The sequence below is a fragment of the Ruegeria sp. AP7 genome (assembly GCF_056539905.1).
The window spans coordinates 111,857-168,502 of record NZ_JBQFVT010000004.1 but is presented as its reverse complement, the minus strand read 5'-3'; the positions used below and the strand labels follow the sequence as shown (position 1 = coordinate 168,502).

Here is a 56,646-nt window from a genome sequence, read left to right as displayed (position 1 = left end):
CGGGCTCTACGGAGTGTTGGATGTCTGGCCCTTCTTCATAACGTTTTCCCCGACCGAGGCTGCAGGAATGGGGGCCGCTGGCGCTTTCCTGATTGCATTGTCCAGAAGAGCCTTGAGTTTTTCATCGACCATGGAGGTATTGATCGAAACTGTGCAGACAGCCGCCACGCTATTTGCGGTCTTGATCGGGGCGTGGATATTCTCGAACTTTGTCAATCTTGCGGGGCTGCCCGAGGCACTTAGCAACTTCGTTCTTTCCCAGGGGCTATCGCCGACACTGGTCATTGTGTTGATCCTGCTGGTCTACGTTCTTCTTGGTTGCGTTTTTGAAAGCTTGTCGATGCTGCTGCTTACGGTGCCCATCTTCTTTCCGGTAGTGACCAGTCTCGGGTTTGATCCGGTTTGGTTTGGTATTGTCGTCGTCGTAGTCACCGAGATCAGCCTGATCACCCCGCCCGTGGGTTTGAATGTCTTTGTACTAAAAGGTGTCGTTAAGGATGTCCCTACATCAATAATTTTTCGAGGCGTCACCCCTTTCTGGCTAGTGGATATCCTTCGACTGCTGATAATCGTCATGTTTCCTTGGCTTGTACTCTTCTTACCTAATTCAATGTAGGCTAGCTCTGGGTGGTTGGTTTTCAAACCTGAAATTGCCTTTTCAAGTTGTCTGTTTTGGGCTCACTGCAGACCTCGGTGCTGAAGCAGCACAAGTGCCTGCCCAGTTCTCCACGACTTATCCAAACGGCCCATAGCCGTCATCCATCGATACGATGAATTGCTGCGTCCGTATTCCGTCTTGCAGTTGTTTGTATTCGATCGACCCCTCACGGTCTCGCGTCCACAGGCATCCGAATTGCGTCAGACTATCCGATGCGCTGGCTTCTGAAAAACTCAAAAATATATAGCATTTTATCAGAATGCTTTTACCATGTGGTCAAATTTGGGGGAGGATGAATGCTCGACATTATCATCAGACAAGCCCACCTGCCAGATGGCCGAGGGCCGCTGGATATTGCGATCAAGGGTGACCGCGTCGCAGAAATTGCCACCAAGATCGAGGCTAACGCGGGCGAAGAAATCGATGCGGCTGGGCGCTTGGTTTCACCCCCCTTTACCGACCCACACTTCCATATGGATGCGACCCTGAGCCTTGGATCGCCTCGCATGAACGTCTCGGGGACACTATTGGAAGGCATTGCGCTTTGGGGTGAGCTGAAGCCCCTGCTGACACCTGAAGCAGTGATTGACCGTGCCATGCGATATTGCGACCTTGCCGTATCGCAAGGGTTATTGGCTATCCGTTCGCATGTGGATGTTTCATCCGCACCTTTGGTTGGCGTTGAAGCACTGTTGGAGGTCCGCAAGCAGGTCGCCCCCTATATTGATCTGCAACTGGTAGCATTCCCGCAAGATGGTCTTTACCGAGCACAAAATGCGGAAGAAAACTTGATCCAAGCCCTTGATATGGGTGTCGACGTGGTAGGTGGCATCCCGCATTTTGAGCGTACGATGTCGGAAGGTGCCCGGTCGGTCAGGAGACTGGCCGAGATAGCGGTGGACCGTGGCCTGATGCTGGATTTGCATTGCGATGAAAGCGACGATCCAATGTCGCGACACGTGGAAACCTTGGCCTATGAGACCACGCGCCTTGGGCTTGGCGGGCGAGTTACAGCAAGCCATGTCACGGCAATGCATTCCTATGATAATTATTATGCCTCGAAGCTTATTCCTCTGATTGCGGAAAGCGGCATGAACGTGGTGCCCAACCCGCTCATCAACATAACGTTGCAAGGTCGCTCGGACACCTATCCGCGCCGTCGGGGGCTGACCCGAGTGCCAGAGCTGCGCGCGGCAGGTGTAAACGTCGCCTTCGGGCAAGATTGCACAATGGATCCATGGTATTCGCTTGGTTCTGCCGACATGTTGGAAGTGGCCCATATGGGCGTACATGCAGTGCCCATGACATCCCGAGCGGCGATGGAGTGGGCTTTTACATCCGTCACCCTAAACGGGGCCAAGGCTATGGGCCTGCCTGACCCCACAATCCGCAAGGGCGGCCCTGCCAATATGGTAGTGCTGCAAGCGTGCGATCCGATTGAAGCTGTTCGCATGAAAGCCACCCGCCTTGCCGTCATCAAAAACGGAAAGGTGCTGGCCCGCACAGAACCCCGAATGGCCGCGCTTTCGTTGCCCGGTCGCCCCACGACCCTGGACCCCGCCGATTATGCGCCAAGGCCCAATACTCAGGAAGCTTAATAACAAGAACAATTGCCACCAACAGAAGAGGATCTACCAATGAAACTCACCACAACCCGCCGTCAACTGATGGTCGGCGCTGCGGCCACGCTGGCCCTGCCGGCTTATGTCCGCCGCGTGAATGCACAATCAGCGACCCGAGTCGCCGGCGTGCATATGTCTCCGGTTGAAAACGCATGGAACAGCCGTATCCATGTGGCGATGCAGGAGGCTGCCGATGCTGGTCTGATCGAGTATGAGTTCTCGGAGGGTGTGGCTCCGACTGACTATCCCCGTGCGATGCGTGAGTATGCCGAAGGTGGTGCGCAAATCATTTGGGGCGAGTCCTACGCCGTGGAACGCGAAGCACGCGAAGTGGCGGGTGATTACCCCGACACTGCGTTTCTGATGGGGTCTTCCGGCGGGCCGGAAGGTGACAACTTTGGTGTCTTTGGGACCCGCAATCACGAGGCAGCCTATCTTGCCGGGATGCTCGCGGGCCAAATGTCAGAAAGCAACGTTTATGGCTCGGTCGGTGGCTATCCGATCCCTGAGGTGAACCTGCTGATTAACGCTTTCCGCATGGGTGTGAGTGAAGTGAACCCGGACGCCACATTCGTCAATGGCTTTATAGGTGCGTGGTTTGATCCGGCCCGCGCGCAGGAAGCTGCGATTGCCCAGATCGATGCGGGTGCGGATATCCTGTTTGGCGAACGCATTGGCACTGCGGATGCGGCCCAAGCGCGGGGTGTGAAGGCCATCGGTTCGCTTATCGATTATACGCCGCGCTACCCGGGCACGGTCTTTGCCAATGCGATCTGGAACTACGGTCCTACCATTGAGGCAATCGTGGCTGATGTTCAGGCCGGCAATCCAACCGGCCGCAATTACACGGAATATTCCTTTATGGCCCATGGCGGTAATGAGCTGATTTATGTCGCCGACGAAGTACCTGCCGACGCCATACCTGGGATGGAGGCCAAACAAGCCGCGATCCAATCCGGCGAATGGGACGTGCCGATTGACGAAAGCGAACCCTCCTGATCCCGAGGGTTTTGACGTGACCGATGCCACGGCTCTTGCCGCTGCCATTTCGGAGGGGCAGATCGCTGCCTACGACGTGATGGAAGCCAGTCTTGACGCCTGCTACGAACGGGCGGATTTGGGGGCCGTGGTTTATCTGGACGAAGATATGGCGCGCGCCGGGGCAAAGGCGGCAGACGCATTGCCGCCAGACCAACGCGGACCACTTCACGGGGTTCCGTTCTTGGTAAAAGATCTTGGTGGTTTTGCCAAAGATCTTCCTGCGACGGCGGGGTCCTCGGCAATCCGTGCACAGGGGCGCAAACCCGAGAATGACAGCCATCTGTTGCAAGGTCTCCGCCAGACCGGGCTGATCCCGTTCGGCCTGACCGCAACACCTCCGTTTGGCCTATCCCTGACATGCGAGCCTGATGGCATGGCTGCGTCTCGCAACCCATGGAATTCCTCGCTGACGCCCGGTGGTTCATCCGGTGGTGCCGCGGCGGCAGTTGCTGCGGGAATCGTTGCCATTGCGCATGCCACGGATGCAGCCGGGTCTATCAGGGTACCCGCTGCTTGCTGTGGATTGACCGGACTCAAGCCTTCTCGTGGTGCGGTGCCCGGTGGCCCTGATTTCGCCAATCACCTGATGGGGATCGCGTCTGAATTGGTCCTGGCGCGGTCAGTACGCGATGTGAAGACCGCCTTTGACGCGGTAGCCCAGCCGATGACCCCAGCCCGTCTGCCGGAACGCCCCCGTGTCGCAGTGGCATTGCCAGAGCGTTGCGGAGCAGTCCAGTGCCAGGCCGCGAAAGCTGCTGCAGACGCGCTGCGCGTTTCAGGTTGTGAGGTGTATGAAGTTCGCGCCCCCGACCGGCTGGGGGCCGAAGCTCATTCAATTGCCCGAACCATACTGGCTGTTTCGTTGGCCGAGTGGCTGACAGCGCTCAGGATCCCTGATGATAAGATTCCACCGCTTGCCGCGGCCATGGCTGCCGAGGGTCGGGCAACACCTGCCACAGCGCTTTTTGCGGCCTCACGACAGCTCGCACGTCTGACAAATCGCGCTAACAAACTTTTCAGGTCTGCTGATGCCATCCTGATGCCGGTCCTTTCGTCTGCGCCGCCCGTAGTTGGTGCTTTGGACCTGTCTGGCACTGCTCCCGATAAACACATGGCGCAGCTGGAGGCTTTTGCCCCGAACGCGGCAATTGCCAATGTCGCGGGCCTGCCTGCTTTGGCGTTGCCTTTTGGCATGGCTAACGGCTTGCCGCTTGGTGTTCAGCTGGTCGGTCCACCCGGTGCTGATTTCGCGTTGCTGAAACTTGGTGCATTGATCGAGGCCCGCGCGCCCGCAATTCCTTTTCCGCACCCAATCGCAGGGTTGCCCGCATGACTAAAGTTCTGGAACTACACGACATTACCAAGCGTTTTGGTGCGCTTACTGCAAATGACGATGTGACCCTCACACTGGAGGAAGGGGAAATCCTTGCGCTGTTGGGTGAAAATGGTGCGGGTAAGACGACGCTGATGAATATCCTGTTCGGCCATTACGCAGCCGACGAAGGCTCGGTCAGGGTATTTGGAAAAGAGCTGCCCCCGGGCCTGCCGCGCGCAGCGATCGAGGTGGGTGTGGGGATGGTACACCAGCACTTCACGCTTGCGGGCAACCTTACGGTTCTGGAAAACGTTATGCTTGGTTCCGAACCCCTGACGCGCGCACGTTCTGCCCGGAGTGAGGCGCGTAAGAAATTGTTGCAAATCGCAGAGCGGTTCGGCCTGCCTGTGAACCCCGAAGCCAAGGTCAGGTCACTGTCCGTGGGTGAGCGCCAGCGCGTCGAAATTCTCAAAGCGCTCTATCGCGACGCGCGCATACTGATCTTGGATGAACCTACTGCCGTTCTGGCCCGGCCCGAGGCGATGCGCCTGTTCGAGACGCTGCGCGATATGACGAAAGAAGGCCTCTCGCTTATCTTCATTAGCCACAAGCTGCATGAGGTCATGGCAGCCTCTGACCGTGTTGTGGTGCTTCGTGGCGGTAAGATGGTCGCAGAACGCAATACACCTGAAACCACACCTGAAGAATTGGCGGAACTGATGGTTGGCCGCAAGGTGGAACGGCCTGTACGTCATGACCACGAGATCGGCGCACCGGTTCTTGTTGCTAACAATGTGCGCGTGGAAGAGGGCGGTGAGGTACGGCTGGATGAAGTGTCATTCACCGTCCATGCTGGTGAGATCCTTGGTATCGTCGGTGTTTCAGGCAATGGGCAGGCCTCGCTTGGTGGATTGCTGTCTGGGTTGGTTCACCCAATTGCCGGAAGATTGACACTGCTGGACGAAGATATCGGCCATCTGGGGCCGCGCGGCATGATCCGCGCTGGCGCAGGTCGGGTGCCGGAAGACCGGCACGCAGAAGGTGTCGTGGGTGAGTTGAGCCTGTGGGAAAACGCGGTGCTTGAACGGCTGCGCACACCGGAATTTTCGCGTAGGGGCTTCGTTCGGCAACGCGCGGCCCGCGAATACACTTCGGGCTTGATCGAACGTTTCGATATCCGAGGCGCCGCTCCTGATACGCGAACGCGGCTATTATCCGGGGGTAATATGCAAAAGCTGATCCTTGGTAGGGTCCTGACCAACGGGCCGCGCTTTGTGCTCGCAAACCAGCCGACGCGAGGTCTTGATGAAGGGGCAATTGCTTCGGTTCATGCCGAGCTTTTGGCAGCACGGGCCGAAGGTGCCGCGATCCTGCTCATCTCGGAAGAACTGGAAGAAGCTGTGGCCCTGTCAGACCGAATACAGGCCATCGTAAAAGGTCGCTTGTCAGAACCGATATCGGCTGATGAAGCCGATCCACAACGCCTTGGCCTGATGATGGCAGGTGTCTGGAAGGGAAATGATGATGCGGCTTGAACGACGCTCGTATGTGCCGCTGCACCTTGCGATCATTGCGCCACTGGCCGCGATCTTAACTGCATTGCTTTTGGCCGCAGGTCTCATCGCTGCTGCTGATGTAAATCCGCTAACGGCTTATGGCGAAATGGTGAATGGCGCATTCGGCTCGCGCCTTTCCATCGCCGAGATGCTGACCCGCGCTACTCCGCTTGTCTTTACGGGGCTCGCCGCTGCTGTCGCCTTCCGAGCGCGGCTTTGGAACATCGGGGGCGAGGGACAGTTCTTTGTTGGGGCGCTGATCACCGCTTGGATCGGTCATTCACTCGGGGTTCCAGGGTGGATCGGTGTTCCGATCTTGATGTTGGCAGGCATGGCGGCGGGAGCGGCCCTGTTGGCTGGACCTGCCTTTTTACGCTTGCGTTTCGGCGTAGATGAGGTGGTGACAACCCTGCTGCTCAACTTCATCGTCATCCTTTTCGTTGGCCTCATGATTGAGGGTCCTATGCGCGATCCGCTGGCCTTTGGGTGGCCCTCTTCGGTGCCCGTAGACGGGGATTACCGCCTTCCGGATCTGATCCCCCGTACACGTCTTCATATCGGGCTGCTTGTTGCTATTGCTGCAGCAGGTGCTGTTTGGCTGATCCTTGCGCGTACTGTTTTTGGTGCTGAAACACGTGCAGCAGGCTTAAACGCCAGTGCCGCTGCCTTTGCCGGAATTTCTTTGCCCCAAACGATCATGGGTGTAGCCCTGCTTTCGGGCGCTTTGGCAGGGCTTGCCGGGTCTGTCGAAGTCATGGGGGTCACTGCGGGTGTCACCACCACTATGAGCCCCGGATTTGGTTATGCAGGCATTGTTGTCGCGATGCTCGCCGCTTTGCATCCCGCTGGAGTGGTCGCTGCCGCTGTTTTCGTCGCTACCGTCTTTGTCGGGGCCGACGCCATGAGCCGTGCGACGGGTGTTCCCAGTTTCATTGCCGATGTGATTGTGGCGCTGTGCCTGCTCACCATGATCGTGGCCCTTCTTTTCACAACCTACCGGGTGCGCCGATGAGTGATGCAATTGATCTGCTGCTGAATACCAGTCTTTGGGCTTCTGTGTTGCGTATTGCGACACCGCTCATATTTGGTGTTCTTGGCGCGTTGCTTTGCGAACGTTCGGGCGTGCTCAATCTGGGAATCGAGGGGATCATGACCATGGGGGCGATGAGCGGTTGGCTTGTCGTCTACATGGGCGCACCATTGCTTGTAGGCCTCATCTTTGCAGCGCTTTGCGGCGCAGTGATGGGATTGCTTCATGCCATACTGACAGTTCCACTTGGGCTTTCACAACACGTCTCAGGGCTGGGCATAACGTTGTTTGCATCCGCTTTAGCCTATTACCTGTACAGGTTGCTTGTTGAGGTAGGAGATCTTCCCCCTACGATCGAAGCTTTTAAGCCGCTCGATATTCCGGTCCTGTCAGATATTCCCGTTTTGGGACCGATCCTGTTTTCCCAAGCTTTGCCGACCTATCTGGCGCTCACTGCGGTGGCTGTGATGGCCTATGTTCTTGCCCGCACGCCGTTGGGGTTGGCCATTCGTATGACCGGTGAGAACCCTCATGCGGTTGAGGCGCAGGGGCTGAACCCGATCCGTATCCGTATCGGCGCAGTTGTTGTCGGGTCGGCTTTGATGGCGGTGGGCGGGGCCTTCCTGACCACAACTGCGTTCAACAGCTTTTTCCCGGGCATGGTGCAGGGGCGCGGTTGGATCTGCATTGCATTGGTAGTCTTCGCTGGCTGGCGGCCCGGTAAGGCTCTGATTGGCGCGGTGTTGTTCGCTTTCTTCGATGCATACCAACTGCGATTGCAGACAACGGTTGAGGGTGTGCCATATCAGTTGTTCCTTATGGCGCCGTATGTACTTTCGATCGTTGCGCTCGTCCTTGTCGCCCGCAGAGCCGAAGTACCCGCAGCATTGATGGCACCCTATCGACGCGGTGAACGTTAGTGGCATTCGTTCGCTCATATTGGCCAGCACCAACGAAATTCCAGGGAAAAGTATTTGTTCAGGCATATCAAGTTCGAATAACTCAGGGTCTACTGGCCAAATCCAATCTCGCTTAGTCATTGCAATCCATCGAGTTCCTTCCAACCTTCAGATCCAATTCCCGACAAACAGCTTCCATGGCTGGCCTGAGTGCCGCCAGCGAAGGTTTCACGTAATGCTGCCCTACGATCGAAAGGGGTGTATGGTTGAGCAATCGTCCCACGATCTCCTCAAGTACACCCGCCTCCATTGCCACCGTTGCAAATGTGCGGCGATGGGTATGTGGTGACCACCCCATTCTTGCGGGGCCGCTGAGATGACCTGTTGGAGATTTGGGCGAAGGGAAAACCCATCTGCGGCTCAGTCCACGCATCGGAGCCAGTATCTCATGATGCAATTGTAAGATTGGTAGATCAAAGCTACGACCGTTCTTGGTCATTGGCAGGTGAATATGGTCCTCGTGTAAATTGCGCCACTCCAAAGTCAGTGCTTCGGTTTTTCTCAATCCTGTAAACAAAAACAGCTCTTAGAACACCCAGCGGATTGGATTATGTAAAATTTCCATGGTCTGTCTCCAGGCAATGAAATCGTCGATAACCGAACTGTCGGGAGTTTCCTCAAACCATTCAATGGCCAGCGTTGGGCATTCTGGCAACTCATGTACACGACGAGCATGGTTCCAAACAGTTCGGAAGTATTTGAGTGTATGGTTAGCTGTTGATGGCGTTGCCGCCATCGATTGGTGCTTCTCAACAACCATTCGCTTCGTGATTTCATCTAACGACAGACGAAGCCAATCTTTCAGGTGTCGTTCCACTTGTTGTCGAAGACCTTGTTTGTGAGCTTCCGAACGAGGATTGGGGCGCGCCAGATAAGCCTCCATCGCTTCGGCAAGGGTTGGCGCCCCAATCTGGATTTTCTTTCCGGCCCCTCTGCCCCTATCCAGCGCAAAACCTAAGGCTGTTTGACGTGCTGCATCTGCCGAAATCACCGGATGCCGCCCAATCAGAACCCGCCGGGTTTGCCCTCCAACACCCTTCTGAAAATACCAAGTCTTTGACTTCTTCCGAACGAAAAGAACGAGCCCTTTGATCTCGCTGTCCCAGTGCTTGGCGGTGCCAGTTTTTGTCTGCGGAACCTTGCGCGCAAAGGTCTCAGTAAGCTTTGGCATTTTGTCAGTTTTTTGTCGGAAGTGAATTGAAACACAAGGAATCTTGAGGAACGATTATCAATAAAATAAATACATATAATTAACCACTCGGCAAAAACAGGAATGTCTTGGAAACACATTACATCAGCTTAGAAGGCTAATGTCTTACTACTATACAACGCCCTCTCAGCACGGACGCTGAGTATTCCATGCACTCACGATCGCCAAGAAGCGAAATCATTCCGATACACGCTTTTTCAGACGCTATTCTTAGTGCCCCCAAAGCCTCGCTCAAAATGTGCTATCCTTCAGACATCCGCCGACAGGCGCTGCTCGCTCTTCCTCGGCGGATATCACACGGGGGATTGATTGATGACCGAATTTGACCTCGGCACGTATAGTCGTGCCATAACAACTTCATCTGATAAAGCTCAGGAACTATTCGACCAGGGTCTGGTCTGGTTGTTCGGATATAATCATGAGGCCGCAGCCGCCTGCTTCGAACAAGCACTGACCTATGACCCGAAATGTGGCATGGCTCACTGGGGTATCGCCTATGCCATTGGCCCCAACTACAACAAGCCGTGGGAGTTTTTTGAGCCCGATGAAAAAGCCGCAACGCTCGAGAAAGCCCAACAGTCAATCGAGGCGGCTATGGCGTTGCGCAAAACATCTACACAGGTCGAGGCCGCTTTGATCGAAGCGATATCACATCGTTTTCCTTCGGACCCCAAGATCGAGGATTACACACCTTGGAATGACGCGTTCGCGGATTCAATGCGTGAGGTCTATTCAAACAATCCAGACGATCTTGAGGTCTCATCTGTATTTGCCGAGGCTTTGATGAACCGCACCCCATGGCAGCTTTGGGATTTGAAGAAAGGGATACCTGCCGAAGGGGCTTCGACCAAAGAGGCTCAGACCGTATTGGAAACAGCGTTTGATAACCTGCCTGGCGCTTGGGACCACCCAGGGCTGCTGCATATGTATATCCACCTGATGGAGATGTCACCTACACCCGAAAAGGCCCTGCGACACGGGGATCGGCTGGTCGATTTGGTCCCAGATAGCGGACACCTGGTGCATATGGCCACGCATATCGATGTTCTTTGTGGTGACTATCAGAATGTCGTCTGGCGCAATCATCGAGCCGCCGCCGTTGACCAGAAATACGAAGCGATGGCAGGGGGCGAGAACTTTTATACCGTCTATCGTGTCCACAATGTGCATTTCGAAGCCTACGGCGCCATGTTCCTCGGGCAGCCTGAAAAGGCACTCGCTGCATCGGAAGAGCTGATGCGGATGCTGCCTGACAATGTGATCCGGTTCTTCCCAGACCTGTTTGAATCTTTCTATGGCAAGAAGGTCCATGTCATGGTCCGATTTGGCATGTGGCAGGAAATTCTGGATGAACCACTGCCCGAAGATGCCGAACTATACAGCTACACAACGGCCGCGATTCAACAGGCACGCGCGGTCGCACTTGCAAACCTGGGACAGTTGGACGCCGCCAACCAAGCCCGTGAAGTGGCTGTTGAGGCGCGCAAGGCGGTGCCGGAAAGCCGTCTGGTCTTCAACAATACAGCCGAGGATGTTTTGATGATTGGCGAAGCCATGATGGATGGTGAGATCGCTTTCAAATCCGGAGACCAGGAAGGCGGACTAACCCATCTACGTCGGTCGGTCGAACTGGATGACGCCTTGGTCTATGACGAACCCTGGGGGTGGATGCAGCCGACGCGCCACGCGTTGGGCGCGTTGTTGATGGAGGCTGGTCAATTTGACGAGGCTGAAGCGGTCTACCGCGCCGATCTGGGCCTTGACGATACGCTGGCGCGCGCCTGCCAACATCCGCGCAATATCTGGAGTCTTCATGGCTTGCACGAATGTCTGGTGCAGCGCGGCGAAGAGACTGAAGCGCGGCATATCAAACTCCTGCTGGATCAGGCGGCGGCGCGCGCGACGGTTCCGGTTCACGCATCCTGCTATTGCCGCAGCAAGGTGAGAGCTGCCTAGTCGTCCTCACCTATGTAGCGGTTGTAATTTGTTCAGACCCGTGGGCAAATCAGTACTGGTTTGCCCCCCAACGACGTGTAAAAATTATTTGATAAAACTATTATATTTCTGTCATGTGAGCGCCCTACACCCGCTGAACGAAATTGCATTCCGACAGCCAGGAGCTATCCATGAAAGACTTCGATCCTACAAACATGTCCGCCGATGATTGGGATGAGCTGCACTTCCCTCGCCCCGAGGAAAACGATTTTGATCGCGTCGTGGAAAGTGCCATCTCTCGTCGCGGATTTCTGGCTGGTGTTGTAGCATTCGGATCGGGTGCTGCAGCCATGGGTGCAGGTCTATTGACCTCAACCGCAGCACAGGCTGTTGGAGCTTCGCGCTTTGCCTTCACCCCGATCCCTGCGCAGACCGATGGCACCGTCCACGTGCCCGAAGGCTATAAGTGGAAGATGCTGATGCGCTGGGGTGATCCGCTGTTTTCGGAAGCGGACGGTTATGATCTGACCGATGGCGGTTCTGTTGAGAACTCTGACAAGATCTTTGGTGAGAACACCGATGGGATGGAAACCTTTTCATTCCAGGGTCACGAGTTGATCGCGATCAACCACGAATATCCGAACCGAAAGATAAACCTGCCTGCCGCACAGGAGGGAGTGCCTGCCAGCGCAGATGACGTTCTGAAACTCCAGAACATTCAGGGCGTGACCGTGATGGAGATCAAGGAAGGCCCTGAGGGCTGGGTGGCCGTAAAGGACAGTCCTTTCAACCGCCGGATCCACCACAATACGCCGATGAGGATCGCCGGCCCTGCTGCGGGGCACGAGTTGCTGAAAACCGAATCTGATCCCACCGGCACCGCGGCGCTGGGTACGATGAATAACTGTGGTTCGGGCAAGACGCCTTGGGGCACCTACTTGACCTGCGAAGAGAATTTCAACGGTTACTTCGGCTCCTCTGATGAAAATGCCAGCTACGACCAGAAGGTCGCAGATGGCATGAAGCGCTATGGCATCAAGGCCGAAAGCTGGAATGGCTACGAGTCGTTTGATCCACGCTTTGACACCTCGAAAAACCCTAACGAACCACATCGCGCAGGCTGGATCGTTGAAATCGACCCGACCAAGCCCGACAGCACCCCGGTCAAGCACACCGGTCTGGGCCGCTTCAAGCACGAAAATGCCGAGGTGGCGCTGGCGGCCGACGGTCGTGTCGTGGTCTATATGGGCGACGATGAGCGCGGCGAGTACCTTTACAAATTCGTCTCGAACGCTGCCTACGCTCCCGGTGTCGACACCGAAAATCTGCTGAACGACGGAACACTTTTTGTCGCCAAATTTAACGACGACATGAGCGGTGAGTGGCTGCCTTTGACGCCCGATTCTACAGGTATGGATGCGGCCGAGATCCTGATCTTTACCCGTATGGCCGCTTCGGCAGTGGGCGGCACCACCATGGACCGCCCGGAATGGGTGGCCTCAAGCCCTGTTGCAGTTGAGGCTTATTGCTGTCTGACCAACAACAAGAACCGCGGCGTGAAGCCAAATGCTGGTGGCGACAATACCTCGGCCAACGGTCCAAACCCGCGCGATGCCAACAAATACGGTCAAATCGTGCGCTGGCGCCCAGCGAATGAGGATCACGCGGCAACTGGCTTTGATTGGGACCTGTATGTCATGGCCGGAAACCCGACCGTACATTCGGACGACCGCGCTGGTTCAGCGAACGTGAATGAGGGCAACCTGTTCAACTCACCAGACGGTATGGCGATCGACTCGACAGGACTGGTCTGGATTCAGACGGATGGCAAAGACAACAACGAAGAAGATTTCGCTGGCAATGGCAATAACCAGATGTTGGTTGGTGATCCTGTCGCCGGCGAGATCGTGCGCTTTATGACCGGTCCCAATGGCTGCGAGGTCACCGGCCTGGCTTGGTCTACCGATCTGCGTACCATGTTCGTGGGCATCCAGCACCCCGGCAGCAATTGGCCCGATGGCGGCACGCCACGCTCATCGGTGATCGCGATCAAACGTACCGATAACGGGCTTGTTGGCTAAACCGATCCAATGAGTGAGAGCGCCCTCGAACTCGGGTTCGGGGGCGTTTTCTGCTTTGGTTCAGATATCCTCGCCAGGCGGGTCAAGCAGGCCACCCGGGGCAAGCAGCGCACGTTCGGATAGCCAGGGGTTCAATTCCAGTGCATGGTTCAGCGCCGCGCGCGCCTCATCCATGCGCTTCAGCCCCAACAGCGACAATGCCCGCCCGCTGAGCGCGGCAACATGGTTCGGCGAGAGCTCTATGGCCCGGTTCAGATCAATCAGAGCCGCCCCATAGTCTTGCTGCAAGTAATTGACAAAGGCGCGCTGATTGTACCCTTCGGCATATTCAGGACAGTAAGCAACGAGTGCATCGAACTCTGCCAACGCTCCAGCCAAATTCCAGGCCTCGCGCATTGACATTCCACGATCCAACAAGGTTTGCGACCTCGCATCCGGAGCATCGGTCCAAAGCTGCCACATCTGGCCGGAGATGCCTCGCGCTTCTTGCTCGGTCGAAGCATCTTGAGCCTGCGCGATCAGAGAGTCGATCCCAGAGATATGGTCGGGTGCGACCGGGCAGTCAGCGGTGGCCTGCACAGCAGAAACGGCAAGGAAAACGGCAAATGCGAGTTTCATCCCCACTAACCTGATCCCCAGAACCCATAGGTCAACCGTTTTCTAGCGGGGCGAGTAACCCCGTTTCTTTCACCGCTTCCATCGCCACGAAGGTAGAGGTATTCGCAACATGCGGCAGGGATGAGATTTTTTCGGCCAGAACAGTGCGGTATTCCGACATCGAACGGGTACGTATTTTAAGCAGGTAATCGAAGTTTGACGCGATCATGTGGGCCTGTTCAATCTCGGCAACCTTACGCACAGCCGCGTTAAACTCAGCCAGCGCCTTTTCGCGTGTATCCGTCAGACGCACTTCGACAAAGGCGACATGATCAAGGCCCAAACGGATCGGATCAAGCATGGCCCGGTATCCCGTGATGATCCCGTCCGCCTCAAGCCGCTTGAGTCGTGCTTGTGTCGGGGACTTCGACAAGCCGATCTTGCGCGCAAGATCTGTTACCGAAATGCGACCATCCTCGGCTAGCACCGTGAGGATGGCATGATCGAACTGATCAAGACCTGACAAGTCGTTTCGCATCATCTTACCCCATAAAATCGGTCCATTCGACTATAAGAAGAAAAAATTCAGTCCATTCTCCCGCTCAAGGACAGTTATATTAGGCAAAAGCCCCGGAGTACACATGTCACATAGCCTGCGCACCAAAATCGATACCCAAACCTACGTCGAGCAATCGACCGTGCTGGACGCTTTGATCGCTCAAGCCGACCTGTCACAAACTGACCGCGCCGACATCTGTAAGGCGGCAGCGCAGCTCGTGCGCGACATTCGCTCCAGCACGTCGCCCGGTATGATGGAGGTGTTTCTAGCCGAATACGGCCTGTCCACCGATGAAGGCGTCGCGCTAATGTGTCTTGCCGAGGCACTGCTGCGTGTCCCCGACGCGGACACTATCGACGCATTGATCGAAGACAAGATCGCGCCATCGGACTGGGGCAAGCACTTGGGACAATCATCCTCGTCGCTGGTGAACGCCTCGACATGGGCGCTGATGCTGACCGGGCGCGTTCTGGATGAGGACAAAACTTCGCCAGTGGGCGCTTTGCGCGGGGCAATCAAACGTTTGGGCGAGCCGGTAATCAGAACTGCCGTGGGTCGCGCGATGAAAGAAATGGGGCGCCAATTTGTTCTGGGCGAGACCATTCAGTCCGCCATGAAGCGCGCTGCGGGGATGGAGGACAAAGGATACACCTATTCCTACGACATGCTGGGCGAAGCCGCACGGACCGAAGCCGACGCCGCCCGCTATCATCTGTCCTATTCCCGTGCCATCGCCGCCATTGCCGAAGCCTGCACCCACAAAGACATCCGCGAAAACCCCGGTATCTCGGTCAAGCTGTCCGCGCTGCACCCCCGCTATGAACTGGCGCAAGAACAGCGGGTCATGGAGGAGTTGGTTCCCCGCCTTCGGGCTCTGGCACTGCTTGCAAAGGCCGCGGGCATGGGGCTGAATGTCGACGCAGAGGAGGCCGATCGCCTCTCTCTGTCGCTGCAGGTCATCGAAGAAGTCATGGCCGAGCCTGCACTGGCAGGCTGGGACGGGTTCGGCATTGTCGTACAAGCCTACGGCCCCCGCGCCGGTCTCGTGTTGGATACGCTCTACGAGATGGCCGAACGTCATGACCGCAAGCTGATGGTGCGGTTGGTGAAGGGCGCGTATTGGGACACCGAAATCAAGCGCGCTCAGGTCGAAGGCGTCGATGGGTTTCCGGTCTTCACCCAGAAGGCAGCGACCGATGTGTCCTACATCGCCAATGCTCGCAAGTTGCTGGATATGACCGACCGCATCTATCCGCAATTTGCCACCCATAACGCCCATACGGTCAGTGCAATCCTGCATATGGCTGACGACCAACCGTTCGAATTCCAGCGCCTGCACGGAATGGGAGAGACCCTGCATCAGATCGTGCGCGACAAGCAGAGCGCCCGCTGCCGTATCTACGCACCTGTCGGCGCGCACCGTGACCTGTTAGCCTATCTGGTGCGGCGTCTGCTGGAGAACGGGGCGAATTCGTCCTTCGTCAACCAGATTGTTGATGAAGATGTCGAACCGGAAATTGTTGCGGCAGACCCGTTCCAAGCCGTTCAGAAACCTGCAAAACCACTGCCGACCGGACCAGAATTGTTTGCACCCGAGCGTCCGAACTCGAAAGGGTTCGATTTGCATCATACGCCAACACTGGACCGGGTCGACATTGCGCGCGATGCTTACCGCGCCCATCACTGGTACGCCCGGCCATTGCTTTCGGACGACGCTCAGCCCCAGTCAGAATTGCCTGTTATCAACCCGGCCCGGCCGCAGGACCGCCCGGGCTCAGTCGCTGTTGCCAGTCTGACCGATGTCGAGCTGGCGCTTGCCAGTGCCTGCCCATGGCAGGCCACGGCAGCCACCCGCGCTGAAGTCCTGAACAAAGCCGCCGACCTCTACGAGGCGCACTACGGCGAGCTATTCGCCCTGCTCGCTCGCGAAGCCGGGAAATCTGTACCCGATGCGGTTGCCGAGCTACGCGAGGCAGTCGACTTCCTACGTTATTACGCCGCCAATATTCCGGCGGCCAAGCCAGCCGGGATTTTCACCTGTATCAGCCCTTGGAATTTCCCTCTGGCGATCTTCACGGGGCAAATTTCGGCCGCGCTGGCAACTGGCAACGCCGTGCTCGCCGCCCCTGCCCCACAAACGCCCCTCATAGCACATCGCGCTGTTCAGTTGATGCACGAAGCTGGCGTCCCGCGCGATGTTCTGCAATTGTTGCCCGGAGGACCAAAAGTGGGCGTAGCGTTGACGTCGGACGAACGCGTCTCGGGTGTGGCCTTTACCGGCTCGACCGCAACCGCATTGAAAATTCGGTCTGCAATGGCCCAGCATATGCGTCCCGGCACACCTCTGATCGCCGAGACCGGCGGCCTGAACGCCATGATCGTGGACAGCACCGCCTTGCCGGAGCAAGCCGTGCAATCGATCATCGAAAGCGCTTTCCAGTCAGCGGGACAACGGTGTTCCGCCCTACGCTGTCTCTATCTGCAGGAGGACATTGCCGAGGATGTTCTGACAATGCTGCAAGGGGCAATGGACGCTCTGCAAGTTGGCGATCCTTGGCTGATCTCAACCGATTGTGGCCCAGTCATTGACGAGCAGGCTCGTCAGGGTATCGCAGATCACGTCGCCAATGCGCGCGCAGAGGGGCGGGTTCTGAAAGAACTCTCTACTCCACCGGAAGGTACGTTCATCGCACCAACTCTGATCGAAATCCCCGGCATCTCAGCATTAGAACGTGAAATATTCGGACCGGTGCTGCATGTCGCCCGTTTCAAGGCGCAAGAGATCGACAAGGTTATCGCAGAAATCAACGCCACAGGATATGGCCTGACTTTCGGCTTACACACACGGATCGACGATCGCGTGCAGCATGTGACCGAAGCGATCCACGCCGGCAATATCTATGTCAACCGCAACCAGATCGGCGCAATCGTAGGCTCACAACCGTTCGGTGGTGAGGGCCTTTCGGGCACAGGGCCCAAAGCAGGCGGACCGAATTATATGGCGCGGTTCTGCGCCACGGATCGGCAGAATTCTTCGGGACACTGGGACAGTGCGGCAGAGATGAACGCACCCGAAGGACAACCTACCCCACCTCGCACGCAATCGCTGCCCGGCCCAACCGGAGAATCAAACCGATTGACCGAATATGCGCGTGAGCCACTCTTGTGTATGGGCCCTGGACCCGATGCAGCCGAGGCACAGGCGCAGGCGGTTATAGGCTTGGGCGGAACGGCAGTCCGGATGGCCGGAGCGCTGGATTTACACCGGCTTGAAAACCTGACCGGTTTCTCGGGCGTTCTGTGGTGGGGCGACGACGACACCGCCCGCCAGATCGAGCAGCATCTGGCCCGGCGCAATGGTCCGATTATCCCACTGATACCCGGTCATCCTGACCGTGCGCGTGTTCTTGGCGAACGCCATGTCTGCGTCGACACGACCGCTGCCGGAGGTAATGCCGCCCTACTCGGAGGTGCGGCATAACCGGGCCTTGACGCTGGGCGGTGAAAAGCCCAGCGTCGCGCCATGTTTCCGATCCGCGATCATAACCCTTCGGGGCGTACTCCGTATGTCGTCTATGCCCTTCTGGCGGCAAATATCCTGATCTTCCTCGGCTATGTAGGGATCATGGACGATGCGCGGGCCATGAATCGGCTCTACTTCGACTACGCCGTCATTCCTGCACGGATCACCGACGGCTATGGGCTCGAGACGCTTGTGACTTCAATGTTCCTGCACGGGGGCTGGATGCATTTGGCCGGGAACATGCTGTTTTTATGGATCTTCGGCGATAATCTCGAAGATGAAATGGGGCATGTTCTGTTTCTTGTATTCTATCTGCTGGCGGGAATCGGTGCGGGGCTTATCCACGTTGTCTCGGCACCTGGCTCTTTGGTGCCGACAATCGGCGCTTCCGGCGCAATTGCTGGGGTCATGGGCGGTTATCTTCTGCTTTTCCCAAAGGCACGCGTCGATATCCTTTTGATCCTGATTGTCTATATTCGGATATTCACCATCCCGGCATTTGTCATGCTTGGGGTCTGGCTGGGCCTTCAGTTCTTTGGAAGCCTGTCCAGCAATCCTGATGAGGGTGGCGTTGCCTATTGGGCCCATACCGGAGGGTTCTTTGTTGGCCTGATCCTGTGTGTCCCTCTTTGGCTCAAGCGCGGAGGCCCTGGATTCTGGGACCGCACCCATGGCCATCCTCCACACCCGGGACACAAGTATAAGCTGTCGCAATCACGTATTCCCAAAGTGCCGCGCAAGTAATCGCGGATCACTGGCTGGGCGATCTACCTCCACTCAGATGGGTAATCTCCTGTGCCGCGTTTCGTACCAGCATACCCAGCTCAGGCGCGCGATCGAGGCTGAACCGCACAGTTGGGCCGGACACTGAGATGCCTGCGCAGGGTTCGGCGCGATCATTGAAGATCGCCGCGCCAATGCAGGACATGCCCTCGTAACGCTCTTCATGATCGTAAGACCAGCCGCGCCTACGGGTCTCCGCCAGATCGTCATGCAGCCCTGCTTGGGGGAGATTGGTGTTCTCGGTAAAGGCAATCAAGTCAGTCCGAGCCAACACCTTGTTTAAACCATCCTCGCTCAGAGCAGCGAGAATCGCCTTTCCCGTACCCGAAGCATACATTGGAGTTCGCGCACCTGGCGGAAAGAAGGCCCGGATCGGATTTTGTGTTTCAACCTGCCCGACAAAGACAACTTTTGGCCCATCCGGCACCGCCAGATTAGCGGTCTCACCACTGTCCAGCATCAGACGACGAAGGATCGGCCTACCAATCTCGAGAACGTTATTGCGTCGAAGGAAAGATGCACCAGTCCGGTAGGCTTCGATACCGACCATCCACTCTTGCCGCTCTTCGTCGAAACTGACGAACCCGTGCTTCTGCAATGTCACCAGAATACGGTGCGTGGTGGCAGTTGGTACATCGACCTCGCGCGCCAGGTCACTTAGCGCGACACGTTCCAGCCCGGCGACGGTTGTAAGTACGCCCAGCGCTCGGTCCAGCGACTGCATGGTTCCGGCTGAGCTTTCCTTGAACATCGATTTCGGCCGACCACGAGGCCTTTTCTGAGACTCCATTTTCTAGCTCACCTTCCGATATTAGTGTCCGTACTGATTCAAGTTTTTCAGATCGCAATTCCATGGGAATAAAATTGAGAAACTAAATTCCCATCCATTTCAGCGCCTTATCTATTTAATGAATAAAATGAAAATGTTTTTCAAGAAAATTGCAACCTAGACCCGTTCCAGCGACACTTATTTCCAAAGCAGAGGATTGAGTCATGTCGAACCAAAACCCGGTCTTTATCCCAGGCCCAACCAACATACCTGATCGCTTGCGCCTTGCCATGCAGGTGCAGACACAAGATCACCGCGCCCCGGATTTCGTTGAGACTTTCGCCCCGGTGCTGGAGGATACAAAGAAAGTCTTCGGCACGACCGAGGGTCAGATCATCACCTTCCCCGCCAGCGGCACCGGGGGTTGGGAGGCAGCGATCACTAATACGCTCAGCCCAGGAGACAAGGTTTTGGTCGCGCGTTACGGCGTTTTCAGTCACCGCTGGATTGACCTGTGCGAACGGCATGGGCTGGACGTTCAGATCGTCGAATGCACGTGGGGCACTGGTGCACCTGCAGACCGCTTTGAAGCGATCCTGTCAGCTGACAAAGCGCACGACATCAAGGCCGTTTTGGTAACCCACAATGAAACCGCAACCGGAGTGCGTTCTGACATCAGCGCCGTACGGCACGCTATGAACGCGGCAAATCATCCAGCGATGATGTTTGTGGATTGTGTCAGCTCGCTGGCCTCGATGCCATTTGAATTCGATCAATGGGGCGTCGATATCGCTGTCTCGGGATCGCAAAAAGGGTTCATGCTGGCGACTGGCGTGGCAATCCTGTGTGTTAGCCCCAAGGCGCTGGCGGCAATGGAAACTGCGAAACTGCCCCGGACTTTCTTCGATTTTCGTGACATGATGGCGGCCAATGCCTCGGGTGGATTTCCTTACACGCCTCCGTTGCAACTGATCTACGGTATGCGCGAAAGCCTGAAGATGTTGTTCGAGGAAGGACTGGACAATGTTTATGCCCGCCACACGCGCCTGGCCGAAGGGGTTCGACGCGCGGCCAACGCATGGGGGCTGAAACTCGTCGCGCAGACTCCGGACCTATATTCTGATACTGTCAGCGCGATCTATGTGCCCGAAGGGTTCGACAGTAACGAACTGACCGACCATGCCTTTAACTCCTACGGCGTTTCGTTCGGCATCGGGTTGGGAGAGTTGAATGGCAAAGCCTTCCGCATCGGCCATCTGGGCAGTCTGACGGATGTGATGGTTCTGTCAGGTTTGGCCACGATAGAAATGGCGATGGCCGATCTGAACTATCCAATTGAGCTGGGCAGCGGCGTCGCGGCGGCACAAGAATTTTATCGCGCTGGAACATCCGGCCACGCCAAAGCTGCAGCCTGAGGAGGACCATAATGTTGGATCAAATCCCAGTTGCTGACCTGACTATCGAAGATATGCGGGCAGCGCATGAAAGGATCAGGCCACATATTCGGCGCACACCGGTTATGACTTCTGATTACCTAAATGACCTGACTGGCGCACAGTTGTTCTTCAAGTGTGAGAACTTTCAAGAGGCCGGCGCTTTCAAAGTGCGCGGAGCCAGCAACGCTGTCTTTGGTTTAAGCGATGCGATGGCAACCAAGGGCGTTTGCACCCATTCCAGCGGAAACCACGCACTGTCTCTGTCATATGCTGCGGGTCGCCGAGGTATTCCTTGTAATGTGGTCATGCCGCGAACAGCCCCGCAAGCCAAGAAAGACGCAGTACGTCGCTATGGTGGTACGATCACCGAATGCGAGCCTTCAACCTCTTCCCGCGAAGCAACGTTCGCCGAGATTCAGGCCAGAACCGGGGGCGAATTCGTACACCCTTATAATGACCCGCGCGTCATCACTGGTCAGGCGACCTGTTCGGCCGAGTTGCTGGAGCAAACGGATGGTGTGGATGCGGTAATCGCACCGATCGGGGGCGGAGGCATGGTCTCGGGCACTTGCCTGACTGTGTCAAACCTAGCACCGGAAACCGCAATCTACGCGGCTGAACCCGAGCAGGCGGACGATGCATACCGTTCATTCAAAGCAGGTCACATTATCGCGGATGATGCCCCGAAAACGGTAGCGGATGGTCTGTTGGTGCCGCTCAAGGAAAACACCTGGCACTTCGTTTCAAACTACGTGACCGACATCTTCACCGCGTCCGAACAAGAAATCATCGACGCGATGAAGCTCACCTGGAAATACCTGCGGGTAGTGATGGAGCCATCTTCAGCTGTCCCGCTTGCGACCATTATCAAGGACCCCGACACATTCCGAGGCAAGCGGGTCGGAGTGATCATCACAGGTGGCAACGTGGATTTGGACAAACTGCCCTGGCTCAACGGGTAAGGAGAAACAGGATGAATAAACCGATGAACATTGATCAGCTTGAAGTTGGCTACGACATCCCTGCCGCAATCGGTATGGATGAAAGTGAAATTCAGACGCCCTGCCTGATCCTCGATCTGGACGCGCTTGAGCGGAACATCAAAAAGATGGGCGATTACGCCAAGGCCCATGGGATGCGCCATCGGGTGCATGGCAAGATGCACAAATCGGTAGATGTGGCGAAGCTGCAGGAAAAGCTGGGCGGTGCCGTTGGCGTTTGCTGCCAGAAAGTGTCCGAAGCCGAAGTGTTCGCACGTGGTGGTATCAAAGACATTTTGGTGTCCAACCAAGTGCGCGATCCGGCCAAGATCGATCGTTTGGCACGCTTGCCTCAGTTGGGTGCGCGTACGATTGTGTGCGTCGATGACATCGAGAATATCTCCGACCTGTCCGAAGCGGCGCAACGCCACGGGACCGATCTGGAAGTATTCGTTGAAATCGACTGCGGTGCCGGTCGGTGTGGGGTAACAACGACCGAGGATGTCGTTACCATCGCCAAGGCAGCCGAAGCTGCGCCAAACCTGAAATTCACTGGCATTCAGGCCTATCAGGGCGCAATGCAGCACCTTGATACCTATGAGGCCAGAAAAGAGAAATTGGATGCCGCCATCGCTATGGTCGAAGACGCATATGACGGCCTAAAGAGCGCTGGTATCGACTGCGAGCTGGTCTCGGGCGGTGGGACAGGATCGTATTACTTTGAGGCCAACTCAGGCGTGTATAATGAACTGCAATGTGGGTCCTACGCCTTCATGGATGCCGATTATGGCCGAATTCTCGATAAGGATGGCAACCGGATTGACCAAGGCGAATGGGAAAACGCGCTGTTCATTCTGACCAGCGTGATGAGCCATGCCAAAGCGGACAAGGCAATCTGTGATGCAGGTCTTAAGGCGCAATCAGTCGATAGCGGCCTGCCGTTCATATTTGGACGCGACGATGTGGAATACCTCAAATGTTCTGACGAGCACGGGGTCATCGGTGATCCAAACGGCGCGTTGAAGGTAAACGACAGATTACGGCTTGTACCGGGGCATTGCGACCCAACCTGCAATGTCCATGACTGGTACGTTGGCGTGCGGAACGGAAAAGTCGAAGCGCTTTGGCCAGTCTCGGCGCGCGGCAAGGCCTATTGATCATAACAGTAAAGGCAGGCGGCTCAGGTCGCCTGTCTAACCGTAGATCATCAGAACTATCGAAAGGCAAAATAGATGATCATCGTTCCTGAAAAGGAAATCGGCGCTCTGCTGGGCCGCAACGAAAGCTACGAGGCGATCGAACAGGTATTTGCCGCAATGGCGGCAGGAGATGCCTATAATTTTCCAGTCGTGCGCAAAGCCATTGGCCATGCAGACGCGCTTTATGGCTTCAAGGGCGGATTTGATCGGGCGGGCATGACGCTTGGCCTCAAGGCCGGTGGATATTGGCCCAACAATCTGGAAACGCATGGGCTGATCAATCATCAATCCACCGTATTCCTGTTTGATCCTGATACGGGCCGGGTGAGGGCGATTGTCGGAGGCAATTTGCTGACGGCCCTGCGCACGGCGGCTGCCTCATCCGTATCCATCAACCATCTGGCACGTAAAGACGCCAAGGTGATCGGCATGGTCGGTGCGGGCCATCAGGCCAAGTTCCAATTGCGTGCTGCGTTGGAGCAAAGAGCGTTTGAGAAGGTCATCGGCTGGAATCTGCACCCCGATATGCTGCCCAACATCGAAGAAGTCGCGTCTGAGGCTGGCCTGCCCTTTGAAGCTGTTGAACTGCCCGGCATGGTCGAGGCGGATGTGATCATCACGATTACATCGTCATTTGCGCCTACCCTGATGTCGGATCATGTATCAGACGGCACACATGTCGCTTGCATGGGCACCGATACGGTCGGCAAACAAGAAGTCGGGGTCGACCTGATCAATCGCGCCTCTGTCTTTACGGATGAGGTCGCACAGTCCGTTACACTGGGCGAATGTCAGCACGCAGTCGCCAGTGGATCGAAAACCGAGACCGATATCCGGCAGATAGGTGAAGTCATCAATGGCACACATCCCGGACGGCAATCCGATCAAGAGGTCACACTATTCGATGGAACGGGCGTCGGGTTGCAGGACTTGGCCGTCGCAAGTGCCGTGGTCGAGCTTGCTGTTGAGCAAGGGATCGCGATCGAAGTGGATTTCTAGACAAAAACGCGCGCTCCAATCGGGCGCGCGTTCATCTATGACGCTGGAAGAAGCCGTTCAGCCCCGGATCACTTTGGCAAAGTTGTCAAAGATCGGCTCATTCGCACAAATTACTTCGCCATCTTCAAGCACGCTGCCTTCGGGGTTCAGCGCCTGAACGAACCCGCCTGCTTCTTTCACGATGATGATGCCCGCTGCCACGTCCCACGCGTTGAGCCGGCGTTCCCAGAAGCCCTCATAACGACCTGCGGCAACATAAGCCATGTCCAGAGCAGCCGCACCCCAGCGGCGCACACCAGCACAGGCTGGCATCAAACGGGCGAGATCCTGAAGGGTCGCAGGCAGGTCCGAACGGCCGCCGAATGGCAAACCTGTTGAGAAGATCGACTCGATCATACGGTGCCGTCCCGAGACACGAATGCGCATGTCGTTCATCCACGCACCCTCGCCTTTTTCGGCAAAGAACATCTCGTCCTTGGCTGGGTCATAGATCACGCCGGAGACGATCTTGCCCTTGTGTTCGAGAGCGATCGAGACTGCCCAATGCGGCAGGCCGTGCAGGAAGTTGGTGGTCCCGTCCAGCGGGTCAACAATCCAGCGGCGGGTCGGGTCTTCGCCATCAATCGCACCACCTTCTTCGGCCAGCCAGCCATAGGTCGGGCGGGCACCCAGCAGTTCCTCTTTCAAAATTGCTTCGGCCGCAATGTCGGCCTTGGACACAAAGTCGCCTGCGCCCTTCATCGACACCTGCAGGTTCTCGACTTCACGAAAATCCTTGACCAGAGAACGCCCCGCTTTCCGCGCGGCTTTGATCATGATGTTGAGATTTGCACTGCCAACCATTTTAAATAGGCTCCTGTCCGGTCAAGCCGCGCGTATACTGGGGCAACGCGCCCTTGCCAAGAGGAATGATGCGCATGGCTGATCTGCGTCTGGCGCTATTGCGTCTGCAGCTTGCGCGCCTCAGTCCGAGCCAGTTTTACCAACTCTTGCACAAAGGGTTTTTCAAGGTCCTCACTGCGGACTGCAGCATAGAGCCTGCGGGTGATCCCGTCTTTGGTCAGTGGGCGGGTTACATAGTCCGAATTGTACTTTACCTCACGCACGACCCAATCCGGCAGAACAGAAATACCTCGGTTCGACGCAACCAACAAAAGGATCACAGCTGTCAGTTCAACCTGACGGATTGAGGCTGGTTCAACACGAGCCGGGATTAGTAACTGGCTGAATACGTCTAGACGTGTCCGTTCGACCGGATAGGTGATCAGTGTCTGGCCGCGAAAGTCCTCGGCATCTATGAATGGTTTATCAGCCAGCGGGTGCGAGGACGCCGCAACAAACACGGCTTGATAGTCAAAGAGTTCTATAAACTCGACACCCGGCAAATCTTCAGGGTCGGAAGAGACCACAAGATCAACCTCTTCCTTCTGCAACGCAGGCAGCGCGTCGAATGCGAGACCTGGGCGAATGTCTACGTCGACATCAGACCAGGATTTTCGGAAGGCTTCGAGCACAGGGAACAGCCATTCGAAGCAAGCGTGACATTCGATCGCAATATGCATACGCCCGGTGCGACCGTCGCGCAGCGATGAAAACTCATCCTGCATTGCCTCGACCTGCGGCAGAATTTGCTCTGCCAGCCGCAACAGTCGCAGACCGGCCGCAGACAGTTTCATTGGCTTAGACCGGCGCAGGAACAATTCAACCCCGGCTTGATCTTCCAAGCCCTTGATCTGATGGCTCAATGCTGACTGGGTAATGTTTAATTGATCAGCAGCACGCGCCAGACCACCACATTCGTGGATGGCTTTGATCGTCCGCAGATGTCGGAACTCAATATGCATATGCTGCGTGACTCATGTTGTTGTTGAATAATATGAGTTTGTCTCACAACGCCTCAGGTGGCACAAGAGCGTAAATGACAGTTACGAGGCCATTATGACCAAGCCTGAGATCTCATTCGAATTTTTTCCGCCCCAGACGCTGGAGGCCTCGTTTCGCCTGTGGGATACGGTGCAGACGCTGGCTCCGCTGAACCCTCGCTTTGTGTCCGTCACCTATGGCGCTGGGGGCACGACGCGCGAACTGACACGCGATGCGGTTGCAACCCTGCACAAATCTTCAGGCCTGCCCGTTGCCGCGCATCTGACCTGTGTAGATGCCTCGCGTCAAGAAACCCTTGAGATTGCCGATACGTTCGCACGCGCAGGCGTTCAGGATATCGTCGCGCTTCGCGGCGATCCTCCCAAGGGACATGACCGGTTCCAGCCACATCCGGAAGGATTTGCCAATTCGGTCGAATTGATATCCGCGCTGGCAGAAACAGAAATGTTCAGTATTCGCGTCGGTGCCTATCCTGACATCCACCCCGAGGCACAGAACGCCCGCACCGATGTGGATTGGCTAAAGGCAAAACTGGACGCGGGTGCGGACGAAGCGCTAACCCAGTTCTTTTTCGAAGCCGAGACTTTTTTCCGGTTCCGGGATGCTTGCGAAAAAGCAGGCATTGATAAACCAATCGTGCCGGGAATTCTTCCAATCGAAAACTGGAAAGGGGCACGCAACTTCGCAAAACGCTGTGGAACCCGAGTACCCGAGTGGATCGAAAATGCATTTGAGAAGGCGATCCGCGACGATCGCGAAGACCTTCTTGCCACTGCGCTTTGCACCGAACTCTGCTCGGACCTGATCGAAGGTGGTGTGGACAAGTTGCATTTCTACACGCTCAATCGCCCTGAACTGACCCGCGATGTGTGTTTCGCATTGGGTATTACACCTCAGACCGAATTGCAGAACGTCGCTTGAACTTGTGGCCTGTCCGGTGGCAAATCTGTCGCTGGGCACACCCACCACTACCGATGTGCGGCACGCCGATTAGAGCGCGGGCGACAATCCAGAATTGATTCCAGAAACTGTTGCTGGGATTAACGCTAATATCTAAGAAAATTTGACAAAAATGTGATCGATGGCACTCTGAGCGCAGTGTAGTTTTAATGAGTGTTATCAGTATGGAGCCAGTGAGCAAAGTTAAGGCTCGGGCAGAAGCGTTTCAGGTTCTTGGCCTGCCTACCCACGCCAACGCAAACGACATCAGAGACGCCTGGCGCAATATCGCCTTTCATGATCACCCTGATCATACAGATGGTGACCATTCGGTTTTTTCCAAAGCCAAATCGGCTTACGATTTTCTGCGTAGCGAGGGTCTGACCCGAAAAGGGGTGACGAGTTCGTCGACACCACGTCGTCCACGCCTAAAGAAACGTGTGATCGAACTGGACGCCGACGAGATCAAAGCTTGCCGTGATTTGCTGAATCCCGAATACGTACTCTCAGATATGTCTGCGATTGACCGCGCCGCAACAAGCGACGGCTATGACCAGTCATCTGACCATGTGCCAGATGCAATCGGCTGTTTCGGACGTGACCTGACTTACTTCGTCGCGTCTTCTGTCTGTGAGGGTGAAAACCGAGTCGCCTTGCCAACATCGGTTCTGGCAAGTTGCAGAAAAACTGAAACCGAGATTTTGACATTTAAATCCAAAGTTGCGGGTTCGGGTGAAATTGTCGTTCCCGACCCTATACGCGAACGGAAGTTTCCCGGTGCCCGAAACGTTAGGATTCGGTTTGAAGCAGACCAGCAAATGCGGGATTTGTTTGAGTTGGCAGGGTGAAAGAACCTACCAGCAAAATAAGCCCGGCCGCTAAGGCCGGGCTTATTTTTTTCACCAATATCAGTTGGACACTGGACCTTCCGAAGTAAATTTCGGGATCACGCTGGTAGACGCCGCGTCGGGTTCGATACCCGGCCAGTTGCCTTCTGCCAAATTGATGTTTCCGGGAACGTCCTCTTCCCAAAAGCCGACGACTACATCGGTGATGTTCAGATACAGTTTGTCATCGACGATCCGCCACAGGTTCGGGTTGGCCGGAACCTTGCCGCCACGCGACACGCCATAGGCGCAGTGTCCATCATATTGCGGCGCATAGTAGGCCGGATTTTCGAGAAACTTGTCGCGGTTTTCTTCAGTCGAAAATGCCCAGGTCGCACCGTTATAATCGGCAGTGATGTCAGACCGGCCGCGAACTGCCTCGGGCTGCGATTGACCCACGGCAACTTGATCCAAGTCGCGATAGGCAACGACGTCATACCCTGACACCGCAAATCCGGTACCATCGACATATTGATCTCCTGCGAATGCAGGCATGGCGAAAGCCATCGTCGCTGCAAGGGTCAGTGCAAAGCGTTTCATGTGAATTGTCCTCATGTCCTATCGGTTTCTGGGCACCCGTGCTACGGGGCTGCTCAGACAATAGGTGTTTTTGGCCTCGCGCGAAGACCCACTCGCGCCGCTGTGAAAACGAATTGGGAATTGTGAGGTGTATCCGGGGGATTGTTACAAAATTCCCGCGATGTTTGGGGTTGGACTCTGAGTTCTGCAATATTAGCTGTTGATTTAGCGGTCCATTGGCCAGCAACGCAGGAAAGGCATGATATGAGCGAACAATCCACCTATACCCCTCCTAAGGTCTGGACGTGGGACAGTGAAAGCGGCGGACAATTTGCCAATATCAACCGGCCAATTGCTGGGGCCACACATGATAAGGACCTTCCGGTCGGAAAGCACCCTCTGCAGCTTTATTCGCTCGCTACACCCAACGGCGTCAAAGTCACTGTAATGCTGGAAGAGCTGCTGGCTCTGGGCCACAGTGAGGCAGAGTACAATGCCTGGCTGGTCAATATTGGCGAAGGCGACCAGTTTAGTTCGGGCTTTGTCGGAGCCAACCCCAACTCGAAAATTCCCGCGCTTTGGGATCATTCGGATGAAACACCTGTGCGCGTGTTCGAAAGTGCCTCAATTCTTATGCATCTGGCAGAGAAGTTCGGTGAGTTTCTACCCGCGAGTGGTGCGAAACGGACTGAGGTTATGAACTGGTTATTCTGGCAGATGGGCAGCGCACCCTATCTGGGTGGTGGCTTTGGCCACTTCTACGCCTACGCCCCTGAGAAGTGGCAATACCCGATTGACCGTTTCGCCATGGAAGCCAAACGCCAGTTGGACGTATTGGATCGGGAACTTGCTGAAAAGACCTATATCGCTGGCGAAGAATATACGATCGCCGATATGGCTATCTGGCCTTGGTACGGACAACTGGTTCTGGGCCGTCTATACGATGCGGCGGAATTCCTTGATGTCGAAAGCTACAAGAACGTAATGCGGTGGGCCAAAGCAATCGATGCGCGCCCAGCGGTTCAGCGTGGTCGGATGGTCAATCGCCCATTTGGCGAACCACACACTCAATTGCACGAACGTCACGACGCAAGCGACTTTGAGACGCGTACACAGGATAAACTGGAAACGGCAGACTAACGCGCTTTGTTATTTCAGGATCGGGGGCCGCTCGGGGTTACTGCCCGGGGCGGCCCTTTCAACTTTCGGAGCCTGTGGCTGGGGTAAATCGAACCTAAGCCCGACCTTTGCCAGCGCGGCGGCTGCCGGATCCTCTGCTTCAAAGAACCCGACATCCAATGCACCCGCCTCAATCCCCGAAAATGTCAGCGCCTCAGAAACGGCGCGCGCCAGAGCAGGCTGCGCGATTTCAACTGCCGAGACAAATCCCAAAAGATGGCCCCGACCGCCATCATCCGTCTTCGTTCCCACTAGAAAAGCCGCAGTGGCGAGGCCCGCTGCAGTCGCCAGCTTGGAATCAAGTGCAGTCAGCAATTTATCTGGCAGACCGGCGGGTGGGTGAAATTCAGCAAGCCTCTGCTGCACTTCTTGCGGACCGTGCTGCAGCGTGCTTTCCAACCAGCCCAATGCCTCGGTCGGGATCAACATCGATGACGGAGCGGTCTCGAGGTTCAGGCCCAACCCAATTCCCTGCCCCGACAGCATTCCGGATAAAACACGCCCGGACAGAGCAACATAGGGAACCGGATGCCCCGCGAATTCTGCCAAACGTTCCTCAAGATCAAAGGCTAGCACGAAACGGCCATCAGCCACATCGAAGAGCTCAGGCGAAATATTCTCGCCCCTGGCCTCCTCCGACAGCATCAGGAACAGCTCGCTGTCGGCTAACCTTTCAAAGAAACGCAGCCGTGCTGAATCGTCTTCTGGCGCTGCAAGCATAGCGGCATGTGCAGCATCTAAAGCTGTAGTTTCAGTCATTCAGAACCTCTTGCACCCGTTGCCGAAGAACCGGCAAAAGCTCGGCCTCAAACCAGGGGTTTTTCTTCAGCCAAGCCGTATTGCGCCAAGACGGGTGTGGCAAGGCAAAGACCCGCGGCGCATGGTCTCTCCAACGGCTGACGGTCTCGGTGACCGGCGTTTTCACACCCAGATGGTATTTGTGCGCGTGACCGCCAACGAGGATCGTCAGCGGCACCTCTCCCAGCGCATTCATCACTTTTTCATGCCATGTGCGCCCACATATCGGCGGTGGTGGCAGGTCGGCCTTACGCTCATTATATCCAGGAAAACAAAATGCCATCGGCACAATCGATACCCGCGAGCGGTCATAAAAGCCTTGTTCGTCCAGCCCCAACCAATCCCTTAGGCGATCACCCGAGGGATCGGTAAAGGGCTTTCCCGACAGGTGCACCCGAGCCCCCGGTGCCTGACCCGCGATCAGAATTCGTGCACCGGATTGGAACCAGACAACCGGGCGCGGCTTGTGTGCGGTAGCCGTCTGCGCAAACCTGTCCGCGCAAAGTCGGCACTCTGCGATATCCTTAATGAGCGACTTCATCGGATTGAAACGTTCCCGCAATGAACACTCAATCAAGATAGGAATGAACACGGCCGGAGCCAACAGCACCTAACTTGGCAACACTTCAATGTCATATCGCGGGATCCGCATTGATCATTTGTTTCATATTTCGACATAATGTGGCCAACATGGACCCGTAGCACACACACCTTCGAGCCATACAAAACAGTACGATGACAGGCCGCAAATGCTGGAATTCGAAAATGTCAGCAAGTCATTCTGGACCGGAACCCGCCGCAAAGTGATTCTGGATCAGGTGTCGTTCCGTGTCGAACTGGGCACCTCCCTTGGGGTCCTGGCCCCGAACGGAACAGGCAAAACCACATTGATCAATATGATGGCAGGGTTGGAAAAACCGGACGAAGGTGTAATTCGACGGGATTGCCGTGTGTCTTTCCCCATGGGCTTCACCGGGGGTGTCGCCAAACGCCTGTCAGCGCTCGAAAACGCGCGCTCGATCGCCAAGATCTACGGCATGGACCCTGATTATGTCGAAGCCTATTGTAAATGGCTGTGCAATCTGGGTGAGTATTTTGACCAGCCGCTTGGCACCTACTCGTCCGGTATGCGCGCCAGATTTACCTTTGCGCTGATGTTGGCTCTGGATTTCGACATGTATTTGATTGACGAAGGGATGCCCTCGACCACAGATGTGGAATTCAACAAGAAAGCCGGCGATATCCTGAAAGAGAAGCTTCGGACAACAACCTTGGTAATCGTGTCACACAATCCATCAACCCTCGAGAAATTCGCGCGCCAAGCTGCTGTTTTGGTGGATGGTCAGCTTTATATGTTTGAAACCTTGGAAGAGGCGAAGCAGCTCTATGACTACCAAGCCCAAGGCTAGAAAATACAACCCTGACCGCGCAGCGCGCGGAGCTGGCACTGCTGAGGCACGCTCGGATGCGATCGATCGTATTCGCAAGGCGACTCAGGCCTCTGGTTCCGGCACAGACGCGCAGCAGCCGGGGACCGAATTGGACGCAATCAAGCGCGAAGGGTTAACCGGGCGGCAATTGCGGGTCGCCAGACGGCTTGCCCACAAGAATGGGTTGGCGGCAACCTCTGATTATGACGCAGTGCGACTGTTGCGTAAGAAAGGGATTGATCCGTTTCAGCGTTCCAATCTGCTAGATCTTGCAGCTTACGATCAACGCAATTCAACCGACGACAAAGCGACGCAAGATAACATTAAAATTCACTTGCCTCAGACAGCCAAAGAAACTCAAAAAAACCTGCCAGGTCCAGAGCTCAGCCCGGCCCAACGCCGCGAATATGAGATCGGGCAAATCCAGAAAGACATCGCCCGCAGACGGCGCCGCAAACTTGTTGCATTATTTGCGCGGCTAACGGCCTTTGTGATCCTGCCTACATTCATAGTGGGATACTATTTCTATCGGGTCGCAACGCCGATGTACGCCAGCGATTCCGTGTTTTCGATTTTGCAAGCCGACGGTGGAGGGGCCTCTTTCGGTGGCTTCCTCGCAGGGACACAGTTTGCAACTGCACAGGATTCGGTATCCACTCAAGAATTTTTGGAATCCAAGGACGCGCTGGAACGCCTTGAACGGGATGTCGGGTTTGCTGAGTTCTTTCAGCAAGACAATATTGACCCGATCCAACGTTTGCCCTCTGATGCGACGCTTGAAGAAACTTACAAGCTTTTTAAGCGAATGATCACGATCGGGTACGACCCTAGTGATGGTGTCATTCGCATGGAGGTCGCCGCGCCCAGCCCTGAAATCTCGGTCGATCTATCCAATCGTCTGATCTCTTACGCTGAGGAGAGGATTAATGGTCTGACCGAGCTGAAACGCGAAGATCAAATGCGTGATGCATTGGCGGGCTTTGAAGCCGCGCAAGAAGCGCGCAGGCAGGCACAGGAAGACCTGATCGAATTGCAGTTGCAGGGTGCCATACTGGATCCGCAAAGCGTGATTGCCAGCTTGCGTGCCAGAATCGATCAGTTTGAAATTGAGCTGCAGGATAAAGAACTGCAGCTGGCCGCCCTTCTCGACAATGCACGGCCCAACAAAGCTAAAGTGGACGGCACGCGTGCAGATATTAAACGGCTGGAGGCCGTGCTGTCAGAATTGAATGCTGAGATGCTGGATGCCTCAGCAGGCGAAAATTCGCTGGCGCGTCTGAGCGTACGTATTCAGATGGCACAGGCCGATCTAGCGGCCCGAGACCTGATGCTGCAAACGGCAATGCAGCAAATGGAAGCCACACGGACCGAGGCCAACCGGAAAGTGCGGTATCTGACCGTCTCGGTGAACCCTGTTGCCAGCCAGGAACCCAGCTATCCGCGCAAGTTCGAAAATACGATTTTGGCTTTCCTGTTATTTGCTGGTATCTACCTGATGATCTCGCTTACCGCGTCGGTCCTTCGTGAACAGGTATCCTCGTAAGACTCATGAAACATGTAAAAATCGCCGACCTCATGGTTGGCAACGACCTTCCGCTGACCATCATCGCTGGCCCTTGCCAGCTTGAAACCGCCGATCACGCCCAGATGATCGCGGGCACTATGAAAGAGGCATGTGACGCCGCCGGGGCACAGTATGTATTCAAGGCCTCGTATGACAAAGCCAACCGGACCTCGCTGTCCGGCAAGCGTGGTATGGGCATTGATGCTGGGCTGAAGGTGTTGGACGACATTCGCAAAACCATGGGCATTCCAGTTTTGACCGATGTTCATACCGAGGCCCAATGCGCGATTGCAGCCGAGGCTGTCGATATCCTGCAAATCCCTGCGTTTCTGTGTCGTCAGACGGACATGCTGCTGGCGGCAGGCAATACTGGAAAAGCGGTCAACGTGAAGAAGGGACAGTTTCTCGCCCCGTGGGAAATGCCCAATATCGTTACTAAGATCGAAAGCACTGGCAATCAGAACATCCTGCTGACCGAGCGCGGAACTTCGTTTGGCTACAATACGCTGGTCGCGGACATGCGGTCGCTGCCGCAGATGGCGCAAACCGGATATCCGGTCGTCATGGACGCAACCCATTCGGTGCAACAGCCCGGCGGCCAAGGCGGTTCCTCAGGTGGACAGCGTGAGTTTGCGCCAGTGATGGCGCGTGCCGCTGTGTCTCTGGGCGTCGGAGCCGTTTTCATAGAAACCCATCAGGATCCTGACACCGCACCCTCAGATGGGCCGAACATGATCCCTCTGGATCAGATGGGCCATCTGGTTGACACATTGATGCGATTTGATGCGCTGGCCAAAGAGAACCCGATTCAGATTTAACGATTGAGATTTGTGATGAACAAGCCTTTGCCTGAGGTGACCCCAAACACCTGGAGTTTTCTGCGCGACCCGATGATCAAGCCCACAGGCTTTCGCGAATATGATGCGCGGTGGAAATACCCTGACGAGATCAACCTGCCGGGTATGACGGCTCTGGGACTGGGTCTGGGTACCCAGATGCAGAAACGCGGAATCGCACCGGTAATTGCGGTGGGCAATGATTATCGCGATTATTCCCTGTCGATCAAAAACGCGCTGATCGTTGGGCTTATGCAGGCCGGCATTCAGGTCAAGGACATCGGCCCGGCGCTCAGCCCGATGGCATATTTCGCGCAGTTTCATCTGGACGTGCCAGCGGTGGCCATGGTCACGGCCAGCCACAACCCCAATGGCTGGACCGGCGTCAAAATGGGTTTCGATCGCCCTTTGACACACGGGCCTGACGAGATGTCCGAACTTCGCGATATCGTTCTGAACGGCGAAGGCGTCGCGTGCCCGGGCGGGTCATATGAATTCGTGGACGGTGTGAAAGAGGCCTATATTGACGATCTGGTTGGTGACTTCAAAATGTCCCGTCCGCTGAAGGTGGTGTGTGCCACCGGCAATGGAACTGCCGCTGCCTTTGCGCCCGAAATTTTCGAACGGATCGGTGTTGAAGTTGTGCCAAGCCACAACGATCTGGATTATACGTTCCCCAACTACAACCCAAACCCCGAAGCGATGGAAATGCTGCATGACATGTCCGATACAGTCAAAGCCAGCGGCGCCGATCTGGCGCTTGGTTTTGATGGCGATGGGGATCGTTGCGGCGTTGTAGATGACGAAGGCGAAGAGATATTTGCCGACAAGGTCGGCGTCATCATGGCCCGCGATCTGGCCAAGATTTATCCGAATTCGACCTTTGTGGCCGATGTGAAATCTACCGGTCTTTTTGCCAGCGACCCTGAACTGCAAGCTCATGGTGTAAAAGCCGACTATTGGAAAACCGGCCACAGCCACATGAAGCGCCGTGTCAAGGAAATCGGTGCGTTGGCCGGGTTTGAGAAGTCAGGTCACTACTTTCTGGCCGAACCTGTCGGGCGCGGATATGACTGCGGGATGCGCGTGGCGGTGGAAATCTGCAAGCTGATGGACCGCAACCCAGATCAGAGCATGTCAGACCTGCGCAAGGCGCTGCCCAAGACGTGGTCAACACCCACTATGTCACCTTATGCAGCGGATACAGAGAAATATGATATCTTGCAGCGCCTCGTCGATAAGTTGGTCGCAATGGCCGATGCTGGCAAGAGCTTTGCGGGCCGAGCGGTCAAAGAGGTTGTGACCGTCAATGGCGCGCGCGTCATTCTGGACAATGGCAGCTGGGGGCTGGTGCGCGCCTCGTCGAATACTCCGAACCTCGTGGTGGTTTGCGAAAGCAGCGAAAGCGAAGACGAATTGCGGGCGATTTTCGCCGATATTGATGCCGTTATTCGCACCGAGCCCGGCGTTGGCGAGTACGATCAAACCATCTAGCCCACCTAACAAGGGCGCTGGTTTCAGCGCCCTTGATCGGCGCAATCAATCCCCGCCCAGCAGTTTGAGAAGGCTTTTCTTGGCCTCGTCCTCCAGCTTGTCTTTAAGGGCATCCTCGATCTGACCGGTGTCCGTTACTGTGGTATCAAGTTCCTTCCCGACCTTTTCAAATACCTTTTGCTTGGCGTCATCTTCCAGTGCTTTGACTTTTCCCTCTGCTGCGGCCTCAATGACTTTGGTGAGGTCCGGCTTGATCGACGGGCCACTCCATGGCCCCACGATTCGAACGGGTACCGATATCCCCTCGCCTGCATTGGCGCGTAAAGCCACCGGCGTAAACAGATAGTCGATATCGCGAGCACCAAGACCAATTCGGCCCGTGCCATCCGCTCGAAAATTATCCAGTTTCATCAATAAGTCGTCGTTGTTCAGATCACCATCTTTCATCGTGAAGCTGGCAGTGAGGCTATTGAAAACCGTTGTGCCGCCTGAACCCCCTCCGCGCCCCATAAGGCGGTCCAGATCCACCCCGGAAATGACCCCTTTCCCGACTTCAATATTCCCTTTGCCGCTCAGCGACCGCATGATCTGATCTTCATTCTGCCCCACACCCAGAAACTCTAGATGTCCTGACCCGGTTCCCGACAGGCGCTTGATATCCCCAAGCGTTACAAGGGCTTCATTGATATCGATATTATCGGCCGTCAGATTTCCACCGACCGACAGACCATTGCGATTGTTGGCAACCACCTGGCCATTCAGATGCCCTGAAAAAAGCGACGCGGGATGCATTTTCAACACAGCCCTCGAACGATCAAGGCTGAGCGTCAGATCACTTTTGCCAAAGCGCATGCCTGGAACCGAAATCGAATTCGCTTGCAGTCGGATCGTCCCGTTTGCGAGTGCCAGCGATGACGCATCTATTGGGGCTTTGGACCAACCGTAAGCCTCGGAACCACTGCTTGATGTGCCATCATCCCCACTTGCATTGGACAAATCGAGATCGCCCGCGTTCAGGCGCGCCGTGATTTTTGGCGGATCAGAGATCTGAATATCCGCTTCACCCTCAAGCCGATTATTGTCGAGGACAGCAACCATTTTCCGCAGTGAAATCCGCCCGTCTCGGGTATAGGTCATCTGCCCGGATACATTCGCAACCCGGCCCAAGCCTTCGGGAACGGTGACACCTCCCTGACCAAATGCAGCCAACATCTTGTGTGTATTTTTTGCGGTGACAGTAGTCTTGCCGTCCATTTCTCCGGCCAGATTCACCCGGCCGGAAAACTGAATCCCTCCACCGGGTGCAGTCAGACTTAGTTCCAACGGGGTCACCACCCCGCTCGAGAACGCAGGCAGGTCAGGAATGTTCAGGTTAACCTTAACGTTGCCTCCGGGCACGGGCATGCTGGCCTGCATTTCCATCGGGGCAGTCACGTCGGGCCAACGGGCAGATAGATCAACATCGGCGAACTCCATGCTGACCGCGCCATTCTCAATGTAGATCAACCGCGCGTTCTGCAGTTCCAACTGTTCCAGAGTCACCGGCCGACTTTCAACCGCTTGCGCCGACGCACCGGTGTCAGATGAATTTCCGAGTTGGTGCAACTCCCAATTCCCGCGCCCATCCGAACGTTCCAAACGCAGTGTTGGATGATCGGCTAGCACTCTCTTGATCCGGATATCACCCGACAGCAGCGCCGAGGCATCGACCCCTACAGCCAGACTTTGAGCGCTCAGCATCGGCTCGGACCCGGCCCAGGGCGCATTGCCAAAGGTTACGCGACCGGTTTCCATGCCCAAAACGGGCCAGAAGGATAGTTTGACATCCCCAGACAGTTTTAATTCGCGACCAGTTTGTGCCTTTACTTGCTCAGCCAGGATCGTGGCAAGTTTGTCTCCTGGCATCAGCAGCAAGGCACCAATCACCAGCCCGAACGCCGCAACTACAAGAAAGAGAATACGAATGAGCCACTTCATGAGTTTGCCTTTCCGGCTTATCTGCTCTGGTACAAGTCAGCCCTGTGTGGGCAGGATTTGCAAGGGGAAGCATTCCCCTCTATATGCCCGGCCATGAGCACGAACCCACCGAACCTCCGCCCCGATCTGGCCCCCGAGGCCCGCATCGCCGAGACACCACGCCGCGGTCAGCCAACACTTGGAATGGTGTCGCTGGGCTGTCCTAAAGCGCTGGTTGATAGCGAACGTATTCTGACCCGTTTGCGTGCCGAAGGTTACGGTATCTCGCCGGACTATGCCGGAGCTGATGCCGTAATTGTGAACACCTGCGGTTTCTTAGATAGCGCTAAGGCCGAGTCTCTGGATGCCATCGGCGAGGCGCTGGTCGAAAATGGCAAAGTCATCGTGACGGGCTGTCTGGGGGCCGAACCCGATTATATCCGCGAGCATCATCCACGTATTCTGGCGGTGACCGGACCGCATCAATACGAACAGGTACTGGATGCGGTTCATGCCGTGGTGCCCCCGGATCCGAACCCCTATGTCGATCTGCTTCCGGCTTCTGGCGTGAAGCTGACGCCGCGCCACTACAGTTACCTCAAGATTTCCGAGGGTTGTAATCATAAGTGCAAGTTTTGCATCATCCCGGACATGCGCGGAAAGCTGGCCAGCCGCCCAGCGCATGCTGTGCTCCGCGAGGCCGAGAAACTGGTCGGTAATGGCGTGCGCGAATTGCTGGTGATCTCACAGGATACCTCAGCCTATGGCTTGGATCGCAAATATGATCTGAATCCCTGGAAAGATCGCGAGGTGCGCAGTCATATCACCGATCTGGCGCGTGAGCTGGGCCAATTCGATGCTTGGGTGCGGTTGCATTATGTCTACCCCTACCCCCATGTGCGCGATCTGATTCCGCTTATGGCGGATGCGGGCTGTAACGTGCTGCCCTATCTAGACATTCCGTTCCAGCACGCGCACCCGGACGTGTTAAAGCGCATGGCCCGGCCGGCCGCAGGGGCAAAAACTCTGGAAGAGATCTCGGCATGGCGCAAGACCTGCCCCGATATCACCCTTCGCTCGACATTCATTGTCGGATATCCTGGAGAAACCGAAGACGAATTCCAAACATTGCTCGACTGGATGGACGAAGCGCAATTGGATCGTGTCGGTTGCTTCCAATACGAAAATGTAGATGGTGCCCGTTCAAACGACCTGCCAGATCATGTTCCAGCTGACGTGAAACAAGATCGGTGGGAGCGCTTCATGGAGAAGGCGCAAGCCATTTCCGAGGCTAAGCTGATGGCCAAAGTCGGGCAAACGATCGAGGTCATTGTAGATGACATCGATGATGAAGCCGCGACCTGCCGCACCAAGTCCGACGCGCCCGAGATCGACGGAAATCTGTTTATCGATGAGGGCTTCGAAAACCTGAATCCGGGAGATATCGTCACTGTCGAGGTGGACGAAGCCGGGGAATACGATCTTTGGGGACGTTTGTGCTCGTCGGTGTGACCGAGACCCGGATTACAGCAGCCCAAACAGAATCACGACCCAAGCAACACCAGCGGCAACAGCAGTAAGTGCCACTGCTGCACTTGCCGCGTCCTTGGCCTGCCCCGCCAGCACATGGTGGTCGGTCGAGGTATGATCGACTGTTCGTTCGATGGCTGTATTGAACAGTTCAGCCACCAATACCAGTATCCCAAGCGCAAGGATCAACGCTTTTTCAGCGGAATCGAGCGGAAGTAGGAATGCCAAAGCGCCTGAAACAAGATTTGCCCAGCCCCAAGCCCGAAACGAATATTCTTCGCGCCAAGTAGCTGATAGGCCCTGCCAACTCCAGCGAGTGCGATCTTTCAGGTGATCAAATAATTTTCGCATAGGCCTTTCCGATCAATTCCACCTGAACCGACGTTCGCGACCTGCGGCAAAAAGGCAAGAAAAAACCGCCTTTCGGCGGCGGCAGCAGCTTGAGTGTGCAGGCGGTCCGAATATATGGACCGCCTGCGAAAAGCTTATTGCGTGACCGGATTACACACGGTCTGACCCGCCTCGGTCGTGGCCAGTTCGTAGCCTGCCGAACAGCTGGGCGTGCCATACTTGTCATAGTCGGGTTGGATATAGACCGGGGTCGGTTCCTCTTGCTGCGAGCACGCAGTCAGTACAACGGCCGTGGCGCAGATAGCAGCAAATTTCAGTTTCATGTCCATCAATCCTCTATTACTTTTCTGATATTGCCCAGTTTTTCGGGGCCGGTATCAGAATAGGACCAAGAATTTCATATGGCAACCGAATCGATAACGCTTTCGTGAATTAAGGCGAATCCACGCTGGAAGGCGGGTTTTCATTCGCAGACTACCTTTTTTGACAAAGAACCCTAAACTCTGACTTCGACGTTAGCTAAAGACGGAGTAGCCACATGTCAGACGCCCCGATCATCGCCCAGAAATCGCCCTATCCGGTCGAAGTGACCGAAGGAAAAACCTATTTCTGGTGTGCCTGTGGCAAGTCCAAGCGGCAACCATTTTGCGACGGTTCGCACAAAGACACGTCGTTCGAACCAGTAAAATACACGGCTGAGGCCAGCAAGAAGGTGTTCTTTTGTGGCTGTAAGCACTGCGCCAATCCGCCGTTATGCGACGGGACGCACAATAAGCTCTGACGGTCAGGCCAAATCGTTCAGAGCACTGGCATTGGCGCAAAATTGCGGTGCTGCAGATGATTTTTTCTGCTGATCAGCAAGCCAAAACTGGCATTGCTCGCTGCATTCGGCACTACGGCAACGGGTCACCATCAGGGCGTATTCTTGAGGCGTGATCCTTCCCTCGGCCATTCCTTCGGTCAGGGATATCCCCATGCAACGCGCCACCGATCGTGTCAGCCAAAAGTGTTTTTCGATCTCACCCAGTCGGGTTCGAGGATCGTGCTCAACCATTGCTTCCTACCTTAATGGCCGCAAACATTGCCCGATTTGGGCAGGCGACTGGTGCCTTCTCTACATTTTCGTTCTTATGCAACCAGTCAGTACAGGCGTGCGCCCATTCGCAACCACGGCATGCGTGGATCATCTGAGCCCAGTCTTGCTGCTCCAGACGCCCATTCCGATGTGCCGCCACAACATCTGCCCCAATTGCCCGCGCCATTCTCTGAACTAGATGGAAATGCGGCATAATCCGCCCAAGTTGCGGCATGAACATGCTCCTCCTTTATGGCGCTAGCCTGTTCAACAATTCCTGGTTACGGCAGTATTCCGGTGCACTGCCCAAGTCGGTGCCCTGGTCCAAAAGGGCAGCGCAATGCCCCGGATTTGGGCATTGGGCACAGCGCAGTACTGCGTCCGAGATTTCATCAAATCGCAAGGCACCGTCAATCGCAGCCTCCTGCAGATCAACCCCGAGCGTTGTAGCCATCTCATCCATCAGACCTGCGTGATGTCGCAGTGTTGCTCGGTCAGACATGCGTTTCCCTTTCTTTGCTCGCTGAAGAAAAGGTAGCCCATGCATCAAAGGATGCCTTTGACTCAGGTCAATGCCCGGCTTCTAACTGGTCCAGATACACTCGGGTGGCATCTTGTACCCGGCGGAACCTGTCTCCACCCAGTTTCTTGCCGCCATACCAACGCGTCACGATTATGACGTGATCCGAAAGACCCGCGCGCTCCATCATCCGCAAAATGACCATCGCGGCACCGGATTCTCCGTCGTCGGCCTTAAGCGCTCCGGTTGGCAACATCGCGGCCCAAGTGTTGTGCGTTGCCTTGGCATAAGCCGTGTCGGATTTAAGCTCTGCTAGCACTGCATCAACATCGGAACGGCTGATTACCTTTGCACCGGTAACTGCATATTTCGACCCGCGATCGCTGAGCACCACGCCCAATCGGTCTAGCTGAATCATTATCGCAATCCCAACTGGCGGGCCGTTTGCAGAACCGCCTCGACCCGTTCAGCATTTGGCGGGTGTGTCGCCAAGAAACGGTCACCCGGATCTGGAATTCGCTGGAAAAAGGCCATTCCAACCATTGGATCATATCCTGCCGCATGGGTGATTTTTGTCCCCAAACGATCCGCCTCAAGCTCGAACACGCGCGTATAGTTCTGCACCCCGACCTCGGCACCCAGAGCCTGTGCACGCTCAATTCCCGCATCATCTGCACCTTGCTTGCGGGCGAGTTCGCCAAAAATGCGCGCGCTCTCCTTGGCATTTTTCGTTTGTCGGGCGATGTGACCCAGAATGTGATGGGCTGCTTCATGCCCCATGACAAAAGCCATCTCTTCTGCGTTCTCTGTTGAATCAATCATCGGCCGCGTGAATATGATCAACGGTCGCCCGTCCTCGTCCAGCGTCTGGAATGCATTTGCTGGCGCTTTTGATGACAGATCAACCAGAATGGCAAAATCACAATTGGCAGTACGTGCCTGGCGGCGGCATTCCTTTTCAGCCGACGCTGCAACCGCGCGGCTGACCTGCTCGAATTCCCGTGCCTTCTCGCGAAGAGCCGGTGATGAGGGTTGCCATTCCGCTGCCGGAATCGCGATTACGGACGAAGAGCCGCAAGCCGCCAACAGCAATACCAGCGACAAGGCAAAACCGCGCATTCCTATTCCTTTCAGTCAACCTGTCGGCAGGCAAGCATAACGCGCCCAACTTGCCTGGGCTACTGCCGAATGCCGCTGCAACGGGTTGCATTGCGATCTCTGCCTAGGCACTGTACCGGTATGTTTTCAATTGAACACGAATTCGACTCGACGGTCATTACTCTGGTGGACGAAGGTGCCAAACCTTTGCAAGAGGACGTCGTCATCAACAACTTTGCCGAGTGCGTCACGCTTGAGCAGTTGGACCCCCGAACTGATCAGATACAAAAAATCACCTTGTCACCTGAGCAGGTACGCGATCTGGCGGCGGCTTTGGATTTGCCCGAAGGCGTCTATCAGATTCGTGAGAGCGACGATTTCATTAAATAGCGGTTCCCTTCCGTCTCTTTATCTGATCTCAGGCCGCTTTTCCGATTGAATTAGTCACCTTTTAGGGGGCAATTTGCCCTTGAAAGAAGATGGCATGCCTCCGACATAAGCACTGCCCATGTGAAGGAAGTTAACATATGTCCCTGAAAAACCAAGCTGCGTTGGATTTTCTGCAGGTGCGCCGATCGCGCCCAGCTAAGACGCTTGTGGCACCAGCCCCGACGCGGGAAGAGTTGATGCCTTTGCTCATCGCTGCCGCGCGCAGCCCCGACCACGGAAAGCTTGAGCCCTGGCGCTTTGTCGTCATCGAACACGGGGCCATGCAACGTCTTGCGGCGCTGACCGAAACCTGCGGTCTGGCCATGGGCAAAAGCGCCGAAGATATCGCCAAGGCACGCAGCCAGTTCGACATGGGCCATCTGGCCGTAGCCGTCATCGAAGTGCAGAAACCTTCCGAAAAGATCCCGGCAATTGAACAGACCTATTCGGCAGGCGCCGTTTGTCTGGCATTGTTGAACGCGGCATTGGCTGCGGGTTGGGGCGCGAACTGGCTTTCAGGCTGGCAGTCCCATAACCGCAGCTTTTGCGAGCAAGGACTGGGGTTGTCCAAAAATGAGAAAATAGCAGGCTTCATCCACATTGCGACTGAAGGGACTGCCCCACCTGAGCGGCCACGCCCGGATGTAACTACACTAACACAATGGGTCTCAGAATGATCATCGTTCAGTCATTTCTGCAGGCTCTGGGTCAGATCGGCGACCCAAGATTTCGCAAGGTTCTTCTGTTGGGTGTTGGCCTGACCTTCGCGCTGTTGGTGGCTGCCTATGCCGGCTTTTTGTGGCTGATAAACGCACTGGTCGGCGATCAGGCCACCCTGCCGATATTGGGTGAGGTGACATGGCTGAACGATCTGCTCAGTGTCTCCTCGTTCTTTTTGATGATGGTGTTATCGGTATTTCTGATGGTCCCCGTCGCCTCGGCCATTACCTCTATGTTTCTGGATGAGGTCGCGCAGGCGGTTGAGGACAAGCACTATCCCACTCTACCCCCTGCCACTCGCATCCCATTCGGCGACGCCCTGCGGGATACGCTCAGCTTTTTGGGGGTTTTGATCGTCGCCAACCTGCTGGCGCTGATCCTCTATGCATTCTTCACCCCATTTGCGTTGTTCATTTTCTGGGGCATGAACGGGTTTCTATTGGGGCGAGAGTATTTCACGTTGGCCGCCATGCGTCGACTGGGGCGCGAAGGTGCACGGAAACTGCGGGCAAAACATGCAGCAACGATTTGGGTCGCAGGCATCCTTATGGCAGTTCCGCTCTCGGTTCCGCTGGTCAACCTGCTGATCCCGATACTAGGTGCCGCGACCTTCACCCATATCTACCACGGCTTATCGAATGACCGACGCTAATTTAGCCGCGTGGTTCCAGTTGGTTCAGCCAATCAAAATCCCTTACGCTGATCAGTCCCGATATGATGATGCCTGCAATGATCGCCCACAGAACCACTGAAATCCCTGTGGTGATCCACAGCTTCTTCTTCATGTGATGAACTTCTGGCGCACCGGCATGGGTTCCCGGAACAATATCGCCCAGATCACCCTGTGTTTTGATGCGAATCGGCAGGACCACAAGCAGGGTCATAAACCAGATAACTGCGAATAGAACAAAAGCTGCAGTGATGGTCATAGGCGTTAAACCTGTTCCAGCTCGACCAGGCAGCCGTTGAAGTCTTTTGGATGCAGGAAAAGAACTGGTTTGCCGTGCGCACCGATTTTGGGCTCACCCGAGCCTAAAACCCGCGCCCCTGTCTCTTTCAGATGATCGCGGGCCGCGATAATGTCTTCGACCTCGTAGCAGACATGATGGATACCACCTGAAGGGTTCTTTTCCAAAAACCCATTGATAGGGCTGTTCTCACCCAATGGATACAAGAGTTCAATCTTGGTGTTGGGCAATTCGATGAACACCACGGTGACCCCATGATCTGGTTCATCTTGAGGTGCGCCGACCTTGGCACCCAGCGCATTGCGATACTGGGCCGAGGCAGCCTCGAGGTCGGGAACAGCGATGGCAACGTGGTTCAGGCGACCGATCATGGAACTCTCCTTCATTCTGCGCTGCGGCGGTTATGGGGGTTGTCCGGCTAAAGGGCAAGTGCGCCAAAACGCGCGTTAACCCTGTATTAGCCAGAAGTTCCTAGCGTGAGATATCTGCTAATCAGGAGTTCTGCCATGGACGATTCGGAACCTTTCGCTTCTCCGGCGTTGCCAACCAAAATTCGGCCACTACTGGGCCAAACCATCCTAGTGGTCGAAGACAGCCGCTATGCTTGCGACGCGATACGCTTGATGTGCCTGCAAAGCGGAGCGCGTATTCGGCGGGCGGATTGCCTGAAATCGGCGCGGCGGCATTTGCAGATCTACCGACCTTCGGTCCTGATTGTTGATATGGGTCTTCCCGATGGTTCGGGCGCAGATCTGATTGCCGAGTTGACCCATGCAGTTCCCCGAATCGGCGTCATTCTGGGGTTGTCCGGCGATGACAACGCCCAATCACTTGCCCTGAGTGCAGGGGCGGACGGCTTTCTGGCCAAACCCCTCAAATCGGTTGCTTATTTCCAGAAAGCTATTCTTGCGCTTTTGCCGGAGGACCGGCGCCCCAGTGACCTCGGCACGGTCAAAGACGATATCATTCACCCGGACCCGTTGGCGTATCAGGACGACATGGCCCATATCGCCGATGTGCTCACCGGGCCGACGGACCAACGCACGCTAGACTATGCCACGCAGTTTCTGCAAAGCGTTGCACGAGATGCGAATGACACAACGCTTGCAGAGGCGGTGCATGAGCTTGCGCGGTCGCAATCCAAAGGTGCCCCGATGACAGCACAGACCGCAAGAGTCGCAGGCCTTGTGCAAGACCGCCTGGAAAGACAGGAGGCAATCTGACGTGCTGACTGCCTACTTCTTAACGGCCTCGATCCTGAGTGTATGGCTCTATCGCCGAACACGATTTACCGCTAAAACCATCCGCCGCAAGCGGCGAAACCATGGGAGCCCGTTCGACTAAACCGTGGCAGGTACTTCTACAATACGCGACCAATCTCGCAATCATCGCTGAGTGTTTGGGTCTTTGCCACCAGCAAGACAAAAGCTGCCCGCTCAAGGCGAGCGGTTGGCTTTAGTCCTGCGGAAGGATTCTTAGACCCAGCTCCATCAACTGATCCGAGGTCGGATCAGAGGGTGCATCCATCATCAGGTCTTCGGCGCGCTGGTTCATCGGGAACATCATCACCTCGCGGATGTTGGCCTCATCCGCCAACAGCATCACGATCCGGTCGATACCAGCGGCGCAGCCACCGTGCGGCGGCGCGCCGTAGTGGAATGCGTTGAACAAAGCGCCAAAGCGGGATTTGACTTCGTCTTCGCCGTACCCTGCCAGTTCAAAGGCCTTCAACATGATCTCGGGCTTGTGGTTCCGGATCGCACCCGACACCAACTCGTAGCCGTTGCAAGCCAGATCATACTGATACCCACGTACGTCCAGAGGGTCGCCCTGCAAAGCTTCCATTCCGCCCTGCGGCATCGAGAACGGGTTGTGTTCAAAATCAATCGAGCCGGTTTCTTCATCCTGCTCGTAGATCGGGAAGTCCACGATCCAGGCAAAGGCAAAACGGTCTTTTTCAGTCAAACCAAGCTCTTCGCCAATCACATCCCGCGCTTTGCCAGCGACCTTTTCAAAGGCCTTCGGTTTACCGCCCAAGAAGAACGCCGCATCACCGACGCCCATACCCAATTGCTGACGGATTGCCTCGGTGCGTTCGGGGCCGATGTTCTTGGCCAGCGGACCTGCGGCTTCCATACCTTCGCCCTGATCCCGCCAGAAAATGTAACCCATGCCGGGCAGACCTTCTTTCTGGGCAAAGGCGTTCATACGGTCACAGAACTTGCGGCTGCCACCGCTCGGCGCAGGGATGGCGCGGATTTCGGTGCCGTCCTGCTCCAACAGCTTCGCGAATATCGCGAAGCCAGACCCACGGAAGTGGTCAGAGACCACTTGCATTTTAATGGGGTTCCGCAGGTCGGGCTTGTCGGTGCCGTACCACAGGGCCGAGTCCTTGTAGGAGATTTGCGGCCACTCCTGATCGACCTTGCGGCCACCTCCGAACTCTTCGAATACACCGGTTAGCACGGGCTGGATGGTGTCGAACACGTCCTGCTGCTCGACAAACGACATCTCGAGGTCAAGCTGGTAAAAATCGGTCGGCGAACGGTCAGCGCGCGGGTCTTCGTCGCGGAAGCAGGGTGCGATCTGGAAATATTTGTCGAAACCCGACACCATGATCAGCTGTTTGAACTGCTGCGGCGCCTGCGGCAACGCGTAGAATTTGCCCGGGTGCAGACGCGATGGCACGAGGAAATCGCGAGCCCCTTCGGGCGACGAGGCGGTGATGATCGGTGTCTGATACTCGCGGAACCCCTGATCCCACATGCGGCGGCGCATGGATGCAACAACATCCGAGCGCAGGGTCATGTTCTGCTGCATCGCCTCGCGACGCAGGTCGAGGTAGCGATAGCGCAGACGGGTTTCCTCGGGGTATTCCTGATCGCCGAACACCATCAACGGCAGTTCATCGGCAGCGCCCAGAACTTCCAGCTCGCGCACGTAAACCTCGATTTCGCCTGTTGGCAATTTCGGGTTAACGAGATCAGAGTCGCGGGCTTTGACAGTACCGTCGATGCGGATACACCATTCGGACCGCACCTTCTCAAGCTCAGCAAATGCCGCACTGTCGCCATCGCACAGAACCTGAGTCACACCGAAATGGTCGCGCAGGTCGATAAACAGCACGCCGCCGTGATCTCGGACACGATGCACCCAGCCAGACAGGCGGACGGTTTCACCGACATTGGCGGCGGTCAGAGCGGCGCAGGTGTGGCTGCGATAGGCGTGCATGGATCATATCCCTTCGGGCGCAGAATTCGTCGCGCCGATACACCCCTTTGGGCTAGGAAAGTCAAGGCGGGTCGCGCCGTCAAAACGGCCTTTGCACGTTGCCCGAGTAGAAATAGACGCCAAGCCCAGCCGCAAAGATAATATTGCCGGCAATTGCATGCAGAAGAACAGCGTAGAAGAATGACCCTCGCTTGCGATAGCCCCAGGTGAAAAGAAGGCCCCCGGCGAAGGTCATGATCGCGACGACCCAGCTCCAATACATCAGGTGCGCAAGCGAAAACAGCCCGGCGTTCAGCAGATAGGCCGTGCGGCCTTGGGGCAAGATCGAATGATAGCGTCGGAAAAAGAGAGAGCGGAACAGCAGCTCTTGCGGCAGAGCGGACAACAACGGGTAGCCGACCCAAATGAAAATCAGCATCTCCGGGCGATACAGCAGAAGAGCAAAGGCTGCATCTGGTCGTGCCCACAATACTAGGGCGGAACAGAAGGCAGCCATGAACAGGGCAAATGCAACAACTTCCGTCCACGACCAGTTTCGCCAACCATATCGAAGCTCGGCCCAAGAGAATCCGGGCGTATCCTGCAGAAGCAAAATGCCGAGGCCGGTAAACGCAAAGAGAGAAGGAAACATCCAGCTCGGCGGGAACAAAGTCGCGATCAGGACCGGGACGGCGACATAGAATAGTATGAACTCGATCCTGAGGCGTTGGTTGGTTGCTGGGGTTTCCACCCACTCGGTGTTTTTGCTCAAAGTGCTACAAGCTCCGCCCGGATCAGCCCCCGCAGGGAATTACCACAGTAGATATCTTGTGCGTTTTGCAAATCGCTCAAGGTTAGAACTGCTTCGGTAACTAGTTTATTATCAATTAATTCCTCTCGCAGAATACCCGGAAGCAAACCGCAATACAGAGAAGGCGTCAGTTGTCTTTCATCGGGCATGGTCAGGAACAGGTTCGTGATTGTACCTTCGCAAAGCTCCTCCCGTTCGTTGAGAAACAGCAGTTCGTCAACACCCTGCGGCAGCTCTGCCCGCGCCCTGTCATATACGGCCCGTCGGGTCGTTTTGTGGCGCAACCAGATATCCGACGAGGACAACCTCCGATCCGCCAGACCCACACGCCAGACCGATGGGTTGGCTGCAAGTTCCCCGGTTGTCAGCTCAAAATTACCACGTGCGTCCAGCGTCAGGCGGCAGCGCATCGAGGTTTCCCGCGATGCATTCTCCAAAGTTTGATGGGCAGAGGCTCGGTCAAACGCTATCCCCAACTTCTCAGCTGTGCGGGCCATGCGGGACAGATGGCGGTCGAGACGAACAAACCCTTGCCCCGGCCGGAACGCCAGAGTTTCGATCAGACGGAAATCAGGCTCAGTTGGTGGGCGAAGCGGGCTTTCCATAGCGCCTCCTCATATTCTGAAGGGGCAGTGCTGTCCCAGACCAGCCCACCGCCGACGTTCAGGGTCGCTTTGTCGTCTTCAACCATAAGAGTGCGGATGGCCACGTTGAATTCAGATCGCCCATCCGGTGCTGCCCAGCCAATGGTGCCGCAATAGGCATCGCGGGGCCACGGCTCAAGATCAGACAGGATTTCCATCGCCCTGATCTTAGGTGCCCCGGTGATCGAGCCGCACGGGAAGAGGGCCGTCAGAATATCCGACAACCCGACGCCGACATGCAATTGCGCCTGCACCAGCGAGACCATCTGGTGCACGGTTGCATAGGTCTCGACCTTGAACAGCTCGGGCACTTTTACCGACCCGGCCAAAGCCACCCGGCTGATATCATTGCGTAACAGATCAACGATCATCAGATTTTCAGCCCGGTTCTTTCCGTCTGACGACAAGAAAACGCGGCGGCGTTCGTCTTCGACCGGGTCTTCGCTGCGCGGTTGGGTGCCCTTCATCGGGCGCGTTTCGATCCGACCTTCGGCATCGGTACGGAAGAACAGTTCAGGAGATCGGCTCAGCAAGTCGGGCAAGCCATCCTGCTGGACCAATGCGCCATGACCAACAGGCTGGCCCGCCGCCAGCGTAGCGTAAAGCGCGGCGCTGTCTCCGGTCACTTCAAGGTCTATCGGGAAAGTGAGATTAGCTTGATAGATGTCCCCAGCACCGATGGCGTCATGCACCAATCGAAAGGCTTGGGTGTAGCGCGCCTCGTCCCAACGAGGTTCAAACTCGGTGATACCGCCAGTATTTTGTGACAGGCCAACGCGATCCGGTTCATCAAACACCCCGAAACACAACAACGGCAGGCGACGACCTGCTGGCAATCGATCCGCGAGTCGTGGTTCCAGCACATAGCCAAGTTCGTAACTTGCGTATCCTGCCAGCCAAGCCCCATCCGCGCGCACCTGATCAAGCGCCGCCAGAGCCTGGGGCACCTCTTCCGCGTTGTCCGCGCGGATAATCCGGATTGGACGCTCGAAACGAGTTCCGCGCCCGGCTGGTCCTTGATCGAAACGAATACGCAATTGCATCCTCATTTGCCGTGCTGCGCGGTATAGAGAATAGCGCGCCGAGGGAAAGAGGGGAAAGCGGCAATTTTAAACCCATTTCCGATAGCTCTTGCACCTTTTCGCGCGGTCCCTATAACGCAGGACAATTTGGGCGCTGGGGCGGTGCCCCGACTCGCGGACAATCGAAGGAACAAGGCCATGCCGAGAAGAACCGACATCCAGTCGATCATGATCATCGGGGCGGGGCCCATTGTTATCGGTCAGGCGTGCGAGTTTGACTATTCCGGTGCACAGGCTTGCAAGGCTCTGCGCGAAGAAGGCTACAGGGTCATTCTGGTGAACTCGAACCCGGCCACGATCATGACCGACCCCGGTCTGGCCGATGCGACCTATATCGAACCGATCACGCCCGAGGTTGTCGCCAAGATCATCGAAAAAGAACGCCCCGATGCCCTGCTGCCCACAATGGGCGGACAGACCGGCCTGAACACTTCGTTGGCACTGGAAGAGATGGGCGTGCTGGACGAGTTCGGTGTCGAGATGATTGGCGCCAAACGCGACGCCATTGAAATGGCCGAAGACCGCGCTCTGTTCCGCGAAGCAATGGACCGGCTGGGTATCGAAAACCCCAAGGCCGAAATCGTGACCGCGCCCAAGGATGAGGACGGCAAGAAGGACCTCGACGCGGGCGTGGCGCTGGCGCTGGACACGCTTGAAACCGTGGGCCTGCCCGCCATCATTCGCCCCGCTTTCACGTTGGGCGGCACCGGCGGTGGTGTGGCGTATAACCGCGAGGACTACATCCATATTTGCCGCTCGGGCATGGATGCCTCGCCCGTGGGTCAGATCCTGATCGACGAAAGCCTGCTGGGCTGGAAAGAATACGAAATGGAAGTGGTGCGCGACACCGCCGACAACGCCATTATCGTCTGTTCCATCGAAAACGTCGATCCGATGGGCGTGCACACAGGTGACTCGATCACAGTGGCCCCTGCCCTGACGCTTACCGACAAAGAATACCAGATCATGCGCAATCACTCGATTGCCGTGCTGCGTGAAATCGGCGTCGAAACGGGCGGCTCGAACGTGCAATGGGCGATTAACCCGGATGACGGCCGCATGGTCGTGATCGAGATGAACCCCCGCGTTTCCCGGTCGTCCGCGCTGGCATCGAAAGCAACGGGTTTCCCGATTGCAAAGATCGCGGCAAAACTGGCAGTTGGGTACACGCTGGACGAATTGGACAACGACATCACCAAGGTCACCCCTGCTTCGTTCGAGCCGACCATCGACTATGTCGTCACCAAAATCCCGAAATTCGCGTTTGAGAAATTCCCTGGGTCTGAGCCCTACCTGACCACCGCGATGAAGTCGGTGGGTGAGGCCATGTCGATCGGCCGCACGATCCACGAATCAATGCAAAAGGCCCTGGCTTCGATGGAATCCGGCCTGACCGGCTTTGATGAGATTGAAATCCCCGGCCTGAATGTAGGTGTTTGGGAAGAAGCCGACGACAAAGCTGCCGCAATCAAGGCTATCAGCCAGCAAACCCCAGATCGTCTGCGCACCATTGCCCAAGCCATGCGCCACGGCCTGACTGATGATGAGATTTTCGGCGTCACCAAGTTCGACCCGTGGTTCCTCGCCCGCATCCGTGAGATCATCGAAGCCGAGCGTCAGGTTCGTAAAGACGGCCTGCCGGTGACCGAGGACGGTATCCGCAAGCTGAAAATGCTGGGCTTCACGGATGCGCGCCTCGGCAATCTGACCGGCCGCGACGAAGACAATGTTCGCCGCGCCCGCCGCAATCTGGGTGTGAATGCTGTCTTTAAACGCATCGACACCTGCGCCGCTGAGTTCGAAGCGCAGACACCCTACATGTACTCGACCTACGAGGCCCCCATGATGGGTGAGGTTGAGTGCGAGGCGCGCCCGAGCGACCGCAAAAAGGTCGTCATCCTTGGTGGTGGTCCGAACCGGATCGGCCAGGGGATCGAGTTCGATTATTGCTGCTGCCACGCCTGTTTCGCTCTGACCGAGGCCGGGTATGAGACCATAATGGTCAACTGCAACCCCGAGACGGTTTCGACCGACTACGACACCTCGGACCGGTTGTATTTCGAGCCGCTGACTTTCGAGCACGTTATGGAAATCCTGTCCAAAGAGCAGGAAAACGGCAGGCTGCACGGTGTGATCGTTCAGTTCGGCGGACAGACCCCACTGAAACTGGCCAACGCGCTTGAAGCTGAAGGCATTCCGATCCTCGGCACCACTCCAGACGCCATCGACCTTGCCGAAGACCGCGAGCGGTTTCAGGCGCTGGTCAACGATCTGGGCCTGAAACAGCCGAAGAACGGCATTGCTTCGACTGATGAGCAAGCGCTGGAAATTGCCGAAGAGATCGGCTTCCCTCTGGTTATCCGTCCCTCATATGTCCTGGGTGGTCGCGCAATGGAAATCGTGCGCGATATGGACCAGCTGCGGCGCTATATTAACGAGGCCGTGGTGGTCTCGGGCGACAGCCCCGTGCTGTTGGACAGCTATCTTGCCGGGGCTGTTGAATTGGACGTCGACGCGCTGTGCGATGGCACAGACGTGCATGTCGCAGGCATCATGCAGCATATCGAAGAGGCTGGCGTTCACTCGGGTGACTCGGCCTGTTCACTGCCGCCCTATTCGCTGTCAAAAGAGATCATTGAACAGATCAAGGATCAGGCGTTCAAGCTGGCCAAGGCACTGAACGTTGTGGGCCTGATGAACGTGCAGTTCGCGATTAAGGATGATGAGATATACCTGATCGAAGTGAACCCCCGCGCCTCGCGCACCGTGCCCTTCGTGGCCAAGGCGACTGACAGTGCGATTGCATCGATTGCCGCCCGTGTAATGGCAGGTGAAAAACTGGCGGATTTCCCAAAGCGACCACCTTATAAGGCGGTGGACGACACCAAAATCGCCGACCAGATGACGCTGGCCGATCCAAATATGCCGTGGTTCTCGGTGAAAGAAGCCGTACTTCCCTTTGCGCGCTTCCCTGGCGTTGACACCATCCTGGGCCCTGAAATGCGTTCGACCGGAGAGGTCATGGGCTGGGATCGCGACTTCCCGCGCGCTTTCCTGAAAGCACAAATGGGGGCCGGAATGGTGCTGCCCAGCACAGGTCGTGCGTTTATCTCGATCAAGGATGCCGATAAAGGTCCGGATATGCTCGAAGCAGCGCGTGTTTTGGTTGAGCAAGGCTTTGAGCTTGTTGCGACCCGCGGCACACAAAGCTGGCTGGACGGCGAAGGCGTAACGTGCGGCGTGGTCAACAAAGTGTACGAAGGCCGCCCGGATGTGACCGACCTGATGAAGGACGGCGGCGTGCAGTTGGTCATGAACTCGACCGAGGGCGCACAGGCGGTAGAAGACAGCCGCTCAATCCGTTCGATCGCGTTGTATGACAAGATCCCATACTACACCACAGCCGCCGCCAGCTACGCCGCTGCGCTGGCGATTAAGGCGCAGGCCGAAGGCGATGTTGAGGTGAAATCGCTGCAGGGTTAAACTCTCGCGACGAAATATATGAATTGACCCCGGCCTTAGCCGGGGTCTTTTTTCTTCCCCTCCATGCCCGTCGCCCACATGATGGGTGGGGAAGGATTGCTCATGGACCTCTACACCACATACGGAAGCAACGACCTGCCGCGGGCCATCCGCTTTTATGATGCGATCTTCGCGGTTCTTGGTCAGCCGCGCCTGCCTGGATGGATCGACGGCTGGGCTGGCTGGGGCACCGATCCCGACAGCGGCACCGGCTTTTGGGTCTGCAGACCGTTTGATGGAGCCCTCGCCAATACCGGGAATGGCACGATGATCGCCTTTCCCGCCAGAAGTGCTGATCAGGTCCGGCGTTTCCATGCCACGGGTTTGGAAAACGGCGGTACGGATGAAGGCAAACCGGGCGTCCGGCCTCATTACGAGCCCGGATTCTATGTGGCCTATCTGCGCGATCCTGATGGCAACAAGCTATCCTGCTTCTATTACCATTATGATCCCGAAAAGGATGCCGGCAGCTGATCAGCCGGCAGCCAGACGTCGCTTTTCTTCACGGTTGAAAAACAACATGTAGAAAACCGGCGCAGCAACCATGGTCAGGATGGTGGCAAAGGCCAGACCGCCCATGATCGTGACCGCCATCGACACAAAGAACGCATCCGTCAGCAGTGGAGCCATCCCCAGAATCGTCGTGATCGCCGCCAACATCACCGGGCGCAGACGCGAGACCGAGGCTTCGACAATCGCGGGACGCAGGGCTTTGCCTGTGGCGCGAACCAGATCGATTTCTTCCACCAGTACGATGCCGTTCTTGATCAACATTCCTGACAAGCTGAGCAGCCCCAAAAGCGCTGTGAAGGTGAACGGAAGTCCGGTCCCAAGCAATCCGATGACCACCCCGTTCACCGACATCGGAACCAGCAGCCAGATGATGATGGGTTGTCGGATCGCGTTGAACAGCAGCACGGAAATCAGCACCATGATTAGCAGACTCAGCGGCAATTGCCGCCCAAGGCTGGCCTGCGCATCGCCCGAGTCTTCAAACTCTCCGCCCCATTCCATGCTGTAGCCAATGGGCAGTTCCATCTCTTCAATGGCGCTGCGCACTTCGGAATGGACCTGCGCGGCGGTCATGTCAGGAGGGATATCCGCGCCAACCGTGATGGTCAGCACCCGGTCTCGGCGATGCACCAACGTGTTCAGCGCCTTATAGTCGAACCCATCCACCATCTGTTCAATCGGCACGAACCGTTCCGACTGATCGGAATAGACCACCTGATCGACAATCGAATAGTCTCCATCTGCCGGGCGACGCAGGATAATCGGGATCTGGCGGTCACGTTCGCGCAGAACACCGCCGGTAATCCCATCGGTCGAAAACTGCAGCGTGGCGGCAATATCTTCTCGCGACACACCTGCCGTTTGCGCCCGTTCTGTCGCATAGATTGGCTGCACAGCCAGTTCCTGCTCGCGCCAATCGTGATGCACATGCAGCGCATTCAGGGAAGCCGCTGACATTTTTTGCACGGCTTCTTCGGCCAATTGGCGCAGAACAACCGGATCACTGCCCGAGAACCGCGCCTGGATCGGATCACCTCCGCCCGGGCCAAAAATCAGACGCTTGGTTCGGAACTCACCTTCGGGGAACTGGGCTGAGCCGAATGCTTCGAGATCTGCCTGCAAGGCGGGGATATCGTCGAGCGTTTCGGTGCGAATGATCATGTGGCCATAGCTTGGGTTGGGCTTCTCGGCGGCGTAGGTCAGCATAAAACGCGTGGCCCCCTGCCCTACAAACGTGGCGACTGAGACGACGTCATCACGTTCAGCCAACCAATCCTCAAACACAGCCATATCTTCCGCCGTACGGGCAATCGGCGTGCCTTGCGGCAGTTTGTAGTGTACGAAGAACAGCGGCGTGTTTGAGTTGGGGAAGAACTGCTGTTTCATTAGGCCGAACCCTGCGAAGCAAGCGACCGTGATCGCTATCAATCCTGCCACTACCAGCCAACGGAACCGCAGCGCCCAGTTCAGGACTGCTCCGTAGACGCGGAACAGAATGCCGCCATAGGCGTCAATCTCGCCCTCTTTGCCCTGCTTGAAGAAATAGTGGCCGAGCAAAGGTGTCACTGTGATCGCCAGAACCCAGCTAAGCAAAAGCGAGATGCCGATCACGGCGAATAGCGAGAACAGGAACTCACCGGTCGCATCGGGGCTGAGCCCGATCCCCGCGAAGGCCATAATCCCGATCACCGTCGCGCCCAGCAGCGGGATTTGCGTTTTCGAGGCCACATCTTCTGCCGCATCACGAGAGTTTTTGCCCCGCAACATCGAGATCTGCATCCCTTCGGCCACAACGATGGCATTATCGACCAACATTCCCATCGCGATGATCAAAGCACCCAGTGAGATGCGCTCCATCTCGATCGAGAACATCGACATAAAAAGCAGCGTGCCCACAACGGTCAGCAACAGGGTGGAACCCACGACGATGGCCGCACGCCAGCCCATAAAAATGCCCAGAACAGCGACCACGATGCTGACTGACATGGCGAGGTTCAGCAGGAATGCGTTCGAAGCCTCATCGACAACAACATGCTGCTGATAAATGGGCAGGATTTCGACACCAAAGGGAATCTCAGAATTCAACTCGGCCAGTTTTGCATCCGCGCGTTGGCCAACTTCGACGATATTTTCAGTGGCCAGCCCAGCGATACCCAGCGTGAAGGCCTCAGTCCCGTTGAAGCGGATCATGATATCGGGATCGTTCTGCCGCCCACGATAGACATCGGACATATCGAACAGGTTGATCACCTGCCCCTGCGATCCAACCGAAAGCCCGGCGATGGCCGACACGCTGTCCGAGCCTTCGGCCGTCAGGATCGTTGTCCGATCGCCTTCCGACCGCAATGAACCCGAGGCGTTGACTGAATCCGCATTTGCGATGGCCTCGTTGATCGCCTGTAAGGGCACGTTCTGATTGACCGAGATCGACAGGT

53 protein-coding genes and 1 pseudogene (2 of these 54 only partly in view) are annotated in these 56,646 nt (G+C 56.2%); 30 read left to right on the top strand and 24 right to left on the bottom strand.

Annotated elements, in window-relative coordinates; genetic code table 11:
- The 7 genes from ACR0KN_RS10035 to ACR0KN_RS10005 all read left to right on the top strand — a co-directional run.
- Positions 1-616 carry the final stretch of a TRAP transporter large permease gene (locus ACR0KN_RS10035; RefSeq protein WP_480653214.1) on the top strand. The gene continues 698 nt to the left of window position 1, outside the view, so the window shows 616 of its 1,314 coding nt (coding positions 699-1,314); the start codon falls outside the window, past its left edge; its stop codon occupies positions 614-616.
- Positions 617-954: 338 nt separating this feature from the next.
- Positions 955-2,256: an amidohydrolase family protein gene (locus tag ACR0KN_RS10030; protein WP_480653212.1), complete on the top strand. Its 1,302-nt coding sequence runs from the start codon at positions 955-957 to the stop codon at positions 2,254-2,256.
- A gap of 39 nt (positions 2,257-2,295) precedes the next feature.
- Positions 2,296-3,279 (top strand): BMP family protein, encoded by a 984-nt coding sequence (locus tag ACR0KN_RS10025; protein WP_170472737.1) that lies wholly within the window; start codon positions 2,296-2,298, stop codon positions 3,277-3,279.
- Positions 3,257-4,654: an amidase gene (locus ACR0KN_RS10020; protein WP_480653210.1), complete on the top strand. Its 1,398-nt coding sequence runs from the start codon at positions 3,257-3,259 to the stop codon at positions 4,652-4,654. Before ACR0KN_RS10025 ends, ACR0KN_RS10020 begins: the two co-directional genes overlap by 23 nt.
- The gene (locus ACR0KN_RS10015; RefSeq protein WP_480653208.1) at positions 4,651-6,171 is read left to right on the top strand and encodes an ABC transporter ATP-binding protein; all 1,521 of its coding nucleotides are present in this window, start codon (positions 4,651-4,653) and stop codon (positions 6,169-6,171) included. Before ACR0KN_RS10020 ends, ACR0KN_RS10015 begins: the two co-directional genes overlap by 4 nt.
- On the top strand, positions 6,161-7,204 hold the full coding sequence (locus ACR0KN_RS10010) for an ABC transporter permease (protein ID WP_480653206.1): 1,044 nt from the start codon (positions 6,161-6,163) through the stop codon (positions 7,202-7,204). The genes ACR0KN_RS10015 and ACR0KN_RS10010 overlap by 11 nt, the downstream gene beginning before the upstream one ends.
- The gene (locus ACR0KN_RS10005) at positions 7,201-8,142 is read left to right on the top strand and encodes an ABC transporter permease (protein WP_480653204.1); all 942 of its coding nucleotides are present in this window, start codon (positions 7,201-7,203) and stop codon (positions 8,140-8,142) included. Before ACR0KN_RS10010 ends, ACR0KN_RS10005 begins: the two co-directional genes overlap by 4 nt.
- Before the next feature lie 112 nt (positions 8,143-8,254).
- On the opposite strand, the pseudogene ACR0KN_RS10000 reads toward ACR0KN_RS10005, so the two are convergent.
- Positions 8,255-9,352 (bottom strand): annotated as a pseudogene (locus tag ACR0KN_RS10000) (tyrosine-type recombinase/integrase).
- Positions 9,353-9,703: 351 nt separating this feature from the next.
- Between ACR0KN_RS10000 and ACR0KN_RS09995 the strand changes: the two are divergent.
- Positions 9,704-11,347, top strand: coding sequence for a hypothetical protein (locus ACR0KN_RS09995; RefSeq protein ID WP_480653202.1), 1,644 nt, complete (start codon positions 9,704-9,706; stop codon positions 11,345-11,347).
- A gap of 170 nt (positions 11,348-11,517) precedes the next feature.
- Positions 11,518-13,407, top strand: a complete 1,890-nt coding sequence (locus ACR0KN_RS09990; RefSeq protein WP_480653200.1) for a PhoX family protein — start codon at positions 11,518-11,520, stop codon at positions 13,405-13,407.
- 60 nt (positions 13,408-13,467) lie between these two features.
- Here ACR0KN_RS09990 and ACR0KN_RS09985 read toward each other — a convergent pair whose 3' ends face one another.
- Together ACR0KN_RS09985 and ACR0KN_RS09980 are read right to left on the bottom strand one after the other, a co-directional pair.
- Positions 13,468-14,025 carry a tetratricopeptide repeat protein gene (locus ACR0KN_RS09985; RefSeq protein WP_480653198.1) on the bottom strand — a complete coding sequence of 186 codons (558 nt, stop codon included), beginning with the start codon at positions 14,023-14,025 and terminating at the stop codon, positions 13,468-13,470.
- A gap of 31 nt (positions 14,026-14,056) precedes the next feature.
- Complete coding sequence (locus ACR0KN_RS09980) at positions 14,057-14,542, bottom strand: Lrp/AsnC family transcriptional regulator (RefSeq protein ID WP_480653196.1); 486 nt, start codon at positions 14,540-14,542, stop codon at positions 14,057-14,059.
- A 103-nt stretch (positions 14,543-14,645) separates the two neighbouring features.
- Here ACR0KN_RS09980 and putA point away from each other — a divergent pair, with 103 nt between their 5' ends.
- Together putA and ACR0KN_RS09970 are read left to right on the top strand one after the other, a co-directional pair.
- Positions 14,646-18,044 (top strand): bifunctional proline dehydrogenase/L-glutamate gamma-semialdehyde dehydrogenase PutA, encoded by a 3,399-nt coding sequence (gene putA / locus ACR0KN_RS09975; RefSeq protein WP_480653194.1) that lies wholly within the window; start codon positions 14,646-14,648, stop codon positions 18,042-18,044.
- Positions 18,045-18,086: 42 nt separating this feature from the next.
- Complete coding sequence (locus ACR0KN_RS09970) at positions 18,087-18,830, top strand: rhomboid family intramembrane serine protease (protein ID WP_010441853.1); 744 nt, start codon at positions 18,087-18,089, stop codon at positions 18,828-18,830.
- 7 nt (positions 18,831-18,837) lie between these two features.
- On the opposite strand, the gene ACR0KN_RS09965 is transcribed toward ACR0KN_RS09970, so the two are convergent.
- Positions 18,838-19,659 (bottom strand): IclR family transcriptional regulator, encoded by an 822-nt coding sequence (locus tag ACR0KN_RS09965; RefSeq protein WP_480653192.1) that lies wholly within the window; start codon positions 19,657-19,659, stop codon positions 18,838-18,840.
- Positions 19,660-19,862: 203 nt separating this feature from the next.
- Between ACR0KN_RS09965 and bhcA the strand changes: the two genes are divergently transcribed.
- The 4 genes from bhcA to bhcD all read left to right on the top strand — a co-directional run bounded on the left by bhcA (position 19,863) and on the right by bhcD (position 24,252).
- Positions 19,863-21,053 carry an L-aspartate--glyoxylate aminotransferase BhcA gene (bhcA, locus tag ACR0KN_RS09960; protein WP_480653190.1) on the top strand — a complete coding sequence of 397 codons (1,191 nt, stop codon included), beginning with the start codon at positions 19,863-19,865 and terminating at the stop codon, positions 21,051-21,053.
- Between the two features lie 11 nt (positions 21,054-21,064).
- The gene (bhcB, locus tag ACR0KN_RS09955; RefSeq protein WP_480653188.1) at positions 21,065-22,036 is read left to right on the top strand and encodes a beta-hydroxyaspartate dehydratase BhcB; all 972 of its coding nucleotides are present in this window, start codon (positions 21,065-21,067) and stop codon (positions 22,034-22,036) included.
- Between the two features lie 11 nt (positions 22,037-22,047).
- Positions 22,048-23,211 (top strand): 3-hydroxy-D-aspartate aldolase BhcC, encoded by a 1,164-nt coding sequence (gene bhcC, locus ACR0KN_RS09950; RefSeq protein WP_170779580.1) that lies wholly within the window; start codon positions 22,048-22,050, stop codon positions 23,209-23,211.
- 75 nt (positions 23,212-23,286) lie between these two features.
- Positions 23,287-24,252, top strand: a complete 966-nt coding sequence (gene bhcD, locus ACR0KN_RS09945; protein ID WP_480653186.1) for an iminosuccinate reductase BhcD — start codon at positions 23,287-23,289, stop codon at positions 24,250-24,252.
- A gap of 57 nt (positions 24,253-24,309) precedes the next feature.
- On the opposite strand, the gene ACR0KN_RS09940 is transcribed toward bhcD, so the two are convergent.
- Positions 24,310-25,095 carry an inositol monophosphatase family protein gene (locus ACR0KN_RS09940; protein ID WP_170472801.1) on the bottom strand — a complete coding sequence of 262 codons (786 nt, stop codon included), beginning with the start codon at positions 25,093-25,095 and terminating at the stop codon, positions 24,310-24,312.
- A 95-nt stretch (positions 25,096-25,190) separates the two neighbouring features.
- Positions 25,191-26,096: a LysR family transcriptional regulator gene (locus tag ACR0KN_RS09935; RefSeq protein ID WP_170541201.1), complete on the bottom strand. Its 906-nt coding sequence runs from the start codon at positions 26,094-26,096 to the stop codon at positions 25,191-25,193.
- A gap of 94 nt (positions 26,097-26,190) precedes the next feature.
- Here ACR0KN_RS09935 and metF point away from each other — a divergent pair, with 94 nt between their 5' ends.
- Both metF and ACR0KN_RS09925 read left to right on the top strand, forming a co-directional pair.
- A complete protein-coding gene (gene metF, locus ACR0KN_RS09930) occupies positions 26,191-27,057 on the top strand; it encodes a methylenetetrahydrofolate reductase [NAD(P)H] (protein ID WP_170541204.1) in 867 nt (288 codons plus the stop codon).
- 203 nt (positions 27,058-27,260) lie between these two features.
- The gene (locus ACR0KN_RS09925; protein WP_480653183.1) at positions 27,261-27,923 is read left to right on the top strand and encodes a J domain-containing protein; all 663 of its coding nucleotides are present in this window, start codon (positions 27,261-27,263) and stop codon (positions 27,921-27,923) included.
- A gap of 60 nt (positions 27,924-27,983) precedes the next feature.
- Here the strand turns inward: ACR0KN_RS09925 and ACR0KN_RS09920 are convergent, their stop codons facing one another.
- Complete coding sequence (locus tag ACR0KN_RS09920; RefSeq protein WP_010441843.1) at positions 27,984-28,502, bottom strand: YHS domain-containing (seleno)protein; 519 nt, start codon at positions 28,500-28,502, stop codon at positions 27,984-27,986.
- A 243-nt stretch (positions 28,503-28,745) separates the two neighbouring features.
- Between ACR0KN_RS09920 and yghU the strand changes: the two genes are divergently transcribed.
- Complete coding sequence (gene yghU / locus ACR0KN_RS09915) at positions 28,746-29,621, top strand: glutathione-dependent disulfide-bond oxidoreductase (protein ID WP_480653181.1); 876 nt, start codon at positions 28,746-28,748, stop codon at positions 29,619-29,621.
- A gap of 9 nt (positions 29,622-29,630) precedes the next feature.
- Here yghU and ACR0KN_RS09910 read toward each other — a convergent pair whose 3' ends face one another.
- On the bottom strand, positions 29,631-30,419 hold the full coding sequence (locus ACR0KN_RS09910; protein ID WP_480653179.1) for an SseB family protein: 789 nt from the start codon (positions 30,417-30,419) through the stop codon (positions 29,631-29,633).
- Positions 30,412-30,999, bottom strand: coding sequence for a uracil-DNA glycosylase family protein (locus tag ACR0KN_RS09905; protein WP_319545032.1), 588 nt, complete (start codon positions 30,997-30,999; stop codon positions 30,412-30,414). Before ACR0KN_RS09905 ends, ACR0KN_RS09910 begins: the two co-directional genes overlap by 8 nt.
- A 208-nt stretch (positions 31,000-31,207) precedes the next feature.
- Between ACR0KN_RS09905 and ACR0KN_RS09900 the strand changes: the two genes are divergently transcribed.
- Genes ACR0KN_RS09900 through ACR0KN_RS09885 form a run of 4 tightly spaced genes read left to right on the top strand, consistent with a single transcriptional unit; the run spans position 31,208 to position 35,782 of the window.
- Entirely contained in the window at positions 31,208-31,867 is a 660-nt protein-coding gene (locus tag ACR0KN_RS09900; RefSeq protein WP_010441839.1) for an ABC transporter ATP-binding protein, read from the top strand.
- A complete protein-coding gene (locus tag ACR0KN_RS09895) occupies positions 31,845-33,431 on the top strand; it encodes a KpsE/RkpR family capsule polysaccharide export protein (protein WP_480653176.1) in 1,587 nt (528 codons plus the stop codon). Before ACR0KN_RS09900 ends, ACR0KN_RS09895 begins: the two co-directional genes overlap by 23 nt.
- Before the next feature lie 5 nt (positions 33,432-33,436).
- Complete coding sequence (gene kdsA / locus ACR0KN_RS09890; protein WP_260022954.1) at positions 33,437-34,270, top strand: 3-deoxy-8-phosphooctulonate synthase; 834 nt, start codon at positions 33,437-33,439, stop codon at positions 34,268-34,270.
- A gap of 15 nt (positions 34,271-34,285) precedes the next feature.
- Entirely contained in the window at positions 34,286-35,782 is a 1,497-nt protein-coding gene (locus tag ACR0KN_RS09885; protein ID WP_480653174.1) for a phosphomannomutase/phosphoglucomutase, read from the top strand.
- A 45-nt stretch (positions 35,783-35,827) separates the two neighbouring features.
- Here ACR0KN_RS09885 and ACR0KN_RS09880 read toward each other — a convergent pair whose 3' ends face one another.
- Positions 35,828-37,759 carry an AsmA family protein gene (locus ACR0KN_RS09880; RefSeq protein ID WP_480653172.1) on the bottom strand — a complete coding sequence of 644 codons (1,932 nt, stop codon included), beginning with the start codon at positions 37,757-37,759 and terminating at the stop codon, positions 35,828-35,830.
- A gap of 93 nt (positions 37,760-37,852) precedes the next feature.
- Between ACR0KN_RS09880 and rimO the strand changes: the two genes are divergently transcribed.
- A complete protein-coding gene (gene rimO / locus ACR0KN_RS09875; protein WP_480653170.1) occupies positions 37,853-39,250 on the top strand; it encodes a 30S ribosomal protein S12 methylthiotransferase RimO in 1,398 nt (465 codons plus the stop codon).
- A gap of 12 nt (positions 39,251-39,262) precedes the next feature.
- Here the strand turns inward: rimO and ACR0KN_RS09870 are convergent, their stop codons facing one another.
- Both ACR0KN_RS09870 and ACR0KN_RS09865 read right to left on the bottom strand, forming a co-directional pair.
- A complete protein-coding gene (locus ACR0KN_RS09870; protein WP_319545039.1) occupies positions 39,263-39,619 on the bottom strand; it encodes a diacylglycerol kinase in 357 nt (118 codons plus the stop codon).
- A 134-nt stretch (positions 39,620-39,753) separates the two neighbouring features.
- Positions 39,754-39,942 carry a hypothetical protein gene (locus tag ACR0KN_RS09865; RefSeq protein WP_010441832.1) on the bottom strand — a complete coding sequence of 63 codons (189 nt, stop codon included), beginning with the start codon at positions 39,940-39,942 and terminating at the stop codon, positions 39,754-39,756.
- Positions 39,943-40,157: 215 nt separating this feature from the next.
- Here ACR0KN_RS09865 and ACR0KN_RS09860 point away from each other — a divergent pair, with 215 nt between their 5' ends.
- Positions 40,158-40,400, top strand: coding sequence for a CDGSH iron-sulfur domain-containing protein (locus ACR0KN_RS09860; protein ID WP_010441831.1), 243 nt, complete (start codon positions 40,158-40,160; stop codon positions 40,398-40,400).
- A gap of 3 nt (positions 40,401-40,403) precedes the next feature.
- On the opposite strand, the gene ACR0KN_RS09855 is transcribed toward ACR0KN_RS09860, so the two are convergent.
- The 5 genes from ACR0KN_RS09855 to ACR0KN_RS09835 form a co-directional block, all read right to left on the bottom strand.
- Positions 40,404-40,673: a DUF6455 family protein gene (locus ACR0KN_RS09855; protein ID WP_480653167.1), complete on the bottom strand. Its 270-nt coding sequence runs from the start codon at positions 40,671-40,673 to the stop codon at positions 40,404-40,406.
- Complete coding sequence (locus tag ACR0KN_RS09850) at positions 40,666-40,929, bottom strand: DUF6455 family protein (protein ID WP_037321510.1); 264 nt, start codon at positions 40,927-40,929, stop codon at positions 40,666-40,668. Before ACR0KN_RS09850 ends, ACR0KN_RS09855 begins: the two co-directional genes overlap by 8 nt.
- A gap of 15 nt (positions 40,930-40,944) precedes the next feature.
- On the bottom strand, positions 40,945-41,196 hold the full coding sequence (locus tag ACR0KN_RS09845) for a DUF6455 family protein (protein WP_010441828.1): 252 nt from the start codon (positions 41,194-41,196) through the stop codon (positions 40,945-40,947).
- A gap of 67 nt (positions 41,197-41,263) precedes the next feature.
- Positions 41,264-41,632 carry a YigZ family protein gene (locus tag ACR0KN_RS09840; protein ID WP_480653164.1) on the bottom strand — a complete coding sequence of 123 codons (369 nt, stop codon included), beginning with the start codon at positions 41,630-41,632 and terminating at the stop codon, positions 41,264-41,266.
- Positions 41,632-42,333 carry a M48 family metallopeptidase gene (locus tag ACR0KN_RS09835; RefSeq protein ID WP_480653162.1) on the bottom strand — a complete coding sequence of 234 codons (702 nt, stop codon included), beginning with the start codon at positions 42,331-42,333 and terminating at the stop codon, positions 41,632-41,634. Before ACR0KN_RS09835 ends, ACR0KN_RS09840 begins: the two co-directional genes overlap by 1 nt.
- Before the next feature lie 120 nt (positions 42,334-42,453).
- Here ACR0KN_RS09835 and ACR0KN_RS09830 point away from each other — a divergent pair, with 120 nt between their 5' ends.
- The 3 genes from ACR0KN_RS09830 (at position 42,454) to ACR0KN_RS09820 (ending at position 44,113) form a co-directional block, all read left to right on the top strand.
- Positions 42,454-42,702, top strand: coding sequence for a hypothetical protein (locus ACR0KN_RS09830; protein ID WP_170541244.1), 249 nt, complete (start codon positions 42,454-42,456; stop codon positions 42,700-42,702).
- 137 nt (positions 42,703-42,839) lie between these two features.
- A complete protein-coding gene (locus ACR0KN_RS09825; RefSeq protein ID WP_010441824.1) occupies positions 42,840-43,418 on the top strand; it encodes a nitroreductase family protein in 579 nt (192 codons plus the stop codon).
- Positions 43,415-44,113, top strand: a complete 699-nt coding sequence (locus ACR0KN_RS09820; RefSeq protein ID WP_480653159.1) for an EI24 domain-containing protein — start codon at positions 43,415-43,417, stop codon at positions 44,111-44,113. Before ACR0KN_RS09825 ends, ACR0KN_RS09820 begins: the two co-directional genes overlap by 4 nt.
- Before the next feature lies 1 nt (position 44,114).
- On the opposite strand, the gene ACR0KN_RS09815 is transcribed toward ACR0KN_RS09820, so the two are convergent.
- Positions 44,115-44,390 carry a DUF1467 family protein gene (locus tag ACR0KN_RS09815; RefSeq protein ID WP_170472854.1) on the bottom strand — a complete coding sequence of 92 codons (276 nt, stop codon included), beginning with the start codon at positions 44,388-44,390 and terminating at the stop codon, positions 44,115-44,117.
- A 5-nt stretch (positions 44,391-44,395) separates the two neighbouring features.
- Positions 44,396-44,800 (bottom strand): methylmalonyl-CoA epimerase, encoded by a 405-nt coding sequence (mce, locus tag ACR0KN_RS09810; RefSeq protein WP_010441821.1) that lies wholly within the window; start codon positions 44,798-44,800, stop codon positions 44,396-44,398.
- A 135-nt stretch (positions 44,801-44,935) separates the two neighbouring features.
- Here mce and ACR0KN_RS09805 point away from each other — a divergent pair, with 135 nt between their 5' ends.
- Complete coding sequence (locus tag ACR0KN_RS09805) at positions 44,936-45,652, top strand: response regulator (RefSeq protein ID WP_480653157.1); 717 nt, start codon at positions 44,936-44,938, stop codon at positions 45,650-45,652.
- A 232-nt stretch (positions 45,653-45,884) separates the two neighbouring features.
- Here the strand turns inward: ACR0KN_RS09805 and aspS are convergent, their stop codons facing one another.
- The 4 genes from aspS to ACR0KN_RS09785 all read right to left on the bottom strand — a co-directional run bounded on the left by aspS (position 45,885) and on the right by ACR0KN_RS09785 (position 50,137).
- Positions 45,885-47,660, bottom strand: a complete 1,776-nt coding sequence (gene aspS / locus ACR0KN_RS09800; RefSeq protein ID WP_480653155.1) for an aspartate--tRNA ligase — start codon at positions 47,658-47,660, stop codon at positions 45,885-45,887.
- Between the two features lie 79 nt (positions 47,661-47,739).
- Entirely contained in the window at positions 47,740-48,411 is a 672-nt protein-coding gene (locus ACR0KN_RS09795; RefSeq protein ID WP_480653153.1) for a CPBP family intramembrane glutamic endopeptidase, read from the bottom strand.
- Positions 48,408-49,055 carry an aminotransferase class IV family protein gene (locus ACR0KN_RS09790; RefSeq protein WP_170779547.1) on the bottom strand — a complete coding sequence of 216 codons (648 nt, stop codon included), beginning with the start codon at positions 49,053-49,055 and terminating at the stop codon, positions 48,408-48,410. The genes ACR0KN_RS09795 and ACR0KN_RS09790 overlap by 4 nt, the downstream gene beginning before the upstream one ends.
- On the bottom strand, positions 49,010-50,137 hold the full coding sequence (locus tag ACR0KN_RS09785) for an aminodeoxychorismate synthase component I (protein WP_480455809.1): 1,128 nt from the start codon (positions 50,135-50,137) through the stop codon (positions 49,010-49,012). Before ACR0KN_RS09785 ends, ACR0KN_RS09790 begins: the two co-directional genes overlap by 46 nt.
- 177 nt (positions 50,138-50,314) lie before the next feature.
- Here ACR0KN_RS09785 and carB point away from each other — a divergent pair, with 177 nt between their 5' ends.
- Together carB and ACR0KN_RS09775 are read left to right on the top strand one after the other, a co-directional pair.
- Positions 50,315-53,659 carry a carbamoyl-phosphate synthase large subunit gene (gene carB, locus ACR0KN_RS09780; RefSeq protein WP_480653151.1) on the top strand — a complete coding sequence of 1,115 codons (3,345 nt, stop codon included), beginning with the start codon at positions 50,315-50,317 and terminating at the stop codon, positions 53,657-53,659.
- Positions 53,660-53,722: 63 nt separating this feature from the next.
- Positions 53,723-54,172, top strand: coding sequence for a VOC family protein (locus ACR0KN_RS09775; protein WP_480653149.1), 450 nt, complete (start codon positions 53,723-53,725; stop codon positions 54,170-54,172).
- Here the strand turns inward: ACR0KN_RS09775 and ACR0KN_RS09770 are convergent, their stop codons facing one another.
- On the bottom strand, positions 54,173-56,646 hold the 3' portion of the coding sequence (locus tag ACR0KN_RS09770; RefSeq protein WP_480653147.1) for an efflux RND transporter permease subunit. 568 nt of this gene lie beyond the right edge of the window; 2,474 of the gene's 3,042 nt are visible here — the last part of the coding sequence; its start codon lies beyond the right edge, outside the window — the gene reads right to left on this strand; it ends in the stop codon at positions 54,173-54,175.

Excerpts from the sequence above, each read along its gene's own strand:
- ACR0KN_RS09855 (WP_480653167.1), bottom strand. The coding sequence starts at position 40,673 with ATGGTTGAGCACGATCCTCGAACCCGACTGGGTGAGATCGAAAAACAC.
- ACR0KN_RS10010 (WP_480653206.1), top strand. The coding sequence starts at position 6,161 with ATGCGGCTTGAACGACGCTCGTATGTGCCGCTGCACCTTGCGATCATT.
- ACR0KN_RS09860 (WP_010441831.1), top strand. The coding sequence starts at position 40,158 with ATGTCAGACGCCCCGATCATCGCCCAGAAATCGCCCTATCCGGTCGAA.
- ACR0KN_RS09925 (WP_480653183.1), top strand. The coding sequence starts at position 27,261 with ATGGAGCCAGTGAGCAAAGTTAAGGCTCGGGCAGAAGCGTTTCAGGTT.
- ACR0KN_RS09880 (WP_480653172.1), bottom strand. The coding sequence starts at position 37,759 with ATGAAGTGGCTCATTCGTATTCTCTTTCTTGTAGTTGCGGCGTTCGGG.
- rimO (WP_480653170.1), top strand. The coding sequence starts at position 37,853 with ATGAGCACGAACCCACCGAACCTCCGCCCCGATCTGGCCCCCGAGGCC.
- ACR0KN_RS10030 (WP_480653212.1), top strand. The coding sequence starts at position 955 with ATGCTCGACATTATCATCAGACAAGCCCACCTGCCAGATGGCCGAGGG.
- ACR0KN_RS09870 (WP_319545039.1), bottom strand. The coding sequence starts at position 39,619 with ATGCGAAAATTATTTGATCACCTGAAAGATCGCACTCGCTGGAGTTGG.
- mce (WP_010441821.1), bottom strand. The coding sequence starts at position 44,800 with ATGATCGGTCGCCTGAACCACGTTGCCATCGCTGTTCCCGACCTCGAG.
- ACR0KN_RS09895 (WP_480653176.1), top strand. The coding sequence starts at position 31,845 with ATGACTACCAAGCCCAAGGCTAGAAAATACAACCCTGACCGCGCAGCG.
- metF (WP_170541204.1), top strand. The coding sequence starts at position 26,191 with ATGACCAAGCCTGAGATCTCATTCGAATTTTTTCCGCCCCAGACGCTG.
- ACR0KN_RS10025 (WP_170472737.1), top strand. The coding sequence starts at position 2,296 with ATGAAACTCACCACAACCCGCCGTCAACTGATGGTCGGCGCTGCGGCC.
- bhcB (WP_480653188.1), top strand. The coding sequence starts at position 21,065 with ATGTTGGATCAAATCCCAGTTGCTGACCTGACTATCGAAGATATGCGG.
- kdsA (WP_260022954.1), top strand. The coding sequence starts at position 33,437 with ATGAAACATGTAAAAATCGCCGACCTCATGGTTGGCAACGACCTTCCG.
- ACR0KN_RS10015 (WP_480653208.1), top strand. The coding sequence starts at position 4,651 with ATGACTAAAGTTCTGGAACTACACGACATTACCAAGCGTTTTGGTGCG.
- ACR0KN_RS09935 (WP_170541201.1), bottom strand. The coding sequence starts at position 26,096 with ATGCATATTGAGTTCCGACATCTGCGGACGATCAAAGCCATCCACGAA.
- ACR0KN_RS09820 (WP_480653159.1), top strand. The coding sequence starts at position 43,415 with ATGATCATCGTTCAGTCATTTCTGCAGGCTCTGGGTCAGATCGGCGAC.
- ACR0KN_RS09970 (WP_010441853.1), top strand. The coding sequence starts at position 18,087 with ATGTTTCCGATCCGCGATCATAACCCTTCGGGGCGTACTCCGTATGTC.
- carB (WP_480653151.1), top strand. The coding sequence starts at position 50,315 with ATGCCGAGAAGAACCGACATCCAGTCGATCATGATCATCGGGGCGGGG.
- ACR0KN_RS09995 (WP_480653202.1), top strand. The coding sequence starts at position 9,704 with ATGACCGAATTTGACCTCGGCACGTATAGTCGTGCCATAACAACTTCA.
- ACR0KN_RS09805 (WP_480653157.1), top strand. The coding sequence starts at position 44,936 with ATGGACGATTCGGAACCTTTCGCTTCTCCGGCGTTGCCAACCAAAATT.
- ACR0KN_RS09850 (WP_037321510.1), bottom strand. The coding sequence starts at position 40,929 with ATGCCGCAACTTGGGCGGATTATGCCGCATTTCCATCTAGTTCAGAGA.
- ACR0KN_RS09985 (WP_480653198.1), bottom strand. The coding sequence starts at position 14,025 with ATGAAACTCGCATTTGCCGTTTTCCTTGCCGTTTCTGCTGTGCAGGCC.
- ACR0KN_RS09790 (WP_170779547.1), bottom strand. The coding sequence starts at position 49,055 with ATGGAAAGCCCGCTTCGCCCACCAACTGAGCCTGATTTCCGTCTGATC.
- ACR0KN_RS09905 (WP_319545032.1), bottom strand. The coding sequence starts at position 30,999 with ATGAAGTCGCTCATTAAGGATATCGCAGAGTGCCGACTTTGCGCGGAC.
- ACR0KN_RS09825 (WP_010441824.1), top strand. The coding sequence starts at position 42,840 with ATGTCCCTGAAAAACCAAGCTGCGTTGGATTTTCTGCAGGTGCGCCGA.
- ACR0KN_RS09865 (WP_010441832.1), bottom strand. The coding sequence starts at position 39,942 with ATGAAACTGAAATTTGCTGCTATCTGCGCCACGGCCGTTGTACTGACT.
- ACR0KN_RS10005 (WP_480653204.1), top strand. The coding sequence starts at position 7,201 with ATGAGTGATGCAATTGATCTGCTGCTGAATACCAGTCTTTGGGCTTCT.
- ACR0KN_RS09940 (WP_170472801.1), bottom strand. The coding sequence starts at position 25,095 with ATGGTTGGCAGTGCAAATCTCAACATCATGATCAAAGCCGCGCGGAAA.
- ACR0KN_RS09835 (WP_480653162.1), bottom strand. The coding sequence starts at position 42,333 with ATGCGCGGTTTTGCCTTGTCGCTGGTATTGCTGTTGGCGGCTTGCGGC.
- ACR0KN_RS09980 (WP_480653196.1), bottom strand. The coding sequence starts at position 14,542 with ATGCGAAACGACTTGTCAGGTCTTGATCAGTTCGATCATGCCATCCTC.
- ACR0KN_RS09845 (WP_010441828.1), bottom strand. The coding sequence starts at position 41,196 with ATGTCTGACCGAGCAACACTGCGACATCACGCAGGTCTGATGGATGAG.
- ACR0KN_RS09920 (WP_010441843.1), bottom strand. The coding sequence starts at position 28,502 with ATGAAACGCTTTGCACTGACCCTTGCAGCGACGATGGCTTTCGCCATG.
- ACR0KN_RS09840 (WP_480653164.1), bottom strand. The coding sequence starts at position 41,632 with ATGATTCAGCTAGACCGATTGGGCGTGGTGCTCAGCGATCGCGGGTCG.
- bhcD (WP_480653186.1), top strand. The coding sequence starts at position 23,287 with ATGATCATCGTTCCTGAAAAGGAAATCGGCGCTCTGCTGGGCCGCAAC.
- ACR0KN_RS09965 (WP_480653192.1), bottom strand. The coding sequence starts at position 19,659 with ATGGAGTCTCAGAAAAGGCCTCGTGGTCGGCCGAAATCGATGTTCAAG.
- bhcC (WP_170779580.1), top strand. The coding sequence starts at position 22,048 with ATGAATAAACCGATGAACATTGATCAGCTTGAAGTTGGCTACGACATC.
- ACR0KN_RS09785 (WP_480455809.1), bottom strand. The coding sequence starts at position 50,137 with ATGCAATTGCGTATTCGTTTCGATCAAGGACCAGCCGGGCGCGGAACT.
- yghU (WP_480653181.1), top strand. The coding sequence starts at position 28,746 with ATGAGCGAACAATCCACCTATACCCCTCCTAAGGTCTGGACGTGGGAC.
- ACR0KN_RS09990 (WP_480653200.1), top strand. The coding sequence starts at position 11,518 with ATGAAAGACTTCGATCCTACAAACATGTCCGCCGATGATTGGGATGAG.
- ACR0KN_RS09900 (WP_010441839.1), top strand. The coding sequence starts at position 31,208 with ATGCTGGAATTCGAAAATGTCAGCAAGTCATTCTGGACCGGAACCCGC.
- putA (WP_480653194.1), top strand. The coding sequence starts at position 14,646 with ATGTCACATAGCCTGCGCACCAAAATCGATACCCAAACCTACGTCGAG.
- bhcA (WP_480653190.1), top strand. The coding sequence starts at position 19,863 with ATGTCGAACCAAAACCCGGTCTTTATCCCAGGCCCAACCAACATACCT.
- ACR0KN_RS09830 (WP_170541244.1), top strand. The coding sequence starts at position 42,454 with ATGTTTTCAATTGAACACGAATTCGACTCGACGGTCATTACTCTGGTG.
- aspS (WP_480653155.1), bottom strand. The coding sequence starts at position 47,660 with ATGCACGCCTATCGCAGCCACACCTGCGCCGCTCTGACCGCCGCCAAT.
- ACR0KN_RS09910 (WP_480653179.1), bottom strand. The coding sequence starts at position 30,419 with ATGACTGAAACTACAGCTTTAGATGCTGCACATGCCGCTATGCTTGCA.
- ACR0KN_RS09815 (WP_170472854.1), bottom strand. The coding sequence starts at position 44,390 with ATGACCATCACTGCAGCTTTTGTTCTATTCGCAGTTATCTGGTTTATG.
- ACR0KN_RS09775 (WP_480653149.1), top strand. The coding sequence starts at position 53,723 with ATGCCCGTCGCCCACATGATGGGTGGGGAAGGATTGCTCATGGACCTC.
- ACR0KN_RS09885 (WP_480653174.1), top strand. The coding sequence starts at position 34,286 with ATGAACAAGCCTTTGCCTGAGGTGACCCCAAACACCTGGAGTTTTCTG.